This is a genomic window from Mucilaginibacter flavus, assembly GCF_030409315.1.
Lineage (GTDB): Bacteria > Bacteroidota > Bacteroidia > Sphingobacteriales > Sphingobacteriaceae > Mucilaginibacter > Mucilaginibacter flavus.
The window spans coordinates 1-57,671 of sequence record NZ_JAUFPS010000043.1 but is presented as its reverse complement, the minus strand read 5'-3'; the positions used below and the strand labels follow the sequence as shown (position 1 = coordinate 57,671).

General features: G+C 43.0%; 53 protein-coding genes. 22 read left to right on the top strand and 31 right to left on the bottom strand.

What is annotated here, in order from left to right:
• Window positions 1-811 precede the first annotated feature (811 nt).
• The 3 genes from QWZ17_RS22680 (at window position 812) to QWZ17_RS22670 (ending at window position 5,986) form a co-directional block, all read left to right on the top strand.
• The gene (locus tag QWZ17_RS22680) at window positions 812-2,293 is read left to right on the top strand and encodes a glycine--tRNA ligase (protein WP_290307609.1); all 1,482 of its coding nucleotides are present in this window, start codon (window positions 812-814) and stop codon (window positions 2,291-2,293) included.
• A gap of 214 nt (window positions 2,294-2,507) precedes the next feature.
• On the top strand, window positions 2,508-4,997 hold the full coding sequence (locus QWZ17_RS22675) for a bifunctional YncE family protein/alkaline phosphatase family protein (RefSeq protein ID WP_290307608.1): 2,490 nt from the start codon (window positions 2,508-2,510) through the stop codon (window positions 4,995-4,997).
• A gap of 122 nt (window positions 4,998-5,119) precedes the next feature.
• Window positions 5,120-5,986, top strand: a complete 867-nt coding sequence (locus QWZ17_RS22670) for an aldose 1-epimerase family protein (RefSeq protein WP_290307607.1) — start codon at window positions 5,120-5,122, stop codon at window positions 5,984-5,986.
• A gap of 190 nt (window positions 5,987-6,176) precedes the next feature.
• Here the strand turns inward: QWZ17_RS22670 and QWZ17_RS22665 are convergent, their stop codons facing one another.
• The 4 genes from QWZ17_RS22665 to cysC all read right to left on the bottom strand — a co-directional run bounded on the left by QWZ17_RS22665 (window position 6,177) and on the right by cysC (window position 11,810).
• Window positions 6,177-6,944, bottom strand: a complete 768-nt coding sequence (locus QWZ17_RS22665) for a PLDc N-terminal domain-containing protein (RefSeq protein ID WP_290307606.1) — start codon at window positions 6,942-6,944, stop codon at window positions 6,177-6,179.
• Window positions 6,945-7,346: 402 nt separating this feature from the next.
• Window positions 7,347-10,127 carry a DNA gyrase/topoisomerase IV subunit A gene (locus QWZ17_RS22660; protein WP_290307605.1) on the bottom strand — a complete coding sequence of 927 codons (2,781 nt, stop codon included), beginning with the start codon at window positions 10,125-10,127 and terminating at the stop codon, window positions 7,347-7,349.
• A gap of 266 nt (window positions 10,128-10,393) precedes the next feature.
• Window positions 10,394-11,221, bottom strand: a complete 828-nt coding sequence (locus QWZ17_RS22655) for a sulfotransferase (protein ID WP_290307604.1) — start codon at window positions 11,219-11,221, stop codon at window positions 10,394-10,396.
• A 37-nt stretch (window positions 11,222-11,258) separates the two neighbouring features.
• On the bottom strand, window positions 11,259-11,810 hold the full coding sequence (gene cysC, locus QWZ17_RS22650; RefSeq protein WP_290307603.1) for an adenylyl-sulfate kinase: 552 nt from the start codon (window positions 11,808-11,810) through the stop codon (window positions 11,259-11,261).
• A 644-nt stretch (window positions 11,811-12,454) separates the two neighbouring features.
• On the opposite strand from cysC, the gene nagB reads away from it, so the two are divergent.
• From nagB to QWZ17_RS22630, 4 genes are all read left to right on the top strand, one after another.
• The gene (nagB, locus tag QWZ17_RS22645) at window positions 12,455-14,377 is read left to right on the top strand and encodes a glucosamine-6-phosphate deaminase (protein ID WP_290307602.1); all 1,923 of its coding nucleotides are present in this window, start codon (window positions 12,455-12,457) and stop codon (window positions 14,375-14,377) included.
• A 140-nt stretch (window positions 14,378-14,517) separates the two neighbouring features.
• A complete protein-coding gene (locus QWZ17_RS22640) occupies window positions 14,518-14,688 on the top strand; it encodes a hypothetical protein (RefSeq protein ID WP_290307601.1) in 171 nt (56 codons plus the stop codon).
• Between the two features lie 8 nt (window positions 14,689-14,696).
• Window positions 14,697-15,326 (top strand): hypothetical protein, encoded by a 630-nt coding sequence (locus QWZ17_RS22635; protein ID WP_290307600.1) that lies wholly within the window; start codon window positions 14,697-14,699, stop codon window positions 15,324-15,326.
• Between the two features lie 5 nt (window positions 15,327-15,331).
• The gene (locus QWZ17_RS22630; RefSeq protein WP_290307599.1) at window positions 15,332-15,709 is read left to right on the top strand and encodes a helix-turn-helix domain-containing protein; all 378 of its coding nucleotides are present in this window, start codon (window positions 15,332-15,334) and stop codon (window positions 15,707-15,709) included.
• Window positions 15,710-15,719: 10 nt separating this feature from the next.
• On the opposite strand, the gene ftcD is transcribed toward QWZ17_RS22630, so the two are convergent.
• The 8 genes from ftcD to QWZ17_RS22590 form a co-directional block, all read right to left on the bottom strand.
• Window positions 15,720-17,408, bottom strand: coding sequence for a glutamate formimidoyltransferase (ftcD, locus tag QWZ17_RS22625; RefSeq protein ID WP_290307598.1), 1,689 nt, complete (start codon window positions 17,406-17,408; stop codon window positions 15,720-15,722).
• Window positions 17,409-17,468: 60 nt separating this feature from the next.
• Window positions 17,469-18,692, bottom strand: a complete 1,224-nt coding sequence (hutI, locus tag QWZ17_RS22620; RefSeq protein WP_290307597.1) for an imidazolonepropionase — start codon at window positions 18,690-18,692, stop codon at window positions 17,469-17,471.
• A 113-nt stretch (window positions 18,693-18,805) separates the two neighbouring features.
• Entirely contained in the window at window positions 18,806-20,479 is a 1,674-nt protein-coding gene (gene hutU / locus QWZ17_RS22615; RefSeq protein WP_290307596.1) for a urocanate hydratase, read from the bottom strand.
• Window positions 20,457-22,016: a histidine ammonia-lyase gene (gene hutH / locus QWZ17_RS22610; protein ID WP_290307595.1), complete on the bottom strand. Its 1,560-nt coding sequence runs from the start codon at window positions 22,014-22,016 to the stop codon at window positions 20,457-20,459. The genes hutU and hutH overlap by 23 nt, the downstream gene beginning before the upstream one ends.
• The gene (locus tag QWZ17_RS22605; RefSeq protein ID WP_290307594.1) at window positions 22,009-22,518 is read right to left on the bottom strand and encodes a MarR family winged helix-turn-helix transcriptional regulator; all 510 of its coding nucleotides are present in this window, start codon (window positions 22,516-22,518) and stop codon (window positions 22,009-22,011) included. The genes hutH and QWZ17_RS22605 overlap by 8 nt, the downstream gene beginning before the upstream one ends.
• A 154-nt stretch (window positions 22,519-22,672) precedes the next feature.
• Window positions 22,673-23,188, bottom strand: a complete 516-nt coding sequence (locus QWZ17_RS22600) for an OmpH/Skp family outer membrane protein (protein WP_290307593.1) — start codon at window positions 23,186-23,188, stop codon at window positions 22,673-22,675.
• A 102-nt stretch (window positions 23,189-23,290) separates the two neighbouring features.
• Complete coding sequence (locus QWZ17_RS22595) at window positions 23,291-23,737, bottom strand: hypothetical protein (protein WP_290307592.1); 447 nt, start codon at window positions 23,735-23,737, stop codon at window positions 23,291-23,293.
• Window positions 23,738-23,804: 67 nt separating this feature from the next.
• A complete protein-coding gene (locus QWZ17_RS22590) occupies window positions 23,805-24,776 on the bottom strand; it encodes a hypothetical protein (protein WP_290307591.1) in 972 nt (323 codons plus the stop codon).
• A 62-nt stretch (window positions 24,777-24,838) separates the two neighbouring features.
• Here QWZ17_RS22590 and QWZ17_RS22585 point away from each other — a divergent pair, with 62 nt between their 5' ends.
• The 3 genes from QWZ17_RS22585 to QWZ17_RS22575 all read left to right on the top strand — a co-directional run bounded on the left by QWZ17_RS22585 (window position 24,839) and on the right by QWZ17_RS22575 (window position 25,983).
• Window positions 24,839-25,246 carry a DUF2251 domain-containing protein gene (locus tag QWZ17_RS22585; RefSeq protein WP_290307590.1) on the top strand — a complete coding sequence of 136 codons (408 nt, stop codon included), beginning with the start codon at window positions 24,839-24,841 and terminating at the stop codon, window positions 25,244-25,246.
• An 82-nt stretch (window positions 25,247-25,328) separates the two neighbouring features.
• On the top strand, window positions 25,329-25,571 hold the full coding sequence (locus QWZ17_RS22580; RefSeq protein ID WP_290307589.1) for a DUF6364 family protein: 243 nt from the start codon (window positions 25,329-25,331) through the stop codon (window positions 25,569-25,571).
• Window positions 25,561-25,983, top strand: a complete 423-nt coding sequence (locus QWZ17_RS22575; RefSeq protein ID WP_290307588.1) for a type II toxin-antitoxin system VapC family toxin — start codon at window positions 25,561-25,563, stop codon at window positions 25,981-25,983. The genes QWZ17_RS22580 and QWZ17_RS22575 overlap by 11 nt, the downstream gene beginning before the upstream one ends.
• 58 nt (window positions 25,984-26,041) lie before the next feature.
• On the opposite strand, the gene QWZ17_RS22570 is transcribed toward QWZ17_RS22575, so the two are convergent.
• A complete protein-coding gene (locus QWZ17_RS22570) occupies window positions 26,042-26,554 on the bottom strand; it encodes a YdeI/OmpD-associated family protein (protein WP_290307587.1) in 513 nt (170 codons plus the stop codon).
• Window positions 26,555-26,722: 168 nt separating this feature from the next.
• Here QWZ17_RS22570 and QWZ17_RS22565 point away from each other — a divergent pair, with 168 nt between their 5' ends.
• From QWZ17_RS22565 to QWZ17_RS22555, 3 genes are all read left to right on the top strand, one after another.
• The gene (locus tag QWZ17_RS22565; RefSeq protein WP_290307586.1) at window positions 26,723-27,151 is read left to right on the top strand and encodes a nuclear transport factor 2 family protein; all 429 of its coding nucleotides are present in this window, start codon (window positions 26,723-26,725) and stop codon (window positions 27,149-27,151) included.
• A 368-nt stretch (window positions 27,152-27,519) separates the two neighbouring features.
• Window positions 27,520-29,859 carry a glycoside hydrolase family 31 protein gene (locus tag QWZ17_RS22560; protein ID WP_290307585.1) on the top strand — a complete coding sequence of 780 codons (2,340 nt, stop codon included), beginning with the start codon at window positions 27,520-27,522 and terminating at the stop codon, window positions 29,857-29,859.
• A gap of 202 nt (window positions 29,860-30,061) precedes the next feature.
• Window positions 30,062-32,236, top strand: coding sequence for a DUF5916 domain-containing protein (locus QWZ17_RS22555; protein ID WP_290307584.1), 2,175 nt, complete (start codon window positions 30,062-30,064; stop codon window positions 32,234-32,236).
• Window positions 32,237-32,309: 73 nt separating this feature from the next.
• Here QWZ17_RS22555 and QWZ17_RS22550 read toward each other — a convergent pair whose 3' ends face one another.
• Window positions 32,310-32,597: a GNAT family N-acetyltransferase gene (locus tag QWZ17_RS22550; protein WP_290307582.1), complete on the bottom strand. Its 288-nt coding sequence runs from the start codon at window positions 32,595-32,597 to the stop codon at window positions 32,310-32,312.
• 486 nt (window positions 32,598-33,083) lie between these two features.
• Here QWZ17_RS22550 and QWZ17_RS22545 point away from each other — a divergent pair, with 486 nt between their 5' ends.
• From QWZ17_RS22545 to QWZ17_RS22530, 4 genes are all read left to right on the top strand, one after another.
• Complete coding sequence (locus QWZ17_RS22545; RefSeq protein WP_290307581.1) at window positions 33,084-33,695, top strand: hypothetical protein; 612 nt, start codon at window positions 33,084-33,086, stop codon at window positions 33,693-33,695.
• 104 nt (window positions 33,696-33,799) lie between these two features.
• Window positions 33,800-35,695, top strand: a complete 1,896-nt coding sequence (locus tag QWZ17_RS22540; RefSeq protein WP_290307580.1) for a DNA topoisomerase IV subunit B — start codon at window positions 33,800-33,802, stop codon at window positions 35,693-35,695.
• Between the two features lie 216 nt (window positions 35,696-35,911).
• Window positions 35,912-36,400 (top strand): cytidine deaminase, encoded by a 489-nt coding sequence (locus tag QWZ17_RS22535; protein ID WP_290307579.1) that lies wholly within the window; start codon window positions 35,912-35,914, stop codon window positions 36,398-36,400.
• Between the two features lie 17 nt (window positions 36,401-36,417).
• On the top strand, window positions 36,418-37,077 hold the full coding sequence (locus QWZ17_RS22530; protein ID WP_290307578.1) for a GDSL-type esterase/lipase family protein: 660 nt from the start codon (window positions 36,418-36,420) through the stop codon (window positions 37,075-37,077).
• Window positions 37,078-37,135: 58 nt separating this feature from the next.
• On the opposite strand, the gene QWZ17_RS22525 is transcribed toward QWZ17_RS22530, so the two are convergent.
• Window positions 37,136-37,747 (bottom strand): class I SAM-dependent methyltransferase, encoded by a 612-nt coding sequence (locus QWZ17_RS22525; protein WP_290307577.1) that lies wholly within the window; start codon window positions 37,745-37,747, stop codon window positions 37,136-37,138.
• Window positions 37,748-37,802: 55 nt separating this feature from the next.
• On the opposite strand from QWZ17_RS22525, the gene QWZ17_RS22520 reads away from it, so the two are divergent.
• Window positions 37,803-38,144 (top strand): MmcQ/YjbR family DNA-binding protein, encoded by a 342-nt coding sequence (locus QWZ17_RS22520; protein WP_290307576.1) that lies wholly within the window; start codon window positions 37,803-37,805, stop codon window positions 38,142-38,144.
• A gap of 273 nt (window positions 38,145-38,417) precedes the next feature.
• Window positions 38,418-40,496 (top strand): TonB-dependent receptor, encoded by a 2,079-nt coding sequence (locus tag QWZ17_RS22515; protein WP_290307575.1) that lies wholly within the window; start codon window positions 38,418-38,420, stop codon window positions 40,494-40,496.
• Between the two features lie 200 nt (window positions 40,497-40,696).
• Here the strand turns inward: QWZ17_RS22515 and rodA are convergent, their stop codons facing one another.
• From rodA to purH, 6 genes are all read right to left on the bottom strand, one after another.
• Complete coding sequence (rodA, locus tag QWZ17_RS22510; RefSeq protein ID WP_290307574.1) at window positions 40,697-41,974, bottom strand: rod shape-determining protein RodA; 1,278 nt, start codon at window positions 41,972-41,974, stop codon at window positions 40,697-40,699.
• A gap of 1 nt (window position 41,975) precedes the next feature.
• The gene (mrdA, locus tag QWZ17_RS22505; protein WP_290307573.1) at window positions 41,976-43,988 is read right to left on the bottom strand and encodes a penicillin-binding protein 2; all 2,013 of its coding nucleotides are present in this window, start codon (window positions 43,986-43,988) and stop codon (window positions 41,976-41,978) included.
• Window positions 43,985-44,503: a rod shape-determining protein MreD gene (locus QWZ17_RS22500; RefSeq protein ID WP_290307572.1), complete on the bottom strand. Its 519-nt coding sequence runs from the start codon at window positions 44,501-44,503 to the stop codon at window positions 43,985-43,987. Before QWZ17_RS22500 ends, mrdA begins: the two co-directional genes overlap by 4 nt.
• A complete protein-coding gene (gene mreC, locus QWZ17_RS22495) occupies window positions 44,503-45,327 on the bottom strand; it encodes a rod shape-determining protein MreC (RefSeq protein ID WP_290307571.1) in 825 nt (274 codons plus the stop codon). The genes QWZ17_RS22500 and mreC overlap by 1 nt, the downstream gene beginning before the upstream one ends.
• A gap of 102 nt (window positions 45,328-45,429) precedes the next feature.
• The gene (locus QWZ17_RS22490) at window positions 45,430-46,452 is read right to left on the bottom strand and encodes a rod shape-determining protein (protein ID WP_090651245.1); all 1,023 of its coding nucleotides are present in this window, start codon (window positions 46,450-46,452) and stop codon (window positions 45,430-45,432) included.
• A gap of 216 nt (window positions 46,453-46,668) precedes the next feature.
• A complete protein-coding gene (gene purH, locus QWZ17_RS22485) occupies window positions 46,669-48,198 on the bottom strand; it encodes a bifunctional phosphoribosylaminoimidazolecarboxamide formyltransferase/IMP cyclohydrolase (protein ID WP_290307570.1) in 1,530 nt (509 codons plus the stop codon).
• Window positions 48,199-48,454: 256 nt separating this feature from the next.
• Here purH and fabG point away from each other — a divergent pair, with 256 nt between their 5' ends.
• Window positions 48,455-49,198 carry a 3-oxoacyl-[acyl-carrier-protein] reductase gene (gene fabG / locus QWZ17_RS22480; RefSeq protein WP_290307569.1) on the top strand — a complete coding sequence of 248 codons (744 nt, stop codon included), beginning with the start codon at window positions 48,455-48,457 and terminating at the stop codon, window positions 49,196-49,198.
• Window positions 49,199-49,326: 128 nt separating this feature from the next.
• On the opposite strand, the gene QWZ17_RS22475 is transcribed toward fabG, so the two are convergent.
• Window positions 49,327-49,671, bottom strand: coding sequence for a carboxymuconolactone decarboxylase family protein (locus tag QWZ17_RS22475; RefSeq protein ID WP_290307568.1), 345 nt, complete (start codon window positions 49,669-49,671; stop codon window positions 49,327-49,329).
• 158 nt (window positions 49,672-49,829) lie between these two features.
• On the opposite strand from QWZ17_RS22475, the gene QWZ17_RS22470 reads away from it, so the two are divergent.
• Window positions 49,830-50,207 (top strand): VOC family protein, encoded by a 378-nt coding sequence (locus tag QWZ17_RS22470; protein WP_290307567.1) that lies wholly within the window; start codon window positions 49,830-49,832, stop codon window positions 50,205-50,207.
• A gap of 324 nt (window positions 50,208-50,531) precedes the next feature.
• Window positions 50,532-50,888, top strand: a complete 357-nt coding sequence (locus tag QWZ17_RS22465; protein WP_290307566.1) for a VOC family protein — start codon at window positions 50,532-50,534, stop codon at window positions 50,886-50,888.
• Here QWZ17_RS22465 and QWZ17_RS22460 read toward each other — a convergent pair.
• From QWZ17_RS22460 to QWZ17_RS22420, 9 genes are all read right to left on the bottom strand, one after another.
• The gene (locus tag QWZ17_RS22460; protein WP_290307564.1) at window positions 50,883-51,215 is read right to left on the bottom strand and encodes an MGMT family protein; all 333 of its coding nucleotides are present in this window, start codon (window positions 51,213-51,215) and stop codon (window positions 50,883-50,885) included. The genes QWZ17_RS22465 and QWZ17_RS22460 overlap by 6 nt on opposite strands.
• A gap of 126 nt (window positions 51,216-51,341) precedes the next feature.
• Window positions 51,342-51,989 carry a tRNA (guanosine(46)-N7)-methyltransferase TrmB gene (gene trmB, locus QWZ17_RS22455; RefSeq protein ID WP_290307563.1) on the bottom strand — a complete coding sequence of 216 codons (648 nt, stop codon included), beginning with the start codon at window positions 51,987-51,989 and terminating at the stop codon, window positions 51,342-51,344.
• A 65-nt stretch (window positions 51,990-52,054) separates the two neighbouring features.
• On the bottom strand, window positions 52,055-52,501 hold the full coding sequence (locus QWZ17_RS22450) for a hypothetical protein (protein ID WP_290307562.1): 447 nt from the start codon (window positions 52,499-52,501) through the stop codon (window positions 52,055-52,057).
• Between the two features lie 5 nt (window positions 52,502-52,506).
• Entirely contained in the window at window positions 52,507-52,857 is a 351-nt protein-coding gene (locus QWZ17_RS22445; protein WP_290307561.1) for a phage holin family protein, read from the bottom strand.
• Between the two features lie 76 nt (window positions 52,858-52,933).
• Window positions 52,934-53,200, bottom strand: a complete 267-nt coding sequence (locus QWZ17_RS22440) for a YtxH domain-containing protein (RefSeq protein WP_290307560.1) — start codon at window positions 53,198-53,200, stop codon at window positions 52,934-52,936.
• Between the two features lie 154 nt (window positions 53,201-53,354).
• Window positions 53,355-54,398, bottom strand: coding sequence for an AI-2E family transporter (locus QWZ17_RS22435; RefSeq protein ID WP_290307559.1), 1,044 nt, complete (start codon window positions 54,396-54,398; stop codon window positions 53,355-53,357).
• A 159-nt stretch (window positions 54,399-54,557) separates the two neighbouring features.
• On the bottom strand, window positions 54,558-54,767 hold the full coding sequence (locus QWZ17_RS22430) for a hypothetical protein (protein ID WP_290307558.1): 210 nt from the start codon (window positions 54,765-54,767) through the stop codon (window positions 54,558-54,560).
• 3 nt (window positions 54,768-54,770) lie between these two features.
• The gene (locus tag QWZ17_RS22425) at window positions 54,771-56,198 is read right to left on the bottom strand and encodes a sigma-54-dependent transcriptional regulator (protein WP_290307557.1); all 1,428 of its coding nucleotides are present in this window, start codon (window positions 56,196-56,198) and stop codon (window positions 54,771-54,773) included.
• Window positions 56,199-56,373: 175 nt separating this feature from the next.
• Window positions 56,374-56,973: a hypothetical protein gene (locus QWZ17_RS22420; protein ID WP_290307556.1), complete on the bottom strand. Its 600-nt coding sequence runs from the start codon at window positions 56,971-56,973 to the stop codon at window positions 56,374-56,376.
• Window positions 56,974-57,671 lie beyond the last annotated feature (698 nt).

Below are 57,671 nucleotides of genomic sequence, written 5' to 3'. Positions count from 1 at the left end.
TTTCAGAATCCCTGGATTTAAATACTCGCAATGAGGTTGAAAATATAGCAGTTGTATTTAGTCGTTTTCAAACAGCTTCTTAGGTATCATAATTAATCTATTTGATTTTTTTCTTTGCGATGAAAATTTAAAAATCTGCCACGATTTTTAAAAATACCCATCCAATAGCCTATTTATATTAAGGGCCTTGACTGTGTACGGATGTATACTGCCTGTAGAATATGTTGGTTTGTGGTGTCCGTCCGCAGGGGGAGTAAGACAGTTTTAAAACAGATGTGGACAGCAGTAATTAACGCTCTTGTCTGTCTGTCCGTCCGGAGGTATCCAATTAACCGGACACCATGCGGACAGCAGGCATTGTATGAAACTTAAAACACCTATTTCAAATATACAGAAAATTCTTTAAAATAAAGAATAAAATATCAGAAAGCCATTGGTAAAGAGATGAATCATAGTGTCCGAAAGATAACCAAAAACATGGGCTCTCCAGACGGACGGACACTTTTGGGATAACTGAAGCTATGCGTTAGGGATTGCAGCGAATAGCATTAATATTTCGGAGTTGGGAATTTCGATTTCGGAATTATTTTTGATTTAGTAATTATCGCTGACGGAAAAACTCCCATCTTGATTCTTGACTCCATTTTGGATTTCCGGAATATTTAAACTTGCGAAGTTTTGAAAACTTCGCAAGTTTTATGCCCGATGGCGTCCTGTTAATTCCTAAATTCTGTAAATTCTGATTCAGACAAAATCCGAAATCGAAATTCCCAAATCCGAAATAAACAAAAAAACTATCTTTGCCCCTATTATGAGCAAATCAACCGACGAACTTTTTAAAAATGTAATATCGCATGCCAAAGAGTATGGCTTTGTTTTTCCTTCGAGCGAAATTTATGACGGCTTAAGCGCCGTTTACGATTACGGCCAAAATGGTGCCGAGCTGAAGAACAACATTAAAACCTACTGGTGGAAAGCTATGGTGCAAATGCATGAAAACATTGTTGGTATTGACAGCGCCATATTTATGCACCCTAAGATTTGGAAAGCGAGCGGTCACGTTGATGGCTTTAGCGACCCGATGATTGACAACAAGGACTCTAAGAAAAGATACCGTGCCGATCAGCTTTTGGAGGATAAGATTGAACGTTACAGTAAAGACGGCAAAACCGATAAGGCCGAAGCCTTACAAAACGATATGGACGAGGCCCTTAAAAATGAGGACCTGCCACGTTTAAAGGAGCTGATTATTGAGCATGAAATTGCCTGCCCGGTAAGTGGTACCCGCAACTGGACCGATGTACGCCAGTTTAACCTGATGTTTAGCACCCAGATGGGCGCTGTGGCCGATGATGCCGATACCATTTATCTTCGCCCGGAAACGGCGCAGGGTATATTTGTGAACTATTTAAACGTGCAAAAATCGGGCAGGATGAAAATCCCTTTCGGTATTGCGCAAATAGGTAAGGCTTTCCGTAACGAGGTTATTGCCCGCCAGTTCATCATCCGCATGCGCGAGTTTGAGCAAATGGAGATGCAATTCTTTTTACGGCCCGGTACCGAAATGGAATGGTACGAATACTGGAAAGCGGCCCGCCTTAAATGGCACCTCGCTTTAGGTACCGATGCCGCTAAATACCGCTATCATGATCATACCAAGCTGGCCCACTATGCTAATGCAGCGGTTGATATTGAGTTTGAGTTCCCTTTTGGCTTTAAAGAAGTAGAAGGTATTCATAGCCGTACCGATTTTGATTTGGGCCAGCACCAGCAATACTCGGGCAAAAAAATGCAGTACTTTGATCCGGAGGTTGATCCTGAAACAGGCAAACCTTACGGCAACTATATTCCTTATGTTATGGAAACTTCTATTGGTTTGGATAGGATGTTCCTGTTAACCATGATTAACGCTTTTGAGGAAGAAGACCTGAGCACCGACGAGAAACAGGATAGCCGCACCGTGCTGCACCTGCACCCTTGCCTGGCCCCGGTTAAAGCGGCAATTTTCCCGCTTACCAAAAAAGACGGTTTGCCAGAGAAAGCCCGTGAAATTATGGACCGCCTGAAGCTTGACTTTAACATACAGTACGAGGAAAAAGACGCCATTGGTAAACGTTACCGCCGCCAGGATGCCATAGGTACGCCGTTCTGTATCACGGTAGATCACCAAACCCTGGAAGACGATACCGTAACCATCCGCCACCGCGACAGCATGGCCCAGGAACGCGTTGCCAGCGCCGATTTAGAAAAAATCATTGGCGAGCAGGTAAGCTGGAAGAATTTGCTGAAGTAAGTAAATATATAACCCATGTCATTTCGACGAACAGCGGGATGGCACGAGCAGTGGGGTGAGGAGAAATCTTGTATAAGCGACAAGCGAACACGCAGGTTGTATAAGATTTCTCCTCACCCCTTTCTTTTACCCACAACTGTTCGTCGAAATGACATACGTGTTTGATTATAGCAACATTCTTACATATTAAGTTTGTGTTAAACCGTCCATCTTCATGAAACGATTATGTAATTTTGACTACAATCGTTTTACCATGAAACAAAAGTTTTTAGCTGGCCTTGCTGTGCTGGCCATATCGTCATTAACCGTATGCGCCCAAACACCGGGCAAAATAGCACAAAGCCAGCAGGTATTGTTACCTAATGGCTGGAAGTTGAGTCCGGCGGGTACGTCATTGCCTTTGGGCGATCTGCCTCTTAACATTCAGTTATCTGCATCGGGCAAATTGCTTGCTGTTACCAATAACGGGCAAAGCACGCAATCGGTTCAACTCATCGATCCAAAGAATGAACAACTGTTGGACGAAAAGGTGGTAGCCAAATCATGGTATGGCCTGGCCTTTAGCCATAATGAGCGTAAGTTATACGCATCGGGAGGTAATGATAACTGGATTTATGTTTTCAATATAGCCAACAACAAACTGGGCAAGCCAGATACCATAAGGCTGGCACCCAACAAATGGCCCAAAAACAAGGTATGCCCAACCGGCATCACCGTTAATAAAGCCGATACCCGCCTGTACACCGTTACCAAAGAGGATAGCCTGCTATACATAGTTGACCCTACCGCCGGCAAAACCCTTAAAACGGTAAAACTCCCTGCCGAGGCCTATGCCTGCACCCTATCGCCTGATGAAAAAACGCTTTACATTTCCCTGTGGGGTGGCGATAAGCTGGGCATTTACAACATTACTGCCGATAAGCTCATCACCCTAAATACCGAAAGCCACCCCAACGAATTGCTATTAAACAAAAAAGGCACTATCCTTTACGTGGCTAACGCCAATGATAACTCGGTATCGGTAATAAACACCGCTACACACAAAATATTAGAGAACATTGCCACCGCTTTGTTCCCTACACGCTTAACGGGTTCAACCACCAATGGCCTGGCATTATCTGCCGATGAAAAAACATTGTACATTGCCAATGCCGATAATAACTGCCTTGCCGTATTTGATGTAAGCAAACCGGGCAGCAGCCGCAGCATGGGCTTCATACCCGTTGGCTGGTACCCTACTAACGTTAAAATGTTAGGTAAAAAAATCATTGTATCAAACGGTAAAGGTTTTACATCAATGGCTAACCCTAAAGGCCCGCAGCCGGTGCTTAAAACCGATAACAGCGGTTATAAGCAGGGGGCTACCAACAGCAGAGAGCAATACATAGGAGGCTTGTTTAAGGGTACCTTATCGTTTATCAGCACGCCTACCCCGGTACAGCTTAAGGCCTTTACCAAACAGGTATATGCCAATACGCCGTTCACCAGCGCCAAGGCAAAAACCGCTGCCGGCGAAACGGGCAACCCCATACCAAGGCGTATAGGCGAAAAATCGCCTATTAAATATGTATTTTACATTATTAAAGAAAACCGCACTTACGACCAGGTTTTAGGCGATATGCCACAAGGTAACGGCGATACCTCGCTGTGCATCTTCGGCAAAAAGGTAACACCCAACCACCACGCCATAGCCAGCGAATTTGTGCTGTTAGACAATTTTTATGTAGACGCGGAAGTAAGCGCGGACGGACACAACTGGAGCATGGCCGCCTATGGTACCGACTTTGTGGAAAAAACCTGGCCAACCAGCTACGGAGGTCGTGGTGGCAATTACGATTTTGAGGGAACCCGCAAGGCAGCCTACCCACGCGATGGCTTTATATGGGATTACTGCAAGCGCGCAGGCCTGAGTTATCGCACCTACGGCGAATTTGTAACAGATGGCAACCCGGGCAAAGCCAGTCTCAAATCATTAGAAGGGCATTTTTGTCAGCAATCACCGGGTTTTGATCTATCCGTAAAAGATGTTAAACGTACCCAGATATGGGCGCATGATTTTGATTCGTTATTAGCTATTAACGCGGTTCCCCGCTTTAATACCATCCGCATATCCAACGACCACACCAGCGGGCAACGCAAAGGTGCTATATCGCCCATTGCAGCCGTTGGCGATAACGACCAGGCTATAGGCCAGTTTATAGAACACCTGTCAAAAAGCTCGATCTGGAAAGAGTCGGTAGTGTTTATTTTGGAGGATGACGCCCAAAACGGTCCCGACCATGTTGATGCACACCGCTCGCCTGTGTTTGTTGCCGGGCCGTATGTGAAGCGTAACCAGGTTATCCATGGCATGTACTCCACATCGGGCGTGCTGCGCACCATGGAGCTTATTCTGGGCCTGCCCCCCATGAGCCAGTACGATGCTGCCGCCATGCCTTTGTTTGATTGCTTTACCAATAAGCCCGATTTTAGCCCATACGTTACCAAAGCCCCACAGGTTGATTTAGAGCAACGCAACGTGGCTGTTAACGAAAGTAGCCGCCGGTCTGAAATGTTTAACCTGGCCAAGGAAGATGCCGCGCCCGATATTGATTTGAACGAGGTAGTTTGGAAATCTGTTAAAGGCGAAAAGGCCATTATGCCCGCCCCTAAACGCAGCGCCTTTGTGCTATTGGAGCCTAAAAAGGAAGAGGATGATGATTAAGGTTGTCTGAATCAGAATTTACAGAAATAAAGAATGAGCAGGATTGAAAATTGTATAGTTGAAGTAATTTCTGAAATTCAAACAAATGCCTAACTTCGGGTTCTTACAAAATAGCTGTAACCATGACTACCATTGAAAATGAATACCTGAAAGTAAACATCGATACCAAGGGTGCCCAGTTAAGTTCATTGATTGATAAAGCAACAGGCGTTGAACATATATGGCAGGCCGATGCCAGCGTATGGCCATGGCACGCGCCCAACCTTTTCCCGGTAGTAGGCGGCTTAATTAACAACGAATTGCTGGTTGATGGACAAAAGTATGCCATGAGCCGTCATGGTTTTGCAAGGCAATCGGAGTTTGTTTTGCTGAATGCCGATGAGGTATCTGCCACTTTCTCGTTACCCAATTGCGATAATACCTTGAAGGTTTATCCCTTTAAATTTGATTACCAGGTTTTATATACCCTTATAGATAACTCTTTAAGAATTACCTACAAAGTAATCAACCTCGATAAAAAAACCATTTACTTTTCTGTAGGCGCGCACCCGGCATTTAATGTTCCATTTAACAAGGGCGAACGTTACGAAGATTATTACCTGGAGTTTGAAACCGATGAGCACCTGGAAACAGACCTGCTATCGGCAGATGGCTTCTTTACCGGTGAAAGTCACCCTGTACCAACTCCCAAAAACAGGCTACAGCTAACCCGTCATTTATTTGATGCCGATGCGTTGGTGTTTAAAAACCTATCATCAAGAATGATCACCATCAAAAGCGATAAGCACGATCAGTCGTTATCGGTAGAGTTCCCTCATTTCAATTACCTGGGCATATGGGCCAAACCCGGTGCCGATTTTGTGTGCATTGAACCCTGGTTAGGCTGCGCCGATACCGAAGGCGAACAAAAAGATATTAAACACAAAGAAGCCATCCAAAAATTAGGCGTAGGCCACGTTTTTGAAGCACCGTTTTTTATAAGTTTATAGGCTAAGGGGCGCTGTCCGTAAGGTAGCGGGTATCTGGTGGCGGACGGACGGGTTTGGGAGATTTCAAAACCTGAAGTCATCCTGAACTTGTTTCAGGACCGCACAGTACGGGTCGCCCACATGAAGTACACTTAGCAAGTGGGGTGCCGAAACAAGTTCGGCATGACATTGGGGATAATAAGCCTTCCCCTTACGCCGATTTCTGCGCTGGTAACTTCTTTAACTCATCCTTGGCTTTGCCAAACCATTGCTTGCTTGCCTTGCGCTCCATGGAACTTAATTGCGATTCTTCGTTAAGGATATCGGAAAATATTTGGTAGGCATCCTGATCCCGGCCCTGCCGTACCAAAAACATACCGTACTCGTACCTTGGACCAAAATAGGAATACCGGCCCTTCATCAGCTTAAATTCGGCTTCGGCTAAATCAACGTGATTAGTATTTTCTAAAGCCATAGCATAACCTATATGCGCTTTTGAACGCGGAAACTGGGGGAGTTTATACAACTTTTTGGCAATAGGGATCACTTCCTCGTACCTGCCCTGCTCGGAGTAGGCTACTATCAGTTGTGCCAGTACGTGTTCATTTTCGGCAAAGGCACCGGTGAGGCTGTTTTGGTATATCTCTACGGCTTTATCAGTAAAGCCGGCTTCAAGGTAGGCATCGGCTAATTTTATTTTATTGGCAAAGGTATCAGTAAAGCGTAATTCATCTTCCAGGCGTTTAAGTTTAATGCCGGGGTTAAGTACCGCCCCAACATCAACTTTGGGCATGCGCAGGGTAGAACGGTTAGTCAGTATTTCTGAGTAGATATAAATGCAGCAACCTACAATGGGTAGCACAATCAACATCCAAAGCCACTTTTGCTGGGTACCCCGACGTATGCAATGGATAATACAAAAGGCTTCCAAAATTAAGATAAGATAATAATAGCTACCGCCGCCGAAGAGCATACTCATAGTTCACAAAGCTTTAAAAGGATAAGTTACCCAAAAATAAAAAAATGACGCATTCGTAGGCAATATTTTATCATTTATAGGTATGTTTTATAACTCAGGTAGGCATATAATGCTGTATAAACAAAAAACCACCGGTATTTACCGATGGCTTAATCTTTTTACCAGAATGAGGCTGGTTTGAACGCTGGCGACGACTCACCCCGGCAGCGCTTCGCTGGCCGACCCTCTCTCCGGCTAAAGCCGCATAGAGGGTTAAACCATTTTCTTTTATTTCCCGCCCCTCTATGCGACGCAGTCGGAGAGAGGGGAAGACGGGCGCAACCTCGTCGGGGTGAGTCGTCTACACCATGCGATATACTTTCAAATGCCACCTGATTTTACAATACCGATGCCCTAATCATATTAAAACAACCCTAACTGCCCGTTATCCTTCATATCAATATCGTCGGGGTTGGTGATCTCAAAATCAACCTTTTTGGGTGGCGTTGGCGCGGGTTGCTCTGCTGACGGTTGTGTTGGCGCTACATCTGGTGCTTTTGGCTCTGCGGTCGCTTTTGGCGGCGTGGATATCGGCGGTTCATCGGCTGCAGGTTCATCTGTACTTGCGTCTTCGGTGTCTATAGCCTCATCAATTTCCGGTTCTGTTTCAGTTGGTTCTTCAACCGGCTCTTCGGTAACAATCAATTCAACAGATTTGATAGGCAGTTGCGATAATCGGTTACCCATCGCTTTCATCCCTTTTACATCTATCAGGTCGGCAATGTTTACTTCGATGGTTTCGGGGGTTTGTTCCTTACCCCGTAATTGCACCACGCTAAACTGCTGGTTGCTTTTGGCAATGAACACTAATTTTGATCCCGGTTCATCGCTAATAATACTTACCTGTTTACCAAGGGCGATGTTTTCAAATATGAAACGTTTCACCATGTAGTTTTTCGACTTGCCATCAATGTGAATAGCCGAGAAAACCTTTTGGGCATCGTACTTCTCTATCAAAATCATTTTATCATCAAAATGATTATTGAGGTCGAAATTGCTAAGCTCATAAATACCGTTGCTCATTAGGGTGAGGATACGGTCGTCGCCATCAAATTCGCCAAGGTATTTACCACGGCTATCGGCATTCAATCGTTTCAGGATATCATCGTACCAAATTTTACGCCCGGCTAATGTAGATACACCTTTGCTTTTCAGCAGGATTTTTTTAACAGGGTACTTGGTAATGATATTCCCCATAGAGCCACGGCCCTTAATAGCTATTGATGCAAAATCCTCATCAAACTGAAGCTTTTTCAATTTGGAGTGTGGTTTAAGCTGCACGTTAACAACTTCGGCCTCGCCGTTAGGGTTGGCGGTAAAATATAGTGTTTTTGTGCCTTTGGTGCCCTTGGTAAGGTCATATTCCTTATCGCGGGTTACGCCAACTACCGAGAAGCGTTTGATATACGCTATACCGCTTTCACCATCTTTGTAGATCATGTTGTAAACGGTACGCTCATCATTCTTTTTAAATACGGCTACGTGGATGATATCCTTACCCACAAAAACCTTATCCTGTACCTTAGTGATGATACACTTACCATCCGACCGGAAAATAATGATCTCGTCGATATCCGAGCAATCGCCCACGTATTCTACAGATTCATCTTTCTTTAAGCCAGAACCGATGAAACCATCGGCACGGTTAACATATAGCTTAATGTTTGCCAATGCTACCTGGGCGGCTTCAACCTTATCAAAAGTGCGCAGTTCGGTTTTACGGCCACGGTCCTTACCATACTTTTCCCTTAGTTTTTCAAACCAGGCAATGGTATAATCGGTAAGGTGTTTAAGGTGATGTTTTACCTGTTTAATTTCGTTTTCGAGGGCCTTCATCTGCTCATCCGCCTTTTTAACGTCAAAGCGGGTAATGCTGCTCATTGGTTTATCAATAAGCTTTTTATAATCCTCGGGCATTATGGTGCGGTAAAACTGCGGGAAGAAAGGCTCAAACAAGCGGTTCAGCACTTCTAACACCGTTTCAAAATTACCAGAGCTTTCGTAGTCGGGGTGTTTGTACATCCCCTCTTGTATAAATATTTTAAGCAAGGAACTGAAGAAGATCTTCTCCATCAGTTCTTTCAGCCTGATCTCCAGTTCCTGTTTTAACAGTTCTTTGGTGAAAAATGTGCTTTCGGTAAGCATATCGTTCACGCTCATAAAGCGGGGCTTATCTGATTGGATTACGCAGGTATTGGGCGATATGGAAACCTCGCAATCGGTAAAGGCATATAACGCGTCGATAGTTACATCGGGCGAGATACCGGGTGCCAGGTGAATAATGATCTCTACATTTTGGGCGGTATTATCTTCAATCTTTTTGATTTTGATCTTGCCCTTATCATTGGCAGATATTACGCTATCAATTAAACTACCGGTTGTGGTAGTAAACGGAATTTCGGTAATAGCCAATGTTTTTTTATCGCGTTCTACAATTTTAGCGCGTACACGTACTTTGCCGCCACGCTGTCCTTCGTTGTATAACGAAGCATCGGCCATACCTCCTGTAGGGAAGTCGGGCAATATATTCGGACGGACGCCTTGCAGCACGCCTATCGACGCATCAATGAGTTCAATAAAGTTGTGCGGTAATATTTTGGTAGCCAAACCTACCGCTATGCCTTCGGCACCCTGGGCCAGCAGCAACGGGAACTTTACGGGCAGGGTAATAGGTTCTTTATTACGGCCATCATAGCTGGCCTGCCAAATGGTGGTATCGGGATTAAAAACAACATCGAGCGCGAACTTTGATAAACGTGCCTCAATATAACGCGGAGCGGCTGCCGAGTCGCCGGTTACCGGATCGCCCCAGTTACCCTGGCAATCTATGAGCAGGTTTTTTTGCCCTATTTGTACCATGGCATCACCAATAGATGCATCACCGTGCGGGTGATATTTCATGGTGTTACCAATTACGTTGGCCGCTTTGTTGAAACGCCCATCGTCCATCTCCTTAAGGGAGTGCAGGATACGGCGTTGTACCGGCTTTAAACCATCGTTGATGTGCGGTACGGCACGGTCAAGTATTACGTAAGAGGCATAGTCAAGAAACCAGTTTTCGTATAACCCGTCGAGTGAGGTAACGTTGTGTAATTTATCTTCGTTATTTGCTGGTATCTCGTTTGCGTTCAGATCTTCACTCATTGTATACTCAAAAAAAGTTTTGGATGGGTAAAGATAAAAAATAAGCGGCAGATTACAGATGTGCAGATTTCAAATGTGCAGATATGCAGATGACTTAACAGATGTGCAGATGGATTCTCTGAACCGGGGTTAAACGGATTAATCAGATTTTTTTGATTTTTACTTGCATGGTTAATTACAATAGACCATCAAAATCTTAAAATCTGCTTAATCCTGGTTCAGACAAAAAAATCATTTGCACATCTGAAATCTGCACATTTGCACATCTACATGCGTACGTAATGGTTTAAACGCAGTTGAAGGTATTGCGCTTTTACAAGTAAAGTTTTGGCGCTAACGTATTGTTCAATTTCGTGCGTGGCACTCATGAGGCCTTGTTTATACACCTGGCCAAAATCAAAGTAGTTTAAATTAAATTTCCAGTGATCTTTTAAAAAGTCAATTACTTCCTGGTCTTTTTGCAGTAACAGTTCATAGTTGATAACCAGGTAATCATCTGCCTGGAGTTTTTTAAGCGTTGTTAGGATCTCTTCATTGTAGTTTATCCAAACTTTTAAAAATGTTTCGGCATGTTCGGTATAAAACTTTTCTTTCCTTCCTTTACGCCTTAAATGTTTCCAAACCAGTTTTGAAAAGTAGCCGCGGGCCATGTATTTCCTGTCTACATAGGCAAACTCCCTTTTCAAAAGCGAACCTATTACAGCCTTATAATCGCGCATGATCACCAGGTATTTTGCGCCGGGTAGTAGTTTAGAGTAAGTTTCCAAAAACAAGCAGGTGCGCGGATCTTTCCAGGCCCACTGCTCATACAATTGTTGTTTTATGCTGATGATGCTCTCCAACTTAGCCAGCTGGTAGGGCGAAAGCGCTATTTTTTTAGCATCAACCAGGCCCGAAATATCCAGGCTGTTGTTATTCAATATCTCTTCATGCAGCTTTAAAAACTCCACATCTTCAAAATGCCCGTCAACATTGCCCGCGTTGCCTTCGGCCAGGCGTTCGCCTATTTCCAGACCACAGCGACTAAGCCAATTGGTGATTAAAGATGTGCCTGAGCGGTGCATGCCGGCGATGATTAATGTTTGAGGTTGCATAATGTTTAATTTAATGTTGTTTTTAAAACGTTATTGATTAACAGGCAACAGGACGCTGTTTTGATAAAAAGCGTTGGTATTCAATAAATGCCAGTAACCTGCCGGTGCATTCGGCAACATCATAGGCATAGGTATTAATATAAAGGTGTGGTTGGTTAGGTGCTTCAAAGGGATCACTTACGCCGGTTAGGTTAGTAAGCTTTTGCGGATCATTGGCCGGTAGCTGGGCACGGTAATAAAGCCCTTTGGTATCCCGTGCTTTTAAAATACTTAAAGGGCAATCAACATGTACTACCTTAACATCATCGTAGGTGTTAAGTAAATCCTGGCGCATAGCTTCGTAGGGCATTATGGCGCTAATGATGGTAATAATGCCGTGGTTGCTAAATTTACCCGCAACAAAACCCAGTCGGCGCACGTTTTCAAACCTATCGGCCTTTGAATACCTCAGGTCAGGAAAAAGCTCCTGCCGGTATTCGTCGGCGTCAATTATTTCTGTTAGCTGGCCAGCACGCTCAAGCCTGTTCTTCACTTTTTTTGCAAGTGTTGTTTTGCCGGCGCCGGATAATCCGCAAAGTAGGATAATCATAAAATTGATTTTAATGGGTAAACGAAAAAGCAGGTTGATGTTAAACCTTTAATTACTATCAACTAAGGCAAGTTTTTAATTTAAATGCAGTTAATACCACAAGTGTCGATAGAGCGGAATTTTGTATCGACGAACCCTTAAAAATGGCGGGCGCTGTTGCCAAATAATGAAAAAAGCAATGGAAGAAGATTATTTTTTAATTAATTCTACTAAATACATAGATTTAATAGAATTAATTATATATTTGCAGCAGATAGTTTATAAATGGGTGCATTTAACAACTACAAAGCAGGTACCGGCTGGCGGTGAGCGGATGGTTCGATTCTGTCCCCTGCATCTCTTCTCTTCTCATATTTATGTTTTATAATTGGTTAGATCAGAGTTCCTGCCCATCAGGAGCTCTTTTTTTCAATTAAAAATACTTATTAAAATAATTTAAAAAGTTCTTTTAATTGAAAATTAGTTTTATTATGTTTGTAATGTAATGCACAACTTGTTATTAAATAAAATTCATTTTAGCCTTATGTCGGTGAGGTTAAAACAGTTTTGTTAATTGGTTTGATAAAACCCTCGTTTCGGCGGGGGTTTTTTGTATACGATCTTTTTTTATTTCAACATATCTATAACACAGGTTCTTAAAAATTATGGCCCGATTAAATTTATTGGAAGAAACCCGGTACGAGAAGCTGCCGGTAAGCGTTTATGGCAACCAGCAGGAAGCATCACTGGCAGTAGCTGGCAGGATTGCCACCCTGATTCGTGATAAGCAAAGCAAAGGCGAACAAGCCGTGCTTGGCCTGGCAACAGGCGTTACGCCAATTAAGGTTTATGCCGAACTGGTAAGATTACACAAAGAAGAAGGGCTGTCTTTTAAAAACGTAACCACCTTTAACCTGGATGAATACTTCCCTATGAAGCCGGATGCTGCCCAAAGCTACGTTACCTTCATGTACGAGAACCTGTTTAGCCATATTGATATTGATAAAGCCAACGTACACATCCCCGATGGTACTTTAGATAAAGATGAAGTAGCTGCCTTCTGCTTAGAATACGAACGCCAGATTGAAGAATTAGGTGGTTTGGATTTTCAACTGTTAGGCATCGGCCGTACCGGTCACATCGGTTTTAACGAACCGGGATCGGCTCCAAACTCGGGCACCCGACTGGTTACCTTAGATGACCTTACCCGCAGTGATGCCGCCCGCGATTTTGGTGGCAAAGCCAATGTGCCTACCAAAGCCATCACCATGGGTATTGGTACCATTTTTAAAGCACGTGAAATTATCCTGATGGCCTGGAGCGCCAAAAAAGCCCCCATCGTTAAAAAAGCGGTGGAAGGTGAAATATCCGGTGAAGTACCTGCTACTTATTTGCAATTATCAGATAATGTAGAATTTGTATTGGACGAAGACGCGGCATCTGAACTTACCCGTTTTGATACCCCATGGCTGGTAAAAGATTGCTCATGGGATGATAATATCCTGAAAAAGAAAGCGGTGATCTGGTTAGCTGATACCATTGGTAAACCGGTATTGAAATTAACCGAAGAAGATTATAACAACCATGGTATGGCCCAGCTTGCGGTTGAGCAAGGTCCGGTTTATAACATCAACATTGATATATTTAACCAGATACAGCATACCATCACCGGCTGGCCGGGTGGCAAGCCCGACGCGGACGATTCTCAACGCCCGGAACGCGCTTTACCTGCCAAAAAACGTTCGATCATTTTCTCTCCGCACCCGGATGATGATGTGATCTCGATGGGTGGAACATTTATCCGACTGGTTGACCAGGGGCATGATGTACACGTAGCTTACCAAACATCGGGCAATACCGCCGTTTGGGATGATGATGTATTGCGTTACATGGAGTTTGCTATTGATTTTACCAACAGCATTGGTGAAGACAGCGGGCATTTGGCTAAACTATACGAAGAGATGCGCGCGTTTTTCCCGCAGAAACAGCCTAACCAGATTGATACCCGCGAGATCCGTAATGTGAAAGGGTTTATCCGTAAAACAGAAGCCATCTCGGGAGCGCGTTATGCTGGTCTGCCGGATAGCAATATCCACTTTATGGCATTGCCTTTTTACGAAACGGGCAAAACCAAAAAGAACACCGTTGGCGAGGAAGATATCCAGTTAACTATCGATCTGTTGCAAAAAATAAAACCGCAGCAGATCTTCGCTGCCGGCGATTTTGCCGACCCTAACGGAACACACCTGGTTTGTTTCAACATTATCCTGGCTGCCCTTGCCCGTTTAAAGGAAACCGAAGAATGGGTTAAAGATTGCTGGTTATGGATGTACCGTGGTGCATGGCATGAGTTCCCTACACACGAAATTGAAATGGCGGTACCACTATCGCCTCAGGAGGTGATCCGTAAGCGTAACGCCATCTTCAAACACCAGTCGCAAAAAGATCGTCCGGTTTTCCCGGGGGATGACGCCAGGGAGTTTTGGGTGAGGGCCGAAGACAGAACGAGCGAAACCGCTAAAAAATACGATCAGTTAGGTTTGGCAGAGTACGAGGCTATTGAGGCGTTTGTACGGTATAGGTTTTAAGTTTATTGGTTCATGGATCATTTTAATGGTTCATAGCAGTACGAATGATAAACGGCGATGGGGTAAAATCCATCGCCGTTTTTAAAACAGTTTTATCATTTGAATTAATCTGATTATATTTGATTATAATCGTAATGAATATGAGTGATAAAGACATAGAAATGTTAATTGAGCTTGCCAAAATAAAATTGGAAGAAGCAAAACACATGTCAAAAAAAGAAGCTATTCTTTCCCTTAATAAGGCAGGTATCCTGACCAAAAAGGGCAAATTCATGAAAGTATATAGCAATCTTGAGGAGGCAGAAGCCTAACTCAATTTATGTATGATGTAAGGCCAAATATTCTTATTGGATTTCACGGTTGTGACGTAAGTGTAGCAAACAAACTTATTAATCAACCCGACGACATCAAAATCAGTACCGAAGACTACGATTGGCTCGGCCATGGTTTGTATTTCTGGGAAAATAATGCGGTAAGGGCCATGGAATGGGCACAGCAGAAAAAATCAAGAGGAAAGATCGCAAATCCAACAGTTATCGGTGCGGTTATTCAACTTGGGCAATGTTGCGATTTTCTGGATTCTAAATTTATCAGGATGATTCAATATTACTATTCTATAATGGAAGAGGAGTATAAAAACGCAGGTATGAAACTTCCAGAAAACATCGATCACGTTAAAGATCTAAATAAGGATAAATTACTTCGAATTTTAGATTGCAAAACTATTGAGTTTATGCATAGTAAAATTGGGACTCAAATAGAAGAAGATTTAGCAAAAAAAGGTTACAGCGGATTTAAGAAATTTGATTCCACAAGAGGTGTATTTACAGAAGGAGGAGCAGCTTTTCCAGGGGCAGGCATCATGGAGAAGAGTCATATACAAATATGTGTCCGAAATTTTAATTGCATAAAAGGCTTCTTTAATCCCAGAAAGGAAATCAACTTTTAAATACAATGACAAAACCACAGTGGTTCATAATAGAAACCGAAGAAGATTATAATCGGGCGCTTGAACGCTATGAAAAAGTTAAGCGTTCTGAGAAAAATTCTGAAGAGCATAAAGAAAAGCAATTGCTTGTCCTTCTCATTTCGGAATACGAAAAATCACACAGCGATTTACCTGAGGTAGACCCGATTGAATTAATTAAAATCCGGATGGAAGATTTTGGCTATAAATCTTCAGACCTGGCAAAAGAATATGGTGATAAGGGCACCGTTAGTAAGGTATTAAATTACAAACAGGCCCTGTCTTTAACGATGATCAGAAAATTTAGTGAATTACTTCATATTCCTGCTTCGGCGTTAATTAAAGAATATCAACTGGCTGAATAGGTTTAAGTTTTTATACCCCTATCTTGCCATTCACCAACTCAATAATCTCTGCCTCTAAAGCAATCGCCTGCCTTTCTATCTCATTGCCACGGTAAATAATATCGACTACGTAATCTTTGTCCTTATAACCTGATGCATTGATCTTCACATTCATGAAAGCGCCAAGCACGGCGGTACGGGCGCAAAGCGCGGCTACGCCGGCATCGGTTACAGAGTTGGGGTTGCCAATTTCAACCATCGCTTTGATCACCTCCATACTACTCAAGGCTGTTTCCATCACCTTAAACGGAACTTCAATGGCATAGCGAGTAGCATCCTGAATGGCTTTGTCACGGGCAGCTTTTTCTTCGTCAGTGGCTTTTGGCAGGCTGAATGATTCCATGATCTTATTAAAAGCCCTGGTATCCAAATCCACCAAACTCAGCAGTTCATTTTTGTATTGCTGGGCTTTCCCGGCCCAATCGCTAAACTCCAGCCAGCGGCTGTCCCAGCCTTTTTTGTGCGAACTCAAATTGGCTACCATCCCAGCCAGCGACGCGCCTAACGAACCTATATAAGCCGAAATAGAACCACCGCCCGGTGCAGGGCTTTCGCTTGCGGTCTCATCTGCAAAATCAGTAAGGCTCATACTGATAAGCTTACTATCAGCCTTATCTTTTAACAGGTATTCAATAATCCGTTCTCCGGGAATAAATGGACCAAGCTCATCCAGTCCCATGGATTTAATGGCAATTTTGATCAATTCCTTTTCGCTCACCCCAACAGAGCGCTGCTGTTTGCGCAGGAAATATTTGCCTGCATCCAGCATCGCCTTCAAGGGGATAAGCCCCACCAGTTCGCTACCCGTAACGCGGATGCCACGCTCATTGGCCTTAGTGCATACTTCATCAAAAGCTTTATGCACGGGCGTAACCTCGATATTGGTGAGGTTCATGGAGATTTGCGCCACACCATACTCTTCTATATACCAGCCGATGGCTTTAACAGATTTTAAAGAACCGGGAATTGTTTTGGCTTTGCCATGCTCATCGGTTACAATTTTACCCGTTACCGGGTCGCCTTCACGCAGGGTACGGCCCGCCTCGCGTACGTCAAAAGCAATAGCATTGGCCCGGCGGGTTGAGGTAGTGTTTAAGTTTACATTGTAGGCCACCAAAAAATCCCGGGCGCCAATAACGGTTGCGCCCCGCTTAACGTCATTCTCCGCAGGACCAAAATCCGGTGCCCATTCCGGCAGCTTTATCTTCTTAAAAAAGCCTTCATATTCCCCCGCCCTAATCACCGATAGGTTGCTACGGCGTTTATCAGCCTGCGCGTTCTCGTATAAATAAACCGGGATCTGCAACTCCTCGCCTACCCGCTTAGCCAATAGACGCGCGTACTCTGCTGTTTCTTCCATAGTAATATTGCTAATCGGAATCAGCGGACAAACATCTGTAGCCCCCATCCGTGGGTGCTCTCCTTTTTGTTTGCTCATATCAATCAACTCGCCGGCTTTTTTTATAGCCAAAAAAGCCGCTTGAATCACTTGCGCAGGCTCCCCCACAAAAGTTACTACCGTACGGTTAGTGGCCTTGCCGGGATCAACATTTAACAGCCTCACACCTTCAACCGATTCAACCTCGTTGGTGATCTGTTTAATAATATCAAGGTTTACACCTTCGCTAAAATTGGGTACGCATTCAATTAGTTTTGTCATTGGTCATTAGTCATTAATCATTGGTCTCATCACTTTGTAAGATCAACGGAATCATCTTAATCAATTCAAATCAGCAGCCCATACAATTGCGGGTTTCAATTTGCCCTGCATGTACAGTATCTCCCGGTAATCGGCACATGGATAGGCTTGAATATCGGCAAGCTTTCCTTTGGTTAATGTACCGCGGTCGTTTAGTTTTAGCGCCTGTGCTGCACGGCTTGTGAGGCCTGCAAATACCTCAGCGGCCGATAATTTTTCGGCGGCGGCCATAACAGCGGCCTGCATCAAAAGATCGCCCATTGGTGCCGATCCGGGGTTCCAGTCGCTGGCTATGGCCAGGCAAGCCCCTGCATCCAGCAACTTTCGGGCAGGCGCGTATGGCATACCTAAACCTAAAGACGCGCCCGGTAAAGTTACGGCTACCGTATCAGAATTAGCCAGCAAATTTATTTCATAACCTGTGCTGGCCTCCAGGTGATCTGCAGACGCAGCACGGGCTTTAACAGCTACCTCACTTCCGCCGGTAGTAAACTGATCGGCGTGTACCGTAACCTCGAAGCCCTGATGTTTGGCTTTGGCAAGATAGTTCAGCGCGTCGCTGGTATTAAAAGCGCTTTGCTCTATGAAAATATCAGCACGGTTGCTTAAACTTTGCTGCCTAATTACCGGGAGCAAATCGTTCAATACATATTTCAGATAATCCTGGTGTGTTCCATCAAAATCCTTAGGCAACATATGAGCGGCAAGGCAGGTAGATATTAAACTGGCGGTAGTTTTATCAGCCACTGCTTTTATCACTCTTAACTGCTTTAACTCGGCTTCTTTACTCAAACCATAGCCGCTTTTTATTTCGATGGTGGTTACCCCCTCGGCCAAGTGGCGCTGTACACGTTTTAGCAACAAATCGGCTAAAACAGCTTCATCGGCAGCGCGGGTTTGCGTAACCGAATCCCAGATACCACCGCCCGATTGCGCGATTTCCAGGTAGGATTTACCGCTGTTGCGCATGGCATAATCTTTTGCACGACTACCCGCAAAACAGATATGCGTATGGCAATCAATAAAACCCGGCAGCAAAACGCTATCGCCGGTAATTTCTTCTATTTGTGCCGATGGATTGGCTTTTCTGAGCCTCTCAAAGTCATCCACAGCAAGGATCAACCCATCATCAATTAACACACCTCCATTTGGGATGATGTGCAGTTGCTCGTCCCGCAGACTGCCCTTGACAGGTAAATCTGTAAGTGGTAGTATTTGTGTGAATGGACCTATTAGTTTTTTCATAACCTCTTTCTTTTGTCAGAATCAGAATTTACAGAATTAGTTAATTCTCAGAATGTTTTTTATTGCTTGCACCTTGTTAATTCTTAAATTCTGTAAATTCTGATTCCGACCATCTACCAAACCTTCAATCCAAACTTATCCGCCCATTCCTCGGCCTTATCATACCCTGCATCGGTATGCCTGAAAATCCCCATCGCCGGATCATTATATAAAACCCTACTTAAGCAAGTTGCCGCGCGGTCTGTTCCATCCGCTAACACTACCATGCCGGCATGCTGCGAGTAGCCCATGCCTACCCCGCCGCCATGGTGAAACGAAATCCAGGTAGCTCCGCCAGAAGCATTGGCCATGAGGTTTAGTAATGGCCAGTCGGATACGGCATCTGAGCCATCTTTCATTGATTCGGTTTCGCGGTTGGGCGATGCTACCGAGCCGCAGTCCAAATGATCTCGGCCGATCACTATCGGGCCTTTTACTTTTCCTGTTCTCACCAATTGGTTAAACAACAATCCGGCCTTTTCCCTATCGCCCATACCCAGCCAGCAAATGCGGGCAGGTAAACCCTGGAACGAGATTTTTTCGCGTGCATTGGTCAACCATTTGGCCAGCGGTTTATCCTCGGGGAATAACTCCATCAGCGCCTTATCGGTGGTATAAATATCCTCCGGATCACCGGACAAGGCTACCCACCTGAAAGGTCCTTTCCCCTCGCAAAACAGCGGACGAATATAGGCTGGCGTAAAACCCGGAAAGTTAAAGGCATCCTGTTCGCCACCCTGCCGGGCAAACTCGCGAAGGTTGTTGCCATAATCAAAAGTAATAGCGCCGCGTTTTTGCAGCTCAAGCATCAGCCCTACATGCCGGGCCATGCTTTTTAATGACCGGCGTTTATATTCCACCGCATCGGCATTGCGTAACTCTGCAGCTTGGCTTAGCGACAAGCCGTTAGGTATGTAACCGTTTAACGGGTCATGTGCCGATGTTTGGTCGGTTAATACATCGGGGATGATATTGTCTTTCAACAGTCTATCCAACATATCACCCGCATCGCTTACCAAACCTACAGAAAGGGTCTCTTTTTTGGCGATGGCTTCCTTAACCCAGGCAATAGCCTCCTCATAGGAGTCGGTCATCCTATCGATATATTGAGAATCCAATCTTTTTTGAATCCGGGTTACATCAACATCGGCACCTAAAAATACGCTACCGGCCATGGTCGCTGCCAGTGGCTGCGCGCCGCCCATACCGCCTATGCCGGCGCTTACGATTAGCTTACCGGTAAGGTCTCCGTTAAAATGTTGGTTGCCACACTCTACAAAGGTTTCATAGGTGCCTTGTAAAATACCTTGAGTGCCAATGTAAATCCAGCTGCCGGCCGTCATTTGGCCATACATCATGAGGCCTTTCGCCCTAAGTTCATTAAAATGCTCCCAGTTGGCCCATGCGGGTACCAGGTTGCTGTTGGCTATCAAAACCCGGGGCGCTTCGGGATGGCTACGGATAATTCCCACCGGCTTGCCCGACTGTACCAACAGTGAATGATGCTCATCCAACTCCAGCAAAATCTCAATGATTTTTCTTAATGCTTCGGGGTTACGGGCCGCCTGGCCAATGCCACCGTAAACCACCAGTTCGTCGGGATTTTCGGCAACCTGGCCATCCAGGTTATTAAGCAGCATCCTTAAAGGCGCCTCGGTTTGCCAGCTTTTGGCGTGCAGCTGCATGCCGCGGGGTGCTCTGTACACCGGGTGGTTGGCATAGGTTTTAATAAATTCCGAACTCGTCATGGCTAAGCTTTATATTGTTTTTAATGGCTGCATCCCCGGCGGTGGCTAAAAATGAACCGTCGGTAATTAGTTGGTGCAGGTTGCTGATATCCTCAGAAAAAATGCGGTCGTCCAGTATATGTGGCACATGTTGCCTCACCTTTTCATGCAGGGCCTCAATAACCAGGGTTGATTTAAGCGGCCTACGAAAATCCATAGCTTGTGTAGCGTAAAGCAGTTCGATGGCCTGGATATATTCCAGATTATCGATCACCTGGTGCAGTTTGCGCCCGCTTACCGATCCCATGGATACGTGATCTTCCTGCCCCAATGAGGTAGGCACGCTATCGGCACTGGCAGGGAAACAAAGGCTTTTATTTTCGGTAACCAGGGCCGCGGTAGTATACTGCGGGATCATTAAGCCGGAGTTTAAACCGGCATCGAGCGTAAGTAATTTAGGCAAACCGTAACGTCCTTCGCTCATGAGATAGCAGCGCCTATCGGCAATATTGCCTAACTCGGCAGCTGCAACAGTGGCGTAATCAAGCGGTAGTGCCAAAGGCTGCCCGTGGAAATTTCCTCCACTAATGGTATCATCGGCATTAAAAATAACCGGATTATCGGTAACGGAATTAAGTTCGATCTCGGTAAGCTCTTTTAAATGCAGCCAGGCATTGCGGGATGCGCCGTGCACCTGCGGCATACAACGAAGGGAATAGGGATCTTGCACCCTATCGCAGTTAGCGTGCGATGAATTGATCTCCGATCCATCCAACAACGTAAACAGTCTGTCGGCAACGTACCTGGTGCCTTTAAACGGACGTAAAGCGTGGATGCGGGCGTCAAACGGTCTTGCCGAACCCATTAGTCCTTCTAACGACATAGCGCCTATTAAATCGGCCCGGTTCAGTGCTTCATCCAATCGTTGTACCGCTTTAATGGCAAAGGCCAGTATAAATTGGGTACCGTTTATTAATGCCAACCCTTCTTTGGGACCTAAAATTAATGGCTGTAGATTGTGTTTTTTTAATACATCGCCGGCAGGCAGTTTGATACCATTTTCAAACACAAAGCCTAAACCTATCAGCGGTAAAAACAGGTGCGAAAGCGGCGCCAGATCGCCCGAAGCACCTACCGACCCCTTTTCGGGGACCACAGGAATAATATCATTGTCAATATGCCAGATCACCCTTTGCAGAGTAGCCGGTGCAATGCCAGAGTATCCTTGCGCCAATGCCTGCACTTTGGTAATCAGCATTAATTTGGCTATTTCCTGCGGGATGGGGTTGCCCACGCCCACGCTATGACTTTTAAGGATATTGCTTTGCAGCAAACTGGTATCGGCCTCAGAAATGCGGGTATCACAAAGCGGACCAAAACCGGTATTAATTCCATAAACCGGTTTCTGGGCATGCACTATTTTCTCCACCTCGCGCCATGACGCGAGGATGGCTTTTTCCGCATCGGCATTAATAACTCCTTTGGTTTTACCGGCGGCTATATCCAGGCAAATCCCGATGCTGAGATGATCTGTGCCGTAATGGAATTTGCTATTCATCACCAACAGATTTAAGGTTAGATACTAATTTGTCGCCTATCAAACCAGCGAGGCTGATGGAACGAAACTCATTTTCTAAAGCGGTTATTGCAGACAGCAGTTCTTTTGATCCGGGATCGGTATTTACCAGTTGTGTCATCGCCTGGGTTATGGCTTCCCACATCGGCAGGATCTGCGCTAACAATTGACGACCGCTATCCGTTAGCGTAACCAATTGCTTACGCCCGTCATCTGCGCTGGTTACACTAATAACCAATCCCCGATTTTTAAGGTTAGTAATTAGCTGACTGGCAGCCGGATGACTTACCTCTATCTGCTCGCTCAATTCCTTAATAGATAAAGCATCGTTTTTTGACAGCAGATAAAACACCGGGAACCAGCTGGCATCAAAATCAATACCCTCGTTTTGATAGGCGCGGTTAATTTCGGCCAAAAAAGCCTCACTTAACCGCCGCAGCCTACTCCCCAAAACCAGGTAACCTAAGCTTTGATATAAATTCATAACGCAATTTATATAAGTGCTTATATAAATACAAATTTTGAGAAGAATATATTTTGCAGAGAGGCCTCCTAACAAAATAGCCCGGCTACCTTTAAAGGCGTCGGGCTAAGCTTGCTAAACATTTAGCAAGTTTGCTAAATTGATTTACCTGGTATTATTTGATGCCTAATTTGGCTTTAGCGGCGTTCATCAAATCTGTTCCATCCGGCGAAACAATCACCTGGGTACCTTGTGATGAATCTATCACGTAGCTGAGGCCGGTTTCTTTGGCTATGGCGTTAAGCGCTGCTATGGCTTTATCTGATAACGGTTTTACCAACTCGTTTGATTTTGCTTCTACCTGCTGGCGGGCGCTGTTTTGCAGGTCCTCCATTCGTTTTTGAATATCCTGTAGTTCGGTTTCTTTTGCAATACGGGCAGCGTCGGTCATTTTAGCGCTTTGACTTTGGTACTCTTGTCCCTTGGTTTGCAATTCGTTGTTCATGGCCGTTAGCTGATCAACAAACTGTTTTTGATAAGTGTCTATCTGCGCTTTTACACCTTTAGCTTCGGGCATCTGCCCTAACAAAGCCTGAAAATCAATATAACCAATTTTTGCCTGGGCTTTGGCAACGTTACCGGCTAATATCAAACTTAACGATACGAATAAAACTAAAATTGACCTTTTCATACCACGCAAAGATAATATGTATAGCAGAATTTTGAAACGCCAACCCCATTGTCACGAGGAAATTGCATTAAAATAACACAATATTGACTTGTTACCTTTAGCTTATCTTATAAACCCACTTATAAATATCACCACAAAAACACCTGCTAAGGTAACAGCGGCTCCGATTAACGCTACCAACAAGGCACGCCATATTGTAAAAACAGGGCCGCCTGACGTAACGTGCATTTTCATTTGACCGCCCATTAATTTCTGTACTATTAAATAGGTCAGCCATGAATAAATAAGCGGTACAATATAGGTTGGCACATTTATGTTGTCGGGAATCATAAATATCGCTCCGAATAAAATGATAGTCGCTATTGCCCCGTAAACGATAGCCAGTTTCGATTTTTTATCTTCGTTAAAAACACGATAGTTTTCTGATATAAGGTAACCGGCCACCAATGGTCCGCCAAAAAAGGTGGCCGCGCGGATGGAATTTAGGGTGTAAATTTTTTGCGTAATTGCTTCCTCGTAAAATACTTCTTCTATAGTTTCAGCTTCCATTGTGGGTTTGGGTTGATAATTAAGTTGGTGTAATATTATGTGATAGACGTGTTTTAAAGAAAAAAATTTACGGCGTAAGTATATAAATTACTTCCTTGCCAACGATAGCCAGTTGTTTGGTTTCCCTGTTAAAAACTATTTGCGCCAAAGAGTTTCTGCTTACAATACTGGATTGCTGTTTGCCACTATTAATAGCTTCATTTTTATCAATTATCTCCCCTGTTTTTACGTTGATTATCTTTGGATAACTAAAGGTATCCCATGCTAACTCATCGTTAATGGCAAACAGGTTACCAAAGTCTTCATTTACTTTTACCGGGGTTGAAACAGTGCGATCCTTTATATTCCAGGCAGCAATATGTTTAGGCGGAAAAACAACATTTTCTTCATCAAAGGATTCCTCTCCCGATCCTATAATAACTATATCGTTACTGATAAAACCTGCCGTATTAACTTCGGTATCTATGTCAGGGTATATGTCACAACCGTCGAGTAGCAAGGGATTTTCGATACAGTTTTTAATGTTATAAGCATAAATGGCCTCCCTTGGGTGCCAGTGCCAGCCTTTATTTAATAAGTAGGCTCCGTTGGGGCTTATCTCCAATCTGGAATGAAAAAAATCTTCTGGTGCGCGATCCGGCACATCGCTTACAATCTCACCGGTTTCAACATTTTCAAAATCAAGTCTGCAGTATTCTTTAGGGCAATGGATCAGATATGTTATATCGTCAATGGTAGCAAAGGCGGCAGGGTACTCGTAAGTACTTGCATAATAATAAGACCTGTTTATCTCCCGTAATAATCCGCCATTTTTTATGAGTAATCCTTTGGTGCCCAATTTTTGGTAAACAAAAGCGTATTTACCATCATGAGATGAAATGGCTCCCGTGAAATCCAAAGCACTGTAAGAATTAACATACAATTGCCGCGTTTTGCCGTCCATTGTATATTGGGTGCCCGCGCTTGCCCAATCAACAATAATATCATTTACCCACGAAATTGTTTTTATATAATTCGCGGTTAAGGTTTGTGTTTTCATTTATAGTATGAAGATAGCATATTATGCTAATTAAAATCCTTCTCTTAACGTAACTTTGCCAAATGATTTTGGAATTAGAGGATACTTTTTTTGTTGGCGAAGATACTTTTTTTGATAGCGTTGCACCTACGTCATCGCACGGGGTGGTTTTTGAGGATGATGGTAATACCGGATACTTTTACGCGATTGGAAAATTACCCGGCCAGGAAATTTTGGATGCTTTACATATTTATGATGTTGAAAATGTAACCGAAAAAGGCAGGCAATGCAGCATCAACATTGTATGGACTAACGACTGGCAATTTGCATCCCTGCTGATTAACAACTATTGCCACGCCATATTTGATTTTAAAAACAAAACCGGTTATTCCCGTAACGCCTTCCCGCCCGCTAAAGGCAAGTGGCAAAATAATAAGGAGAGGGTTGAGTTGACAGATGATTTGTTGGAAGAACTTTTGAGCGGGAAATAAGCGTTACCCCGCGGGGACTATGATAGTACAAAACGCACCGCAAGCAATGCGCATTAATTAAAACTATACGTATATTTACAATATGAAAACCAAATTAAATTTAACTATCGAGGAGAGTTTATTGGCCGATGCAAAAATGTACGCTCAAAAACAACACAGAAGTGTTTCACAATTGGTAGAAGATTATTTTAAAAGTATAACTAAAGCGCCAAGGCGAAAAAACATTATCGAATTGGTTGAGCGACTTGATCCACCTGCCTTTGATGCCCAAACAGATCTAAAGGAGCTATATTACCAGGAACACGCAAAAAAATATGACATCTAAAATATTCCTTGATGCCAATATTTTGCTTGACTTCATCCTAAAGCGTGGAGATCATTACCAGGAGGCTAAACAAGTTATGGAACTTGTTATTAATAATCAGGTACAGGCTTTCATTACCTCTTCAGTTTTGCACATAACTGGCTATTGGGTTGCCAGAGCATATGGCAGCGCGAAAGCCAAAGAATTACTTGTAACACTGCTAATTGATATACAAGTTATAGATATCCCTCACCAGGTAGCCTTAACCGCGTTACATTCTTCCATCAACGACATAGAAGATGCGCTTCAATATTATACGGCTATTCATCACAAACTGAATTGCTTTGTATCTCGCGATAAACAATTGCAAAAAGACGGCATTGCTGCTTTACCAGTGTATTCACCCAAAGAGTTTTTAGAGAATATTGGTTAAATGTATTTTAAATACAGAAGACCTATTAAGTTGATTTTCTCGAATCCAAACATCCCTCCTATTGCCTCATCCTCTTTTGCTCCCTCATCATCATCCCATAATCCATACGCCGGGCCATGGCGTTTATGCTGGCTGCTATGCGGTTGGCGCGGGTGGCGTCGGTTTTGGCACTGTCAATCCATTTAATGAAGTAGCCGCGGTGGCTTTCGGCAATGCTGTTAAAATAATCGGTAGCTTCTGAGTCATATTCCAGGCATTCTAACAAATCGGCGGGTACCGTAAATTTAAAATCGTCGTCGGGTTCTATCTGTACTTTAAGCATGGCACCCTTTCTTTTGTGCAGCGCCTTGCAGATATCCTTTTTTAGGGCCATAATAAAATTGCCATCGCCCATAGGCATCAGCGCCATGCCGGCAACGGATAAGTTATCCAATTTCCCCTTTACCCGGAATGATTTTTTGTTACCGGGTTTCATTTCCTGCGCTAAATCGGCCGGAATTTCAATATAAGTCCACCCGGTTTTTTCGCCTTGTTCTGCAAATTGTAAAATAATGGTGTTAAAATCAATCATGCCGGATAGTATATAATCCTAACGTTGCTAAATATTTAATAAATAATACCAATTGTTAAATGTTTGTTAAATCGTATAAATTGATTGATTTAACTGTAACGAATGGAATACTGCCGCTGTCTTATAGATATAAATTAAAAAACAAATAACCTCAAAAACAACAACAATATGAAAACCTTAAAATCAATAATCGCAGCTTTAGCTTTAATAATAGTATGTGGTGCCGCCAAAGCAAATGTAAAAGTTGAAGGCGACAATTTAACCCGCAACTTCGTCATAAATACCTACATAGATGCCATGACCCGCGGTAAAGTAGCCGGCCTGGGCGATGTGGTTGATCAATCGGCAAAATTCAATTTATTACGTGGTAAAAACGTTTTGAGCTTTTCAAAAAATGAAATGATTGAATCTGTAAAAGCCAACAAAAATACCGAGCAAAATTGCACAACCAGCACAACCATCATGGAAAGCAATGCCGACATGGCCGTTGTAAAAGTTGACATGCAGTTTGATGGTTTTGTACGCACCAACTACGTAACCGTAGCCAACACCGGTAAAGGCTGGAAAATTACCAACGTATACAGCGTGTTTAAATAAAGATAGTTTTAGTTTAGTGTTTAATGTAAGTAAGTATAGGCTCCACCAGGTGGGGCCTTTTTTATTGCACACTAATTTTGCTAATTGTAGCTAATTTCACAAATTGTAGGGTATGGGCTTGTACTTTTCCTGACAACGACCACTTACTTTATTGATATTATTTTAACACATTCCTATACAGAATTAACAAACGGGTGAATTATTTTTTGCAATAAAAAAATAAGCCTATATTCACGTGTTCAAAACAGGTGTCATTCTTACACTTATTATAAACCAATTTACTGCTGTTCAATATGTTTAAAAAATTACTCACCTTAAATGTAAAAAAAATACAATCGATTGCGATGTTTTTTTTACTTGCGGGAAGTATGGCTGCAATGCCTGCTAAAGCTGCCGTTAAATCCTTCAAAAAAGGGGCCGACGGCGTTACTTTTACTTTAGATAAAGGCCTCATGAAAGTGCTGGTGCGCGGCGCCGATATCATTGAGGTAAAGTATACCATTTTTGATGCCTTTGAAACCAAACCATCATTAGTGGTTATCAACAACTGGAAAACACCTGCGCCTTACCAGGTTAGCGCAACAAAAACAGAGGTGGTAATTACCACCGCCAAATTAAAGGTTAAAGTTAATAAAGCAACCAACGCTATTACTTATACCGATTTAAGCGGCAACATCATAACTGCCGAAGACAGCGAAAACAAAACCATTACCCCGGCTACCATAGCGGGGATTAACACCTATAACGTAAGCACCCAATTTACATCGCCAACTACCGAGGCTTTGTATGGCCTGGGTTGCCATCCCTTAGATTCTTTATCCATCAACTACAAAGGCCGCAACCAGGAGCTGTTGATCAAGTACCTTACCGGCGCCATCCCGGTATTACTATCAACCAAAGGTTATGGTTTACTTTGGGATAATTATTCGGCATCAAACTTTTACGGTGCCGAAGCTAATAACACCAAATTCAAATACGTATCTGAAAGCGGTAAACAGGTTGACTACTACTTTTTTTACGGCCCCGGCTTTGATCATATTATTGATCTGTATCGTACAGCGTCCGGTCGTGCGCCAATGTTTGGCAAATGGGCTTATGGCCTTTTCCAATCACAGGACAGGTATATGAGCGAAAAGGAAATTCTGAGCGTGAAAGATAAATACCGTGATAACCATATCCCGGTTGATGTTATTGTGCAAGACTGGTATTACTGGGACCCATTGCCAATCGGATCGCACGTGATGAAGCCCGAGCGTTACCCGCATCCGCAGCAAATGGTTGATGAGCTGCACAAGGCAAACATCCATGCCATGATTTCGATATGGCCTGTATTTGGTAAAGGCACACCTAACTACGATGCCTTAGAGAAAATGGGCGGTTTAACCGATATTACCTGGGATAACGTAGTTACCCACACCTTTGATACTTATTACGATGCCCACAACCCTAAAGCCCGCGAGCTTTACTGGGATCAGGCCCGCGATAGCCTGGTAAAACGCTATGGTTTTGATGCCTGGTGGATTGACCAGTGCGAACCGGATAACGGCGCCCTGCTGGATGCCCGCCGCCAAAGTAATTTTAGCATAGGTAAAGGGATTGATTATTTTAATACCTACTCTTTACAACATACCAAAGGTGTTTATGACGGCTGGCGCAGGGATATCCCGGGCAAACGCGCTTTCTTTTTGGTACGCCAGTCGTTTGCCGGCGAACAGCGTAACGCGGCCACCTTATGGTCAAGCGATATTGAGTGTACATTTTGGAATTATAAAAACCAGGTGCCACAGGGTATTAATGCCTGTGCATCGGGTATCCCGTATTGGACCTCTGATATCGGCGGCTACCACTTCCATTGGAAAGCGGCCGATTGGTCGCAGCCGGATAAGCGCGAGTTGTTTACCCGCTGGTTCCAGTTTGGCGCGTTTTGCCCAATCTTCCGTATCCATGGTAAAGGCGAACGTGCTTTGTTTAGCGATAACTGGGATGCTGATACCAAAGCCATCCTGTTAAACTTTGATAAGTTGCGATACCGTTTAATGCCATACATTTATTCGTTGGCCGGTAGGGTTACCCAGGATAACTACACCATGATGCGCGCGCTTACATTTGATTTCAGGAACGATTATAAAGTTTACGGCATCCCAGATCAATATATGTTTGGGCCAGCATTTATGGTTAACCCGGTTACCGAGCAGTTGTATACATCTGCCGATGCGGATAAAAAAGCCAAAGCCCGCCAGGTTTATCTGCCGGCGGCTACCAAATGGTACAATTTCTGGAATGGCGAAGTATTGGATGGTGGCCAAACTGTAAGCGCGGCTGCACCTATCGAAATATTGCCACTTTACGTAAAAGCGGGATCTATCATCCCGATGGGCCCGCATATGGAGTACGCTACCGAGAAAAAAGCAAACAATATCGAGCTGCGCATTTACCCGGGTGCCGATGGTACTTTCAAATTTTACGAGGATGAAAACGAAAGTTACAATTACGAAAAAGGCCAGTTTGCAACCTTCACCTTTAACTGGAATGATAAAGCGCATAAGCTAACCATATCTGATACCAAAGGCCATTTCCCGGGCATGCTTAAAACCCGCACCTTTAGCGTAGTAATGGTAAAAGGCGCGCACGGATCTGACGTTGGTATAACCGCCAAAGCCGATAAAGTGGTAAAATACGCCGGGAAGGCTTTAGTGGTAAATATGTAGTTGGGGAGAGAGGCAAGAGATTAGAATCAAGAGGTTAGACAGCTGCGAAAGGCGTAGATTCCAGACTTACGAAGTTTTAAAAACTTCGTAAGTCTTTTGCCGCTTTATTATTTTTCCATCAAAAGTCTTGATTCTTGACTCTAATCTCTTGATTCTTCTCCCCTATTTCCTATCTTTCCCAAAAGAAAAACCTTCATCTCCATTGAAAATTACAAGCCCGCTATCTCCTGTAAAAATATTATTGTTGCTGGGTTTGTGTTTTTTTAGCGTTTTTGTATCGGCACAAAAAAAGAACGCGGGTTACCAATACCATATCCGCAAAGCTGCCGGTCCAATTACTATAGATGGATTGATAGATAGCGCCTGGCTTAAAACAGATTCGGCCGATAAATTTGCCATGGTATTGCCTATGGATACCAGCCTGGCTACCGTGCACACCATTGTACGGATGACGTATGATAACAACAACATTTACGTATTGGCGGTTTGCTACACTGCCTGCCCCAATCAGTACATGGTAGAGTCGCTTAAGCGCGACTTTAGTTTTTTGAAAAACGATAACTTTATCTTTTTCCTCGATCCTTTTGACGCCCGTACAGATGGCTTTAGTTTTGGTGCCAATGCAGCCGGAGCGCAATGGGACGGTACCATGTATGAGGGCGGCAAAGTAGATTTAAGCTGGGATAACAAGTGGACCTCCGTAGTCAAAAACTATCCCGATAGATGGGTGTTTGAAGCTTCCATCCCTTTTAAAAGTATTCGTTACAAAAAAGGAGTTGGTGCTTGGGGAATCAACTTTAGTCGCAACGATTTAAAAACTACCGAAAAATCGGCCTGGGCACCGGTGCCACGTCAGTTTCCTACAGCTTCGCTGGCATATACAGGCTCGTTAGTTTGGGACGAATTACCGCCTGACGCCGGTACCAATATTTCTATTATTCCATACGCGCTGGGTGGCATTTCTAAAGATTATACCAACGGTAGCAAAACCGATTGGAAAAAAGAGTTTGGGGGCGATGCCAAAATTGGCCTTACCTCATCCTTAAACCTCGACTTGACCGTCAATCCCGATTTTTCGCAGGTGGATGTTGATCAGCAGGTAGTGAACCTTAACCGCTACGAACTGTTTTTCCCCGAGAAACGCCAGTTTTTTTTAGAGAACGGCGACTTGTTTGCCAATTTCGGCTACTCCGATATCCGGCCTTTTTTTTCGCGTAGGATAGGACTTAACGCCCCAATCAGGTTTGGCACCCGGCTTACCGGAAAATTGGATAAGGATTGGCGGGTAGGTCTCATGGATATCCAAACCGGCGAATCAAACGATGCCACTACGGCAGCGCAAAATTATGGTGTGCTCACCTTGCAGCACCGGGTATTCAGCCGCTCAAACATCGGCTTTATGTTTATCAATAAGGATGCAACAGGTTCATCAGCACCCGGTAATGCTTACAACCGCAATGTGGGGATGGAATATAACCTGGCATCGTCAAACAATACTTTTACCGGCAAACTTTTGGGTATTAAGTCATTTACCCCCGGTTTAAAGGGACACGATATAGTAGCCGCCGGGCACCTGCAATACCTTAGTAAATCCTGGACTTTGTATTTACAGGATGAATATGTAGGCAAAAATTACACCGCCGGTGTGGGCTACGTGCCCAGGGTAGGTTATAATAAGATTAGTCCGCTGCTATTGCATAGCTTTTTCCCTAAGCAGGGCAGCGTATTAACACATGGCATACAGTTATTGAGTAACTATTATTTCGACGAGCATTTTAAACGTACGGATAACGAAAGCAGCCTGGCTTATATCATTACGTTTCGAAACCGAAGCGTTTTTACCCTTACAGGGATTGATACCTATATAAAACTGCTTGTTCCTTTTGATCCTACCAACACCGGCAAAACGCCTTTACCTATCGGTAACCAAAACCATTGGAACACCATCGACGCGCAATTCGCTTCAAAACCACAATCGCTGTTTACCTATTTGGTTGAGGGGTTGCATGGCGGTTATTATTTGGATGGCAGCAGAAGCAGTTTGATAGGGCAATTGGGTTACCGCTTTCAGCCTTATGTAAACCTATCAGTAAACACCTCTTTTAATGATTTGCACTTGCCCGCCCCGTATTACAATACCAGTTTTTGGCTGGTTGGGCCGCGGGCCGACGTAACGTTTAGCAACACGCTGTACTTTACCACCTACGTTCAATACAACGGCCAGGTAAAAAACATCAACACCAACGTACGCCTGCAATGGCGCTACAAACCAGCATCAGATTTCTTTATTGTTTATGGCGATAACTCCATCCCTTCGCCGTATACGGTTAAAAACAGGCAACTGGTGGTGAAATGGACTTATTGGTGTAATCTGTAGGTTGGAGTGCGGGGAGCGGGTTGCCGGGTTCGTGTTTACCCATCGGCCCCTAATAAAAGTCGGCAATTTTTCCTTATACAGCCACCAGCCTATTCCATTCCGGATGCCTTTTCAAATAAGCGGCAACATACGCGCAAAGCGGCACTAATTTAAGATTATGCTCTTCAATATAGTTAAATGCCTTTTCAACCAGCGCTGCTGCAACGCCATGGCCTTCTAATTCAATGGGCACTTCAGTATGGATAAGGTAAATCTTATCGCCTTTTAATTTATAGTCAATAAACGAACGGGAGCCTTCAACAACAAGTTCAAAATTGTGAATAGCTTCATTGTTAACAAGGGGAATTTCCTGGTATTTCATTAAGGTAAAATATAAGTTGCGTTAAAAGTAAGTATTTGATTGAGGTAATATCCTATTCCTTTTTTATTTTTGAATCATCTAAACTGATAACATCAACACCGGCGTTGATACTTACTAATCCTGTGGGTTTTAATGCAGCTATCAGCCGTGTTTTTTTTGAACTGGTTTGAAATTTCGGCCCACGTTAAACCATCTGCATAAAAAAGCATCTGTATGCATGTTCTTCGGTTCAATTTAAAAACAGGCGAGCGTTTGTAAAAAACAGGATATAAACAAGGCGAACACAACCACAGGCAAACACAAACAACTGGTATTAACTAAGTTATTTGTATTTTTAAACTATAATTAATTTTGATATGTGCTTCTATTTTTATAGAATTACATAAAAAGAAACGGCCCTGGTTTCGCCCTATAATGAATACTATTGTGAAGCAACTCAAGTGTTTTGTACTTCTGGCTGTGCTATTACTATGCTTTACGGGCGTTATGGCGCAGTCAAACCATCTGCAATACCAGGCTAAACTTAAACGTAAAACTAATGGCGTAAAAGACCGGTATATCCCACCGGCTAAAGGGAGCGCCCAATTCAAAGAATTTTCGTTACTAATGGCCCAGGCCAATGTTGAATTTACTTTTCCAAAAGGATTCAAAGAAATTCCGGCGGCAAATAATGAGGATTTCTCTTTTGATTATGCCATGGAAATTCCCGGCCAGGAGTTTGAGATATGGTTCCAGGTAAAATCATTGAAACAAAACTGGTTAAGTGTTGAACGCAACCACGAACAGGAAAACCCCGATTCATCCTATCTTAAAGTAGGCAAAGCCCTTGCAATAACCTTTACCGGCGAGCAGGATAATTTTATACGTAACATACCTTCAAATGTGCTGGCACGCTACCGGGCCGACGCCGGTAAATCATATCTGCTTAACCTTATAGATTCGCCGGATACCAAACATTACAAATACGCCCTGCTTATCACCCTTCAAAAAAACCACACCGGCACCATCACCGCCGTTTGTTTTACCAATGAAAAAGACCCCGAATTTTTCAGGAACATTGATAAAGCCAGCAATTGCCTCAAATTCAAGATCCATTAAGATAATGTTAATAAGTTGACAGTTTTGAACGCTCAATTCAAAGCCGAAACTTTATTTTTGCAGATAGGTGCATATTGGCGCCTGCTTAAAATTCTATTTGATAAATGGCAGAACCAGTTAATTACAGCGAAGATAGTATCCGCTCCCTCGATTGGAAAGAACACATCCGTTTACGTCCCGGCATGTACATTGGTAAACTGGGCGATGGCTCGGCTTATGATGATGGTGTCTATGTGTTGCTTAAAGAGATCATTGACAACTCGATAGATGAGTTTGTAATGGGCAGCGGCCGTACCATTGAGGTAAACATGAGCGATCATAAAGTATCGGTACGTGATTACGGTCGTGGTATTCCTCTGGGTAAAGTAATTGATTGCGTATCTAAAATAAACACGGGTGGTAAGTATGATAGCAAGGCTTTCCAAAAATCGGTAGGGTTAAATGGTGTGGGTACCAAGGCGGTTAACGCGCTATCGAACGTATTTACCGTACAATCATACCGTGACGGGCGCACCAAACTGGCCGAATTTGCCAAAGGCGAACTGATACGTGACGAAGCCGAGAAAGATACTACCCAGCGTAATGGCACAGCCATTAATTTTACGCCCGATGATACCATTTTCAGAAACTACCACTTCATCCCGGAGTTTGTAGAAAATATGATATGGAACTACGTTTACCTAAACTCGGGTTTAACGCTTAATTTTAACGGACAAAAATATTTCTCAGAGCGGGGTTTGTATGACCTCCTCACCAAAAATACCGATGCCGAAACCCTGCGCTACCCTATCATTCACCTTAAAGGCGAGGATATTGAAATAGCCATGACCCACGGTCAGCAATATGGCGAGGAATATTACTCGTTCGTAAACGGCCAGAACACTACACAGGGCGGTACCCACCAGGCGGCTTTTCGCGAGGCGGTGGTAAAAACCATCCGTGAGTTTTATAAAAAGGAATTTGACGCCGCCGATATCCGTGCATCCATCGTGGCAGCTATTGCCATTAAGGTGCAGGAGCCGGTGTTTGAATCACAAACCAAAACCAAATTAGGGTCGCAAAATATTGGTCCGGAGGGACCATCAGTACGTGGCTTTATTAACGATTTCCTGAAAAAGGAACTCGATAACTACCTGCATAAAAACCCCGCCGCTGCTGATGCACTGCTAAAACGCATCCTGCAATCAGAGCGTGAGCGTAAGGATATTGCCGGTATAAAAAAACTGGCCAACGAGCGTGCAAAAAAAGCATCGTTGCATAACCGTAAACTGCGCGATTGCAAGCTGCACTTTGAAGACACCCACGAGCGCCGACAGGATACCACCCTGTTTATTACAGAAGGTGACTCGGCCAGTGGTAGCATCACCAAATCGCGCGATGTGATGACCCAAGCCGTATTTAGCTTAAAGGGTAAACCGCTAAACTGTTTTGGTTTGACCAAAAAAGTGGTTTATGAAAATGAAGAGTTTAACCTGCTGCAGCATGCCCTTAATATTGAGGATGGCCTTGATGCACTACGTTATAACAACATTGTAATAGCTACCGATGCCGATGTGGACGGGATGCACATCCGCCTGTTGCTGATGACTTTCTTTTTGCAGTTTTTCCCAGACCTGGTAAAAGCAGGGCATGTATCTATATTACAAACCCCGCTATTTAGGGTACGTAATAAAAAGGAAACTATTTATTGCTACAGCGATGAAGAGCGCCGCAACGCCATTGATAAATTAGGTAACAAGCCCGAAATTACCCGCTTTAAAGGTTTGGGTGAAATTTCGCCAGACGAGTTTGGGTTGTTTATAGGTAAAGATATGCGCCTTGACCCGGTGATTTTAAAAGACGCCAACATCAAGGGCCTGTTAGAATATTTTATGGGTAAAAATACTCCAACCCGCCAAATGCATATTGTAAACAACCTGCGGGTTGAAAAAGATGATGCCAGCATTAACCCGTTGGTGGCCGCAGAAACAGATGGTGTAGAACTGCCGGTTGCGGTGTAAAAACACGATTGAAGGATTTAAGCAGAATTGGAAAGGATTTTCTACGTTGGCAAATTTTGAAAATACTGCCATTCATTTAACATCTCTTAATCCTGTAAAACATATTTCGAAAATATTCATTACCTTGTATCCCCCTATTCGTTAACAGATAGGGGGATAGTTTTTTATATAACTTTTAAAAAGAACCTTTTCCTTTGGAGAGGGCAGGGTAAGGCCATGACTAACCACGAAATTAAAATAGCATTTGACGAATACAATTCGATAAAGGAACTTGATAAAACCGATTACGAACTTTGCCTTGAGGCTGCCGATGCCTTAAAAAATTCACATTCACCATATTCAAAATTCAGGGTTGGCGCGGCGTTACGGCTGCAAAGCGGTAAAATAATTTATGGCAGTAACCAGGAAAACGTGGCCTACCCATCGGGCTTATGCGCCGAGCGTGTCGCTCTTTTTTACTGGGGAGCCAACCATCCCGATGATCCTGTTGTAAGCATGGCTGTTACCGCCCAAACAGATGAATTTATGTTAACAAAGCCCGTAACCTCCTGCGGATCATGCCTGCAGGTGTTGGCCGAAGTGGAGAAAAAACAAAACAAGCCGATAAAGATTATACTATATGTACAGCAAGGCCCGGTGTGGGTAATAAATGGCATTGAAAACCAGCTACCATTTTTATTTTTTGAAGATAGACTGAACGCTTAACCAACAATACATCTACTATGAAATTAAAACTGTTATTATTTTTAATAGGCTGTGCCTTTGCAGGTAATGTTTTTGCACAGCAGGGCTTTCCCTTTGATAACGAGATCCGCGCTTTTAAACACCAGGATAGCGTTAGTTTCCCCAAACCAAATGGTATTCTGTTCATTGGCAGTTCGTCTATAAGACTATGGAGCGACCTGGAACAACGCTTTGCCGATGAACCCATTATTAAACGCGGCGTAGGCGGCAGTGAAATTTGGCAGTTAGTTGATTATTATACCCCGTACATCCTGTTCCCCTACCATCCGCGTAAGGTTTTTATTTATGCCGGCGAAAATGACATAGCAGGCGGAAAATCGGCACAGTCTGTTGCGGATAATTTTGCTAAACTTTGGGTGATGATTCATGAAAAGCTGCCAAAGGCCGAGGTTTATTACATGTCGATAAAACCAAGCCCGGTTCGCGCCAAATTTTATGCTGAAGTGTATAAAGCTAATGACCTGATCAAAACTTATCTGCAAAACAAACCCAAAAGCCATTATGTAGACCTGGTAACGGCCATTTACAAACCCGGTACCAGCATGCCCGATAGCAGCCTGTTCAGAGGCGACTACCTGCATCTTAACCCCAAAGGTTACGATAAGTGGCAGGCCGTGTTACAACCACTGGTAAAGTAATTAAAACAGTGCTTAGTACAGCAAATACTTCCAACCCTTTGCTGCGCTAAGCGCTGTTTCAAATTTTCTGTAAACACCACGTGGTCATACACCTTAAATTTTGTACGTTGGTGGTTTTAATTGGTTCGTATAAACGTCCTCTCAATTCATAGCTATAACGCAGCAACGTTTGCTCGTTCACCAAAAAACGCTCAGAGCCATCGGGCAGCAGGTAATGGTTGTTAGCTAAGGGCTGCACCAGATCCTCAATACCTATATCAGAGGCCAGTCGGGCAAAAAAGTAGCCTCCGGGTTTAAGCACCCGCCAAAGGGAACGGACCATATTGTCAAAATGCTGTTCGCTGGCGGCAAAATGTAGTACTGCGCTACAAAGTACCAGGTCGAAAGTATTATCAGCATGCGTCAGATTCTCGACGCCGGATACGCTGAAATTGCTTAGCGGATTAGTTGGCGACAGTGTTGCAGATAGCTGCTTAACCGCGTCGACCGCCGCCTGGCTTTGATCAACCCCGTAAACTTCGAAACCATTTTGCAAAAAGTAAACCAGGTTACGGCCGCCGCCGCAGCCAGCATCAAACACTGTTTTGCAGTCATCAAACCGGCCTTTTAATAATTGATCGAACAGGTAAATATCAATATTGCCAAATGCTTGCTGAAGGTTGTTTTGCATGCGCAAAAATTAAGAATAATATGAAAACTACATAACTTTAGTTATGGCGACAGATATGTCAATCTTTATGCAATTTATGCGCAGCATTTTGCTGCCATTGCCCGGTGTTACCGAAAAAATGTGCTTTGAAGATCCCGCCTTTTACGTAAATGGTAAAATTTTCTGTAGCGTAAAGCTGGGGAAAGAATTTTTAGGTGTACATACCACCGAACGTGAAATATGGATGGTTAAAGATCCGCATACTTTTTTTATCACCAATCACTACCTCAAATATAAATACATGTTGGTACGCCTTGAAACCGTATCGCCCGATGACGTGAAAACTTTACTCATTACCGCTTATCTTGCCCGGGCAACCAAAAAACTAATAAAGGAGTATGAGGAGATGCAGGAATGATTTTAAGAATGACTCATTATGTAGAAACGCAATATTTTGCGTCTCCAGCTATACAGAGCGAATTCGCTGAGCATTGAGATACATATAGGATTTGCATGTGGGAAACGCAAAATATTGCGTCTCTACCTAAAAATGCAACCCGGTAAAACAAAACATAAGCCCGTAGCAAGGCGCGGCTTTGCGGCAGCGGTTGAATGCTTTTCCTTTAAAAGTTGCATATGCCATAAAATGTTATAAGTTAAAACACCTACTTTTGTTGCTCCAAGCCAATATATGCAAAGATTATCCCTCGCTTTGTTTTTTGTTTTCGTAATCGCCCTAAATGCCGGTGCACAAAATAAAAAATCAACCCCAAAAGATACCACCCATTTAAAAACAGTAACTGTACGCGGCTATTTATCGGAGCAGCCCGTGCTAAGCGTTCCGGCATCGGTAAGTGTGTTGGGAGCGGCACAATTAAAAGTACAGCCCGACTATTCTTTCGTCACCGCCTTGAACACCGTACCGGGCATTCGCGCTGAAGAGCGTTCTCCGGGAAGTTACCGGTTATCAATCAGGGGAAGTTTATTGCGATCTCCATTTGGGGTAAGGGATGTAAAGATTTATTTCGATGAAATTCCGCTTACCGATGCAGGCGGCAACACCTATTTAAATGCCATAGATATTGGCAATATCGGGGGCATCGAAATTTTGAAAGGACCAGATGGCAGTTTATTTGGTGCCAACTCCGGCGGTGTTGTGTTATTAAGCCCCATCAATCGCCTTGCCGATAGCAGCTATATATCCGCAGGAATAAACGCGGGCAGCTATGGCTTATTCCATGAAAAGTTGGCGCTTCAAAAGCGCACCGGTAATAATTTACTTAACATAAGCCAAAGCTATCAAACCTACCATGGCTATCGCCAAAACAGCGATACGCACCGACAATATTTACAGCTGGCCGATAAATGGAATTATAGCGCCGACAACAGTTTAAAGATCCTGGGCATTTACTCCAACCTGGCCTACCAAACACCGGGTGGTTTAAACCTGGCCCAGTTTACAGCTAACCCAACCGAAGCCCGGCAGCCCACCGCCACTTTGCCCGGCGCTATACAACAGCACATCGGCATTACCACCAAAATGTATTTGGGTGGCCTGGTTAACGAATATCATTTTAATGATCGCATCCGCAACGTACTGTCTGTATTTGGTAACCATGTTGATTTTGCCAATCCATTTATCACCAATTACGAACAGCGCAGCGAAAACACTTATGGCTTCCGTACCTACTTTGAACTGGCTGGCTTAAAACAGCAAAACCTGGATTGGAAAGTAAACCTGGGGGTAGAGTGGCAGCAAACCAATTCGCAGATCAGCAATTACGGTAACAACAAAGGCCAAAAGGATACCACGCAAACCAGCGACAACATCCACACCAATCAGCACTTTATTTTCGGCCGCTACTCGGCCGATATTTATAAACGCCTGCATGTTGAGGCGGCGGTGAGTTTAAACTGGTATGGCTATGATTTTAAAAATATTTACCCGCTTAACCAAAGCAGTTTCACCAACCGCGATTTTACGCCGCAACTTATGCCAAGGCTGGCTTTAAGCTACCAGTTTACCAATAATTTCATTGGCAGGGCATCAGTCAGTCGTGGATATTCAACACCTACCACTGCCGAAGTTAGGCCTACCGATAACATTGTAAATACCAGCCTGCAGGCCCAAACCGGCTGGAACTATGAAACCGGTATTCGCCTACGCAACCAGGACGAAACTTTACTGTTAGATGCCTCCGTGTTTTACTACCGCATTAACAATGCCATTGTGCGTCGCTTAAATGCCGATGAAACCGAACATTATATCAACGCAGGTGGCACCAACCAGCCTGGTTTCGAGCTATCATTTACCAACTGGCTTATACGTCGTAACGCTACGCATTTTGTTCGTGGTTTGCAGTTCAATGAATCGTACACCTACAGCGGCTTTACCTTCAGGGATTATGCAGATGCTACCAACAACTATTCGGGGCACAGGCTAACAGGCGTACCAAGGCATACTATAGTGAGCAACATACAGCTTATAGTGCCGCAAAATCTATCGTTATTTGTACAGCATAACTATACCTCTAAAATTCCTTTAAATGATCTGAGTACGGTTTACGCAGCCCATTACAACCTGTTGCAGGCCCGGTTAAGCTGGCAACCCACTATTGGCCGTAAAACCCATTTAGAGATCTTTGCATCCGCAGATAACCTGCTCAACCAGAAGTACAGTTTGGGAAATGATTTAAACGCGGTAGGCAATAGATATTATAATGCTTCGCCGTTAAGGAATTACTCGGCGGGGATGAATGTGAGGCTGTAATTTCGGAATTGGGATGTTGGATTTCGGAATTATTTGTCTGAATCAGAATTTTCAGAATTAAAGAATTAACAGGATTTTGTCTGAGCTGGAATTAAACGAATTAAAGAATTACTCGAATTCTGTTAATTCAATAATTCGTTTAATTTCGGTTCAGACTAATCATCTGCACATTTGAAATCTGAAATCTGCACATCTAAAATCTAAATTATTCCCATTCGGTTTGAATCCAGTTTAATGAGTACAAAAAGCAGAATGGTGAAACTAAGTAAAGATGAGCCTCCATAGCTTATCAACGGCAATGGGATACCGATAACCGGCATTACACCTATAGCCATGGCAATATTGATGATAACGTGAAAAAAGATAATAGATGCCACGCCATAGCCATAAATACGGGTAAAAGGCGCACGCTGACGTTCGGCTATGAAGATGATTCGCAATAACAGGAACAGGTAAAGCCCCAATACCACAACGGAGCCGGCAAAACCCCATTCTTCGCCAACGGTGCAAAAAATAAAGTCGGTACTTTGCTCGGGTACAAAAGCGTACTTGGTTTGTGTGCCTTTTAAATATCCCTTACCCCAAAGCCTCCCCGAACCTATGGCTATTTTTGATTGATTTTGGTTATAGCCTACTCCCCTGGTATCGGAGGTGATACCCAATACCACATCTATACGTGCGCGTTGGTGTTGTTTTAAGCCATGGTTGTAAATTGGCTTTGCCACCAATACAAAACCAATACAGGCCACCGCGGCTACCAACACCTTAAACATGGTTTGCCGGTTACGCTTGTTGAGATAGGCGATTAACGAGGCAATGGCCACAATAATACCCATGATATAATACTCGTTATATAACTGCGAGGTGATAAACAAGATGATTATAGCAGCGATAGTCACCAGGAAATAAGGCGACAGTCCTTCGCGATATAACACGAAAATTAATGAACAAAACACCAGGGTTGAGCCGTCATCGGGTTGCAGCTTGATGAGTAGCATGGGCACCAAAATAATGCCCGCCACAATGGCGAAAGATTTAAGTTCGGTTACCTTTACATTAACAGAACTCAGGTACCGAGCCAATAATAAACAAGTAGAAAACTTGGCAAACTCCGATGGTTGTAGCCTAAAGCCGCCGCCCATATTTATCCAGGCCTGGTTACCCCCAACATTTTTTCCTATAACCAATACCACCATTAAAAGTAGCGTGGTAATGGCATAAAATACAGGTGATAAAGCTGCCAAAAATCTACTTTCGAGCAACAGGATTACCATCCCTACTACTATACCTACCATGATATAAATAAATTGCTTACCGTAAACGGTAGACATATCTATTATACTTGGATGCTTTTCATCATAAACCGCAGCATGAATATTAAACCAGCCAATGGTGCACAGCGCGAGGAACAGGAACACCGTTACCCAATCGACATTAAAAAAGAAACTGCGCTGGTTGTGGTTATTGTAATTGCTCATATTATTTACCAGCCCCCCTTCCGGCTAATAAACTGCCCCATCCGCCTGGTTTATTGTTGGCAGCCGTTTTTAAGCGGGCTGCTTTTTTAACAGAATCGGCCTTGAACTTTTTGATCGAATCGGCCCGGGCGGCGCGAATACTATCACGCATGCGTTCCTTTTTCAGGTCCATGGCGTACAGGGCCAAATCGGGCATGCGGTTGGCGTTGGCAAAATAATCAACGGTAAAGCCCGACTCACGAGGTGTTACTTTCCCTTTCAAATATTTTTCGACTATAAAACTGGCAATTGGCGCGGCCCAATGCGCGCCCTCACCAGAGTTTTCTACAATTACGGCAATGGCGATTTTTGGATTTTCGCGTGGCGCAAAAGCCACAAAGACCGAATTATCTTCGCCCCGCGGATTTTGCGCAGTACCGGTTTTGCCGCACATGATAATGCCCGGAATTTTTGACCTCCTTGCAGTGCCATTCTCAACCACTGCCTGCATCCCATCAATAACCGGCTCAAAATATTGCGAATCGATACCTACGTAATTCCGTTTTGTATATTCTTCTTTAATTACGTTTTCGGTGCCTATAGCTTTAATTAAATGTGGCTTATAAAAAAAACCTTTGTTAGCGATAGTACATTCAAGATTAGCCAGTTGCAACGGCGTAGCTAATAATTCTCCCTGCCCTATGGCTAAAGAAATTACCGTGCTCGCCCGCCAGCCGCCTTTTTTATAAACATTATCATAATGTAAAGGGGTAGGTACATTGCCTCTGCTTTCGGCAGGCATATCCAGGTCAAGACGGGTACCTAAGCCAAATTTCAATACATTCGCTCTCCATTTGGTAAACGCGGCTTCGGTGTATTTCGCTCCCGTTCTTTCCAGGATACGTTGAAAAACCATCGAAAAATAGCCATTGCATGATTCGGCCACTGCCCTGCTCATGTTAACAGATCCGTGGGCTTCACCATGATTACATGGCACCAAACGGTTACCCGCCCTGTAATGCCCCGTACAGTAATAAGTTTCAGACGGCGAAATAATGCCCTCCTGCAAAGCTATTAAAGCGCTTAATGGCTTAAATGACGACCCGGGCGGATACTGAGCCTGTATTGGCCTGATGAAAAAAGGCTTGTAAGGATCGTTATACATTTTGGCGGCGTTGTTACCTCGCTCGCGGCCAACCATCAGGTTAGGGTCATAAGTTGGGCTGCTTACGTAAGCCAGTATTTCGCCGCTTGAGGGTTCAATGGCTACAATACTTCCCAGTTTATTGTGCATCAACTGTTCGCCCAGTTTTTGAAGCTCGATATCTAATGATGAAGTAAGTCGTTCACCGGTGCGGGCTACAGTATCAAAGGCACCATTGGCAAATGAACCTTTTTGAACTCCGCGCGAATCAACCATCATACTTTTAACACCACGCTGCCCGCGCAATACATTTTCGTATGCCTTTTCAACACCGGTTACACCAATATAATCGCCCAACCGGTAATAGCCTTTTGAGCGTTCGATATCCCTGTCCTGCGCTTCACCAATGTATCCTAAAAATTGAGCGGCTACCGAATCCGGGTAAGAGCGTACCGTACGGGGCAAGATGTAAAACCCCGGAAAATCACCCATTTTTTCCTGTAACGAAGCAAATATCGATGCAGGCACCTGCTTTTCAAAAGCCGACTCTTTGGTTGGCGAGTATTTCATCGCTTTTATCCAACGCTTGTCAAATCCGGCTTTGTCGATCCCTATCATCTTGCAAAACTCCAGTGTATCAAATGGTTTAACATCTTTTGGCGTAACCATTATATCATAAATGGGCTCGTTTTGCACCAGTATTTTACCGTTCCTGTCTAAAATAGGACCACGGGCCGGGTAAACAATAAAATTACGGATAACGTTTTTGGTGGCGTAAATGGCATACCGGTCATCCACTATCTGAATGTAGTATAACCTGCCTAAAAGTGTTAAAATCAACGCGATAAAAATACCGGTGACAACGTATCTACGCTCAAAAAACTTATTCATTTACGCTCTTTCCTTTTGAAAAATATGAAGCCCGAGAGCAGCATTAAAAATACAGTAAATACAGAACTTAAAATAACGCTGCTTAGTGTGTATTGTATTTCGGAAAGCCTGAATACCTCAAGGTTTAACAGGAAAAAATGGTGGGCTAAGGTGAGTATAGAAGCGTATGCAAAAAACCATCTTAAACCCATTATGCTTAAGGTAGGCTCGGGCTCATTATCAAAGCCCTCTTTTTGTACGGTAATATTAATAAACAAAATGCGCACCAAGGCAAGCACTACGCAAGCGGCGGCATGCAAACCGGGCGTATCATAAAACGCATCAACAGTTAACCCTATGATAAACGATAACGCGAACAACAACACGTTTGGAATTTCAAACGGCAGCAGCAATATAAACAGGATATAAAAGTATGGGGTTGCCAGGTTATAAAAGGTAATATTTTTAAGAAGGAATACCTGTATAAACACCAGTAATAAAAAACGAATGGCATTGGTTATGATAGTACGGCCCATTATTTAGTTTCTACGGCCTCCACTCCCGTTTGTTCTGGTGCATATTTATTTACAACCACGTATACATATTGCAATTTGGCAAAATCAACCGATAGGCCAACTTCTACGTTTAATAACAGGCCGCCCTCTTTGGCATGCAGGTTGGTAATTTTACCAAAAGGAATACCCGTTGGGAATAGCGAATAGCCCGATGTAATCACCGTTTCGCCCATAACCGGTTTGGCATCATTTTGCAAACTAAGCAGGCCCTTGTGCGGGTTAAGATCTGTTCCCCATAAAAATGAGCCTACAGACTTATCTTTTGACAACATGGCGCTAAACTGACTTTTAGAATGCAGCAAGGATTTGATAACCGAATAGTGATCAGAAACCGCCGCGATCATCCCAACAACACCATCACCACTAATTACACCCATATCTTTACCTATGCCATCCCTGCTACCGCGGTTAATAGTAATATAGTTATTGGATTGATTGGTTGAATTATTAATAACCCGTGCCACCACGTAAGTATATTGCTGTTTATACACGGTATCAACAACTTTATGCTTTTCGGCAGTATCTACATAAAATGACGACTTCACCATCCCGCGCAGTTTAGCATTTTCGGCCGCCAGGCTATCGTTAACATCCTTTAAATGCAAATAGCTTTTCAGTTCGCTAACCTGGGCAAACATGCTACCTGTAACCTGGTTTTGCGAATTGATAAAAGTGGCTTTTTGAAACGAATTGTATTTAATATAGATAAGCAGGGCGCTCACCTCAAAAATCAGAAATAAAAAAAACGCGTTATACTTAGTGATAAAAGCCAAGAGGTTACGCATTGTTTTTCAGATTGGGAATAGAATCAAGAGTCAAGAATCAAGAGTCAAGAAAAAAACAAATGCAGTTGTCTTAATTCTTGACTCTTAATTCTTGCTTCTCTTTTACTGCATTAAAAATTTAAAATTACCTATGTTTTTAAGGGCGGTGCCGGTTCCGCGTACTACGGCACGTAGCGGGTCTTCGGCTACGTGAACGGGTAGCTTGGTTTTGGCGGCTACACGTTTATCCAGTCCGCGTAATAAAGCGCCACCACCGGTTAAATAAATACCTGTTTGGTAAATATCTGCCGAAAGCTCGGGCGGGGTAATTTCCAATGCTTTTAATATCGCTTCCTCTATTTTAGAGATTGATTTATCTAAACAATGCGCAATTTCGGTATATGATACCATAATTTGCTTTGGTACGCCTGTCATCAGGTCACGACCTTGTACCGCGAAATCGGCTGGCGGATCTGCCAGTTCCGGCAATGCCGCGCCAACTTCAATTTTAATTTTCTCGGCAGTACGATCACCAATCATGATGTTATGCTGACGGCGAATGTATTGAACAATATCCGAGTCGAAGTTATCCCCCGCTACGCGGATAGACTGATCGCACACGATACCCGATAAGGCTATAACCGCGATTTCGGTAGTACCGCCACCGATATCGATGATCATGTTGCCCATAGGCTCTTCCACGTCGATACCAATACCTACGGCGGCGGCCATTGGCTCGTGAATTAAGTATACCTCTTTAGCGCCTGCAATCTCGGCCGAGTCGCGCACAGCGCGTTTTTCAACCTCGGTAATGCCCGATGGGATACAGATAACCATACGTAATGATGGGAAAAACCATCCCTTACCCTGGTTAATCATTTTGATCATCCCGCGTATCATGTGTTCGGCTGCGTTAAAGTCGGCAATTACACCATCTTTAAGCGGACGAACCGTGCGGATATTATCATGCGTTTTGCCTTCCATTTGCATGGCCTGGCGCCCAATGGCGATAACTTTGTTGGTAGTCCTGTCGAACGCCACGATAGACGGTTCGTCAACAACAACTTTATCATTATGTATAATGAGGGTATTGGCAGTACCCAAATCGATAGCGATTTCCTGTGTAAAAAAGTTAAATAAACCCATCTAATGTTTCCTTCAATTAATCTGCAAAGTTGATAAAATTAAGCTTAATAAAATTAGCTTTTTGCAATTTAAAGCGTTAAAAATTAATATTTATTGTTTAGGAAGTTGATTTAGTTGGATTGTGTTGATTAGGTTGATTAAGTTAAACACCTACTGCACTTTTCCCAACAACTCACTTAATCAACCCAATCAACTATTCACTCCTTCAACCTAAAATTAGTGCTTAAAATGACGCACGCCTGTAGTTACCATCGAGATGTTTTTTTCATCGCACATGGCTACAGATAGCTTGTCATTTATCGATCCGCCTGGTTGTAAAACCGCGGTAACGCCTGCTTCAGCAGCCAGCTCAACACAATCAGGGAAGGGGAAAAACGCGTCAGACGCCATTACCGCTCCGTTCAAATCAAAGCCAAAGCTGTTTGCTTTTAACACGGCTTGCCTCAACGAATCAACCCTTGAAGTTTGGCCAACACCGCTCGACATCAGCTGACCGTTTTTAGCAAATATGATAGTGTTTGATTTGGTATGTTTTACCACTTTATTGGCAAAAAACAAATCTTTCAATTCCTGTTCGGTTGGTTTGCGGTTGGTAACCGGGGTCATTTGTGCGGGACCTTCAATTACCGCGTCTTTATCCTGCTCAATAACACCATTCAGCAATGTTTTAAATTGCTTTGCAGGCAATTCAACCGGCTGACGAACCAATATAATGCGGTTCTTTTTAGCTTTCAGGATTTCAACAGCTTCATCGGTATAAGCCGGAGCAATTAATACTTCGTAAAATATCTTGTCGATCTCGGTAGCTGTAGCGGCATCAATTTCGGCATTGGCAATAATTACACCACCAAAAGCAGAAACCGGGTCGCAAGCTAAGGAGTCAATCCAGGCTTGCAGGATAGTTTCGCGTGTGGCTATACCGCAGGCATTGGTATGCTTTAATATGGCGATGGTTGGCTCGGCAGTAAACTCATCAATTAAAGCTACCGCTGCGTCAACATCAACCAGGTTGTTGTATGAAAGCTCTTTACCATTTAATTTATTGAACATGGCATCTAAATCGCCATAGAAAGTTCCTTTTTGATGCGGGTTTTCGCCGTAACGCAAAGTTTGGCTGGTTTGGATGCTTTGTTTAAATACCGGCAACGGCTCTTCCTGGTTAAAATACTGGAAGATGTGCGTATCGTAGTTTGATGTAATATTGAATGCTTTTTGGGCGAATGACTTGCGTTGGTCAATTGAGGTAACGCCATCCTGTGTTTTCAGGATGTCTTCCAGGATGCCGTAGTCGTTTTTTGACGCAACGATCACCACATCTTTAAAATTTTTAGCGCCCGCGCGGATCAAAGAAATACCGCCGATATCGATCTTTTCGATAATATCTTCGGCACTTGCGCCCGATTTTACTGTTTCTTCAAACGGATATAAATCTACAATCACCAAATCAAGTTCCGGAATTTCGTATTCGGCAATTTGTTTTTGGTCGCCTTCAAAATCCCTGCGGGTTAAAATACCACCAAACACCTTAGGATGCAGCGTTTTAACACGACCGCCCAGAATTGACGGGTATGAGGTAAGATCTTCAACCGGGATAACATCAACACCCAGGTTGCGGATAAAAGTTTCGGTTCCGCCGGTTGAATAGATATTAACCCCAAGGCGTTTTAACTCCAAAATTATAGGCTCTAAATTGTCTTTATAATAAACAGAAATTAAAGCATTTTTTATTTGAACAGACTGGCTCATTTACAGCGATTTTTTGAGCCGCAAAGGTAGTGAATTAGTATCAAGTAGTTAGTATCAAGTATCAAGACAAATTAAAAAAAATTACAGGGTGCAATTAGGCTCATTTTTAGATGCTTGAATTGAATATCAGAATACACAAAACGATATATCTATAGCGTTTAGATAACAGCTGCCTATCGCAAAAACCGGTCTTGATACTAACTACTTGATACTTGATACTAAAACCGCTAACTTCACCGCCCGAAATAGTACATCAATGAAATTATTAGAAGGAAAAACCGCACTTATCACCGGTGCATCAAAAGGAATAGGCCGTAAAATAGCCGAAAAGTTTGCCGAGCACGGCGCTAATGTAGCTTTTACCTATTTATCATCTGTAGAAAAAGGCCAAGCCCTGGAGCAGGAACTGCAAAGTTTTGGCACCCAGGTTAAAGGTTATCGCTCTGATGCCTCTAAATTTGACGAAGCCGAAAAACTGATTGCTGATATCGTAGCCGATTTTGGCACCCTTCATATTGTAGTTAACAACGCCGGTATTACCAAAGATGGTTTACTGATGCGCATGACCGAAGAAGCATGGGACGAAGTAATGAATGTTAACCTGAAATCCATATTCAACGTTACCAAAGCTGCCTCTAAAATTATGATGAAAAACCGTAATGGTGTATTCATTAACATGAGTTCGGTTGTTGGTGTACAGGGTAATGCTGGTCAGGGTAATTATGCTGCTTCAAAAGCGGGCATCATTGGCTTTTCAAAATCAATGGCTAAAGAATTAGGCTCACGTAATATCCGTACCAACGTTGTTGCCCCGGGCTTCATTAAAACCGAAATGACCGAAGTTTTAGATCCTAAAGTGGTAGAAGGCTGGGCCGCTGGCATCCCGCTTAAACGTGGTGGCGAAACAGAAGATGTAGCCAATGCCTGCGTTTTCCTGGCATCAGATATGGCAACTTACATCACCGGGCAGGTAATCCCTGTTGACGGTGGAATGTTATAATTTTCCAAGTCAAAATTAAAAAGTCAAAAGTCAAAAATCTTTTATGGTTTTTGACTTTTTTGCTTTGTTAGAATAGAGAACCAACCAAGGCAAAAGGATCGCCATAGCGATCCTTTTGCCTTTTGAATTTACAACCCGTTTAACTCATCCCAATACTCCACTGCCCGGCGGTAATGCGGGATTACTATGGAGCCGCCTACCAGGTTGGCTATCATAAAAATCTCGTTCATTTCATCGTTTTTTACACCTGTCTCATGGCACTTGCCCAGGTGGTACTTGATACAATCATCGCAACGTAACACCATGCTGGCTACCAGGCCAAGCATTTCTTTGGTTTTAACATCAAGCGCGCCATCGGCATAACTGGTGGTATCCAGCGCGAAAAAGCGTTTAATATTGGTATTGGCGGTTTCCATAATCCTATCGTTCATTTTGGTACGATAAGCATCAAATTCTTCTACAAGTTTTCCCACTTTTTAATTATTGAGTTATTGAATTAGTGAATTAGTGATTTGCCGAGATGGCCGTTTTTAATCAAACTTAAATACTAAATAAATTAGCATTTAAGTTTATAAATATATATTTTTATGGCGCGAGTTTAAAATCAATTTTTACAGCCTAATTAAAAACAATGGAAAGTTTATCGCCCAATATTTTTGTTAAGGATATTAACGAGACTATAAAATTTTATCAATTACTGGGCTTTAGCCTGGTGGTTACCGTACCCGAAACCGGCAACGACCTGGTATGGGCCATGATGGCCAAAGGCAATGTTACCTTTATGTTTCAAACTTTTGTTAGCCTGGGCGAGGAACTTCCTCAAATTAGCCGGCAGGACGGCGGCTCTTTACTATTATATATTAAGCTTAAAGAGATTCGCAATTTTTTTGACGAGGTAAAAGATCTTGTGCCGATTGTAAAAGGACTTGAAACCACTTTTTATGGCGCTACCGAGTTTGTGATTAAGGATATTAACAATTACCTGTTGGTATTTGCGGAGGATGAATAGGGAGCTCCTCCCAACCCTTATCAATACTATTTAATCGGAGAAAAATAGAAGTAAAAATAATATCGAATAATGAACTTCGAATGTCCAATATCGAATGTTTTACTTCATTATTTAATGTTGGACATTCAGTGTTCGATATTAAAATCACCATTAAATCTTTAACTTAAAACATCGCCGCTTGACAGGGAGGAGCTTAAAAACAATTTAGCAAAGGACTTAATAAGACGAGAGACTTAAAGAACAACATCTGAACGTTACTATTAAAAGGTCTTATAAACAATTAATAAAAAGTCTCCCCTAACGGGGGAGATTTAGAGGGGGCTTATGATCAATTTTAAACGTGCCGACCATTTTCAAATAGTTGTTCCGCTGGAACGCCTGGAAGAGGCAAGAATCTTTTATACCGACATTATTGGCCTGGAACGAATTGAAAGGCCTAAATTTAATTCAAAGGGTTATTGGTTTAACATTGCTAATATCCAACTACATTTAAGCACCGAAGAAGCCATGCCCCGTACCTCAAGGCACAATGCTTTTGAGATTACCAATATAGCCGCCGCGCGCCTGCACCTGCAAAACCATAATGTTGAATTTTTAGAGGAACCAGTGATACCCGGCCGGGAACGTTTTTCTTTTATTGATCCGTTTGGTAACCGGATAGAGTTATTGGAGATGCTATAACGCCAACTCAACAGTTGGGTCCCAGTATACATTTTTAAAATTCTGCACCTGGCCGTCTTTTACTTGTACGCCTTCGCTTTCCAGCATTTCCTGCATGCGGTTGCCGCCGAAGTGAAATTTGGCAGTTAGCAATCCCTGCCTGTTTACAACACGATGGGCCGGTACTGGCGGCTCAACCCGGCCTGCGGCCTGCATTGCGTAACCAACCATGCGCGATAAACCCTTGGTCCCCAGATAAGCGGCAATAGCACCATATGATGTCACCCTTCCTTCGGGAATTAACCGGGCCACCTGGTATACTTTATCGAAAAAGGTTATATCCTCCATGTTAAGCTGAAAGCTAAAGGCCGAAAGCCTAAAGCTAACCAACGGCACATAAAATTAATTGATATTTTCTAATAAAAGCAAAAGCTTTAAGCCTTCTGCTTTTAGCTTTTTGCTCAAACTTTAAGCCTAAAAAGAAAACTTAAGGTAATTAATGTTTTTATTATCCTTCAAATATTTTTTCTCGTAATAGGTTTTGATCGATAAAACCTCATCGGCATAAGGCGAATTATAAAGATCTTCGGTACGCGCGTGAAGGTTCAGCTTTAGCTCCTCAATCTTTTCGGCAGTGTAAGCATGCAGGCCATCGTTATCTGTTTTCAGGTTTACGCAGCCATCCGGTTTTAATATTTTAATATACTTATCTAAAAAACGAGGAGAGGTTAAACGCTTTTTTTCACGACTTAGTTGCGGCTGCGGATCGGGAAAGGTAATCCAAATTTCATCTACCTCGCCATCGGCAAAGTAATCCAATAGGTTTTCTATCTGAATCCGCAAGAAGGCAACATTGGGTACGTTTTCTTCTATAGCCGTTTTGGCTCCGCGCCAAATGCGGTTGCCTTTATAATCAACACCAATAAAGTTTTTATCAGGGAATAGTTGGGCCAGGTTAACGGTGTATTCGCCTTTACCGCAGGCTAACTCTAAAACAACAGGGTTGCTGTTTTTAAAAAATCCGGTAGCCCAATCGCCTTTAAATGGCTTACCGGCATCTAACTGCAGTACATTATTAAACGTATCAATTTCGGCAAATCGCCGTAACTTATCTTTTCCCACTTTATAAAAATAAAGTGCAAAAATAGTTTTTTATGTTAATTGACGGGCAACTGGCGTCAAATTGCTTAAACCACAGGCCCGCCAACAGGCTTTTTATATGGCTCGGGCTTATACTCGCCCTGCGCTTTCTTTTTGGTGAATTTTTCAAAAATACCTTTTACCGTTCCCCAGACGCCCGAAACCGACTCTTCATTAACGTAGTTTGATGCTTTTTGCGATACCAAACCTACCAGGGTTTTTACAATGAAGTTTGATTTTTTAAACAACGTTTTATTCAACGTAAGCGGAATGACAAAACGCGATACCAGGTTTAAAATATCGGGATGAAACAAACCCGGGGTGCGCACACCATCACTATCTGCCGACCGTGGGAACAAGGTAAGCACCGACGAAAATATTGCCGACGGGCTGCTAAACCGGGCTTTTAAAGCAACGCTTTGCTGGGTTTCTAAGGTTCTTAGTCTGAATATTTCGTCCTGCAAATCGCTTATACTTTTTATCTGGTAGCTCATGGTGTTTACCTTTTAAATATTTTTTGAATGAAGATGTTAGCCAGCGGTTTTTCGATAGAACTTTTATTTAGTTTGATGATAATAGCGATAACTAAATAAATGAGGGCAACACATCCAAAACCTTCCCAGTTGGAATGCAATACATCGGCCAGGAAATAAGCCAAAGTAACACTGGCGAAAATAAAACACAAAACCATGCTGATTACCACCACCACATCGGTAATCACGCTGGCCAATATTGAAGTGCTGCCTTCAATGGCTTCGTATTTTAAAAGTTTAAACCGTGTTTCGGCGTATTCTTTTAACTGGTCAATAATGGGCGGTAATGGTGGTTTTGTTTCTTTTTCAGCTTCCATAGGTAGGTGTCTATTTGATAACTTTATAATCCCGGATAACTGATTCAAACATCAGTTATCCGGGTAATTATTAAAATTACGCGTGTTCCAAATCGTCCTGGTACTCTTCTTCTGCACCGCGGATTTTTGATTTAATGTTCTCAACAACCTTATCTTTTAAGCCAACCAGGTTATCAATTTCGGCCGCGGCAGTATCTTTAATGGAGTCGCCAAGGTTTTTTAATGATTCGGTCAGTTTATCGCGGGTGTCGTTACCTTTATCAGGTGCAAATAAAATACCTAAAGCTGCCCCAGCTGCCAAACCGGCAAGTAATGCAACAACTACTTTTGAGTTATCATTCATTGTAATATAATTTTAAGTTGAACATTTGATTGATTAATACTAATACCTTGCCAAATATCATCAATTGTATTATTTGTATACAATTTCTGTATAAATAGTTTTTGTGTTTTTTAAATTTTTGAAGTTTTGTTTACAAAACAGTTCAATAGCTGTGTCAGTTTTCTGGCACAGTACGGATGCGCTCCAACCTATCGGCAGCCATACGGTTTGTTTCATAAATTTCCATTAACAACAGAAAGTAAGATAACAAAACCGGACCAAATACCAGGCCTAAAATTCCAAAAAGAGGCAAGCCTATAAACACGCCAATGATAGATATAATAGGATGCGTATTGGCAATACGTTTATTGATGATCATTCTTAAAACATTATCTATGTTTCCTATAACCAGCAAACCGTAAGCCAGCAACGTAATACCTTGCCAATTATGGCCCTGCGCAAATAAAATAATACTTGCCGGGATACATAATGTAGGCGCGCCCACTACCGGTAAAAATGAAATAAAAGCCCCTATAACTCCCCAAAATATGGCATCCGGAATGCTTAACGCATAAAAACCCATAGCCAGTAAAATTCCCTGAGTAAGCGCTATAATTCCCTGTCCTAAAACGTTAGAATACGTAGAATCGCGTAGGGCCGCTGCAAATTTTAACGCATGTTGTTCCCTAAATGGCGCGTATTTGAGCATTCCGGCCTCAAACTCACGCATTTGGGTAAGCATAAAATATAAAATGAAATACAATACCAGCAACGTTATGATAATATTTGCGGCACTGCTTAATATAGATGGGAACAAGCTTGTACCAAATGTACCCAGTTTTTGCAATGTATCTTCGGCAAAATGAGGCTGGTTAAGGTTGGCTGCAGCAAAGGCATCAATCTTCGATGTCCATTGATCAATAGGCAGTGATTTAATATCGATACTGGAAATTTTTCCCACCACCATAATACTCAGTGTAAGAAACGGGATCACAATTACAATGAGCGAAGTAAAGATGATAATGAGTGCGACGGCGGCTTTGGGCCAGTTACGTTTTTCGGCCAGGTTAATATACAACGGCCTGAAAATGGTATACAAAACAACAGCCCCTAATATACTGCTAAACAAGCCGCTAAGCGCGTAAAGCAAAAAACAACCAAGCACAACAATGCTTACCAGGATTATATTATTACGCTGCTTATAGTTAAAAACCGACATTGTTTATAGAGTCAAGAGATTAGAATCAAGAGTTAGGACAAAAGCGGGCTTAACGCTCATTTATTTGACTTTAAAGCCCTTTTTCTGTTACCAGTATTAAACAAAAAAACGCCAAAAAGTTTTGGCGTTTTAAAAAGTAAATATGTGCTTTACGCAGGCTTAACCTGCGTTATTTAGCATATCGTTTATTTTGGTTGAACTGGTGTTAATCAACTCGATATAAAACAGGCTATCGCCGGGCAAATCGGGCAATTCGTATTTCAATTGTTCAAGCGCCAGGTGAATATTTGACAACTGGTTTTTGATATCATGCTTCAATTTACGCAGTGTTTCGTCTTCCGGACTTCTCTCCTGTTGCTGCAAATCCATCTGTTACTTAAGGTTGATGGCCTTCATTTTGTTGTACAAAGTTTTCCTGTCTATCTTCAAAATTTCGGCAGCTTTAGTTTTATTAAAGTTCACCTCTCTTAAAACCCGTATAATAGTTTCATACTCGGCCTCAAGCGCGGCGTTTTTCAAATCGTGGCGGTTTTCCTTAACTTCGGGTGCTTCCTGGGTAAATGATGAATATGACGATTGCTCAAACGAAGGTGTTTTAAAGTTGGAAATTTCCAGGGGCAAGGCCTTCATGGTAATCTCGTTGTCTTCGGCCAGTAAGGCTGCCCGCCTGATCACATTTTTTAGTTCGCGGATATTGCCTTGCCACCTGTAGTTCATGAAACAATCAATCACTTCTGGCGAAAACGATTCAACATCGCGCCCAAGTTCGCTATTGGCTATTTTTAAAAAGTGCTCGGCCAATAAGAGGATATCGTTACCACGATCGCGCAATGGAGGCATATATATGGTAAACTCATTAAACCGGTGATAAAGATCTTCTCTGAATTTACCGCGTTGAATACCTTCCTGCAAATTTTCGTTGGTAGCTATAATAATGCGCACATCCAAATCAATCTCTTTGGTACTACCTATTCTTTTAACTTTACGTTCCTGAACGGTGCGCAACAGGGCAGCCTGAATCTCGTAAGATAAGTTACCTACCTCATCTAAAAACAAGGTACCACCATTGGCCATTTCAAAGTGACCTATTTTGGTATATAAAGCGCCTGTAAATGACCCTTTTTCGTGGCCGAAAAACTCACTCGCGGCCAGCTCCTTGGTTAAGGACCCACAATCCATCGCAATAAACGGCTGGTTATGGCGCGGGCTATTCAGGTGAATGCTTTTGGCTACCGATTCCTTACCGGTGCCGCTTTCGCCCAATATGATCACGCTATAATTGGTAGGCGCAACCAGTTCTATCTGCCTTAATAATTCTTTAGATGCCTTGCTGGTGCCGGCAACAAATTCGCTTGCAAAAACCTGTTTTTTAGTTTCCTTGCTTTTTGATTTATCGGCAACTACAGTTGTAGTATTTTCGGCTTCTTCAACCAGGGCGTAGTGGGTTTCAAAAGCTTTGTTGATGGTGTTCAGAATCTCATCAGGATATAAGGGCTTGGTGATATAATCATAAGCTCCCATTTTAATAAGTTCAACAGCCATTTTAATATCTGAGTAGCCGGTAATAATAATTACACCGGTTTTTGGATATTGTGTTTTTATATTCCTGAGCATTTCGCGGCCATCAGTATCCTCCAGCCTGAAGTCGCAAAGTACCAGATTGTATTCGCCGCCCTTAAGGGCCTCCATACCAGCATTACCACTTGATGCCGTGCTTACATCAAATCCGTTGCGTGTCAGAAACTTAGATAGCAACAGGGCTACGTTAACTTCATCATCAATGATGAGTATTTTCTTCATATCAATTATTACAGGTGATGGTAAAATGTATTAAAGCCGTTAAGTTACAAAGTTTGTGATTAACTGATACGTTTTTATTGAATTATAGTTGTGCAAAAGTTAAAAATATCTCTAAAAACAAAAAAGGGAAGCCAACCGTGGCCTCCCTTTTTAATAGGTAAATGTAGGATCGATATTAAAAACCGTAAGCTACACGGATACCTATAAAGTTCACTTTGCTTTGGTCAACACCTGTTGCATATTTGGTAGTAGCTTCATAGCGTACACCTGCATCAATAAAGCTGCTTTTGCTTACCGGGAACTGTACACCAATTTGCGGAGCATAAACAAACGCGGTTGATTTGTTGGCACCAAGATCAGATTTGTTTAACAAAAATGCTGCACCTGCTTCACCCTGTACATAAAAGTTTTCGATAGGGAAGAATTTTAAACCGGCCTTTACTGGTAATAATTTAAAATCAGTTACATCGGCATTAGCCACACCACCAACATTCTTTTTACCAAAAACATTATTGTAACCGGCGTTAACTGTTACAAACAATTGATTTTTGTAAACCGGGATATCTGCCTGTAACGAACCGCCTAAGTTCCATTTGTAGTTATCTTTGAAGTTACCAACCGGGATGCCAGCGTCAACACCAATGCTGTAACGGATACCGCCGGTAGTGGTGGTGGTAGCTGTTGTAGTGGTAGTAGTTGCTGTTTGTGCTTTTGCGCCAAAACTTAATCCGGCAAAAGCTAAAATTAAAGCTGAAATTTTAAATGAATTTTTCATAACCATTGTTGTGCTTGATAGTTGTTTTTGTTTTAGCACAGGGCAAATTAAAGCAGCAAATGATATATGATTTTTCATCCGAAAGTCACGTTGATTTAATCGCTTGATTGATAATAATATATTTTTTGACCCGATGGGTACGATAGTCAGCTCATTGTAAAATGCCAATACAATTGCTTTTTTTATGTCAGAATTAACATTGTGTTAACATTGATTTTGGGGGGTCAAAAAGGAGCATTTCTGCGTAAAATTGGGAAAGTTGAACGGAGAGTTATAAAATGGAGGAAAAATAAATGCTTTTTAGGCGGTGAAATTGGAGGGGCGCCCCGAACGATTTACCAGGTTTTTGAAATTTCAAGTCTGGAGTCGACAATTTCTTATTGTGGAATGTCAGGCAGTCTTTCATCATTCATCCAAAAATCTTTTATCTAATAGTGGCATTGCCTACGGCCCGGGCTATCCGCTCATACTGCACCGGCCTTAACCTCATTGGCCGGTATGCGCTACTATCCCTAATGCATTTGTCTGAATCAGAATTTACAGGATTTGAGAATGAACAGAATTTTGTCTGAACCGGGATTAAACAGATTTATTAGATGAACAGGATTTTGATTTGTGTCTCGTCCTGAAAAAAGTTTACGTTTTTTTTCTTTAATCCTGTTAGTTGTTTACAAATATAGATTAATCCCAAATACGCT

What these genes read in the sequence shown, in the direction of transcription:
- QWZ17_RS22570 (WP_290307587.1), bottom strand. Translation starts at nt 26,554, where the DNA reads ATGATTGATTTTAACACCATTATTTTACAATTTGCAGAACAAGGCGAA.
- QWZ17_RS22590 (WP_290307591.1), bottom strand. Translation starts at nt 24,776, where the DNA reads ATGAAAACACAAACCTTAACCGCGAATTATATAAAAACAATTTCGTGG.
- QWZ17_RS22655 (WP_290307604.1), bottom strand. Translation starts at nt 11,221, where the DNA reads ATGCAACCTCAAACATTAATCATCGCCGGCATGCACCGCTCAGGCACA.
- QWZ17_RS22630 (WP_290307599.1), top strand. Translation starts at nt 15,332, where the DNA reads ATGACAAAACCACAGTGGTTCATAATAGAAACCGAAGAAGATTATAAT.
- QWZ17_RS22635 (WP_290307600.1), top strand. Translation starts at nt 14,697, where the DNA reads ATGTATGATGTAAGGCCAAATATTCTTATTGGATTTCACGGTTGTGAC.
- QWZ17_RS22425 (WP_290307557.1), bottom strand. Translation starts at nt 56,198, where the DNA reads ATGAAGAAAATACTCATCATTGATGATGAAGTTAACGTAGCCCTGTTG.
- purH (WP_290307570.1), bottom strand. Translation starts at nt 48,198, where the DNA reads ATGAGCCAGTCTGTTCAAATAAAAAATGCTTTAATTTCTGTTTATTAT.
- hutI (WP_290307597.1), bottom strand. Translation starts at nt 18,692, where the DNA reads ATGAAAAAACTAATAGGTCCATTCACACAAATACTACCACTTACAGAT.
- QWZ17_RS22640 (WP_290307601.1), top strand. Translation starts at nt 14,518, where the DNA reads ATGAGTGATAAAGACATAGAAATGTTAATTGAGCTTGCCAAAATAAAA.
- QWZ17_RS22445 (WP_290307561.1), bottom strand. Translation starts at nt 52,857, where the DNA reads ATGGAAGCTGAAAAAGAAACAAAACCACCATTACCGCCCATTATTGAC.
- QWZ17_RS22520 (WP_290307576.1), top strand. Translation starts at nt 37,803, where the DNA reads ATGTCAATCTTTATGCAATTTATGCGCAGCATTTTGCTGCCATTGCCC.
- QWZ17_RS22515 (WP_290307575.1), top strand. Translation starts at nt 38,418, where the DNA reads ATGCAAAGATTATCCCTCGCTTTGTTTTTTGTTTTCGTAATCGCCCTA.
- QWZ17_RS22500 (WP_290307572.1), bottom strand. Translation starts at nt 44,503, where the DNA reads ATGGGCCGTACTATCATAACCAATGCCATTCGTTTTTTATTACTGGTG.
- QWZ17_RS22560 (WP_290307585.1), top strand. Translation starts at nt 27,520, where the DNA reads ATGGCTGCAATGCCTGCTAAAGCTGCCGTTAAATCCTTCAAAAAAGGG.
- QWZ17_RS22675 (WP_290307608.1), top strand. Translation starts at nt 2,508, where the DNA reads ATGAAACGATTATGTAATTTTGACTACAATCGTTTTACCATGAAACAA.
- QWZ17_RS22460 (WP_290307564.1), bottom strand. Translation starts at nt 51,215, where the DNA reads ATGGAGGATATAACCTTTTTCGATAAAGTATACCAGGTGGCCCGGTTA.
- rodA (WP_290307574.1), bottom strand. Translation starts at nt 41,974, where the DNA reads ATGAGCAATTACAATAACCACAACCAGCGCAGTTTCTTTTTTAATGTC.
- QWZ17_RS22575 (WP_290307588.1), top strand. Translation starts at nt 25,561, where the DNA reads ATGACATCTAAAATATTCCTTGATGCCAATATTTTGCTTGACTTCATC.
- QWZ17_RS22530 (WP_290307578.1), top strand. Translation starts at nt 36,418, where the DNA reads ATGAAATTAAAACTGTTATTATTTTTAATAGGCTGTGCCTTTGCAGGT.
- QWZ17_RS22680 (WP_290307609.1), top strand. Translation starts at nt 812, where the DNA reads ATGAGCAAATCAACCGACGAACTTTTTAAAAATGTAATATCGCATGCC.
- QWZ17_RS22435 (WP_290307559.1), bottom strand. Translation starts at nt 54,398, where the DNA reads ATGTCGGTTTTTAACTATAAGCAGCGTAATAATATAATCCTGGTAAGC.
- QWZ17_RS22470 (WP_290307567.1), top strand. Translation starts at nt 49,830, where the DNA reads ATGGAAAGTTTATCGCCCAATATTTTTGTTAAGGATATTAACGAGACT.
- QWZ17_RS22420 (WP_290307556.1), bottom strand. Translation starts at nt 56,973, where the DNA reads ATGAAAAATTCATTTAAAATTTCAGCTTTAATTTTAGCTTTTGCCGGA.
- QWZ17_RS22440 (WP_290307560.1), bottom strand. Translation starts at nt 53,200, where the DNA reads ATGAATGATAACTCAAAAGTAGTTGTTGCATTACTTGCCGGTTTGGCA.
- nagB (WP_290307602.1), top strand. Translation starts at nt 12,455, where the DNA reads ATGGCCCGATTAAATTTATTGGAAGAAACCCGGTACGAGAAGCTGCCG.
- mreC (WP_290307571.1), bottom strand. Translation starts at nt 45,327, where the DNA reads ATGCGTAACCTCTTGGCTTTTATCACTAAGTATAACGCGTTTTTTTTA.
- QWZ17_RS22600 (WP_290307593.1), bottom strand. Translation starts at nt 23,188, where the DNA reads ATGAAAAGGTCAATTTTAGTTTTATTCGTATCGTTAAGTTTGATATTA.
- QWZ17_RS22670 (WP_290307607.1), top strand. Translation starts at nt 5,120, where the DNA reads ATGACTACCATTGAAAATGAATACCTGAAAGTAAACATCGATACCAAG.
- QWZ17_RS22580 (WP_290307589.1), top strand. Translation starts at nt 25,329, where the DNA reads ATGAAAACCAAATTAAATTTAACTATCGAGGAGAGTTTATTGGCCGAT.
- QWZ17_RS22535 (WP_290307579.1), top strand. Translation starts at nt 35,912, where the DNA reads ATGACTAACCACGAAATTAAAATAGCATTTGACGAATACAATTCGATA.
- QWZ17_RS22545 (WP_290307581.1), top strand. Translation starts at nt 33,084, where the DNA reads ATGGCGCAGTCAAACCATCTGCAATACCAGGCTAAACTTAAACGTAAA.
- cysC (WP_290307603.1), bottom strand. Translation starts at nt 11,810, where the DNA reads ATGATTATCCTACTTTGCGGATTATCCGGCGCCGGCAAAACAACACTT.
- QWZ17_RS22565 (WP_290307586.1), top strand. Translation starts at nt 26,723, where the DNA reads ATGAAAACCTTAAAATCAATAATCGCAGCTTTAGCTTTAATAATAGTA.
- QWZ17_RS22585 (WP_290307590.1), top strand. Translation starts at nt 24,839, where the DNA reads ATGATTTTGGAATTAGAGGATACTTTTTTTGTTGGCGAAGATACTTTT.
- ftcD (WP_290307598.1), bottom strand. Translation starts at nt 17,408, where the DNA reads ATGACAAAACTAATTGAATGCGTACCCAATTTTAGCGAAGGTGTAAAC.
- QWZ17_RS22540 (WP_290307580.1), top strand. Translation starts at nt 33,800, where the DNA reads ATGGCAGAACCAGTTAATTACAGCGAAGATAGTATCCGCTCCCTCGAT.
- mrdA (WP_290307573.1), bottom strand. Translation starts at nt 43,988, where the DNA reads ATGAATAAGTTTTTTGAGCGTAGATACGTTGTCACCGGTATTTTTATC.
- QWZ17_RS22465 (WP_290307566.1), top strand. Translation starts at nt 50,532, where the DNA reads ATGATCAATTTTAAACGTGCCGACCATTTTCAAATAGTTGTTCCGCTG.
- QWZ17_RS22430 (WP_290307558.1), bottom strand. Translation starts at nt 54,767, where the DNA reads ATGGATTTGCAGCAACAGGAGAGAAGTCCGGAAGACGAAACACTGCGT.
- QWZ17_RS22490 (WP_090651245.1), bottom strand. Translation starts at nt 46,452, where the DNA reads ATGGGTTTATTTAACTTTTTTACACAGGAAATCGCTATCGATTTGGGT.
- hutU (WP_290307596.1), bottom strand. Translation starts at nt 20,479, where the DNA reads ATGACGAGTTCGGAATTTATTAAAACCTATGCCAACCACCCGGTGTAC.
- QWZ17_RS22550 (WP_290307582.1), bottom strand. Translation starts at nt 32,597, where the DNA reads ATGAAATACCAGGAAATTCCCCTTGTTAACAATGAAGCTATTCACAAT.
- QWZ17_RS22660 (WP_290307605.1), bottom strand. Translation starts at nt 10,127, where the DNA reads ATGAGTGAAGATCTGAACGCAAACGAGATACCAGCAAATAACGAAGAT.
- hutH (WP_290307595.1), bottom strand. Translation starts at nt 22,016, where the DNA reads ATGAATAGCAAATTCCATTACGGCACAGATCATCTCAGCATCGGGATT.
- QWZ17_RS22665 (WP_290307606.1), bottom strand. Translation starts at nt 6,944, where the DNA reads ATGAGTATGCTCTTCGGCGGCGGTAGCTATTATTATCTTATCTTAATT.
- QWZ17_RS22595 (WP_290307592.1), bottom strand. Translation starts at nt 23,737, where the DNA reads ATGGAAGCTGAAACTATAGAAGAAGTATTTTACGAGGAAGCAATTACG.
- QWZ17_RS22450 (WP_290307562.1), bottom strand. Translation starts at nt 52,501, where the DNA reads ATGAGCTACCAGATAAAAAGTATAAGCGATTTGCAGGACGAAATATTC.
- QWZ17_RS22525 (WP_290307577.1), bottom strand. Translation starts at nt 37,747, where the DNA reads ATGCAAAACAACCTTCAGCAAGCATTTGGCAATATTGATATTTACCTG.
- fabG (WP_290307569.1), top strand. Translation starts at nt 48,455, where the DNA reads ATGAAATTATTAGAAGGAAAAACCGCACTTATCACCGGTGCATCAAAA.
- QWZ17_RS22605 (WP_290307594.1), bottom strand. Translation starts at nt 22,518, where the DNA reads ATGAATTTATATCAAAGCTTAGGTTACCTGGTTTTGGGGAGTAGGCTG.